Annotated in this window: 53 protein-coding genes and 2 riboswitches; of the genes, 34 read left to right on the forward strand and 19 right to left on the reverse strand. The window is 45.5% G+C overall.

Annotation, left to right across the window (positions count from 1 at the left end; all coding sequences use genetic code 11):
• Window positions 1–230: 230 nt before the first annotated feature.
• Window positions 231–1199 (reverse strand): proline dehydrogenase family protein, encoded by a 969-nt coding sequence (locus B1A98_RS13990; protein ID WP_041101660.1) that lies wholly within the window; start codon window positions 1197–1199, stop codon window positions 231–233.
• A 387-nt stretch (window positions 1200–1586) separates the two neighbouring features.
• Between B1A98_RS13990 and B1A98_RS14000 the strand changes: the two genes are divergently transcribed.
• The 4 genes from B1A98_RS14000 (at window position 1587) to uvsE (ending at window position 5320) form a co-directional block, all read left to right on the forward strand.
• Entirely contained in the window at window positions 1587–3230 is a 1644-nt protein-coding gene (locus B1A98_RS14000) for a PhoX family protein (protein ID WP_063386239.1), read from the forward strand.
• Between the two features lie 12 nt (window positions 3231–3242).
• Window positions 3243–3437, forward strand: a complete 195-nt coding sequence (gene tatA, locus B1A98_RS14005; RefSeq protein WP_063386238.1) for a twin-arginine translocase TatA/TatE family subunit — start codon at window positions 3243–3245, stop codon at window positions 3435–3437.
• A 93-nt stretch (window positions 3438–3530) separates the two neighbouring features.
• On the forward strand, window positions 3531–4277 hold the full coding sequence (tatC, locus tag B1A98_RS14010; protein ID WP_041101459.1) for a twin-arginine translocase subunit TatC: 747 nt from the start codon (window positions 3531–3533) through the stop codon (window positions 4275–4277).
• A 158-nt stretch (window positions 4278–4435) separates the two neighbouring features.
• On the forward strand, window positions 4436–5320 hold the full coding sequence (gene uvsE / locus B1A98_RS14015; RefSeq protein ID WP_063386237.1) for a UV DNA damage repair endonuclease UvsE: 885 nt from the start codon (window positions 4436–4438) through the stop codon (window positions 5318–5320).
• Between the two features lie 68 nt (window positions 5321–5388).
• On the opposite strand, the gene B1A98_RS14020 is transcribed toward uvsE, so the two are convergent.
• A complete protein-coding gene (locus B1A98_RS14020; RefSeq protein WP_063386236.1) occupies window positions 5389–7050 on the reverse strand; it encodes a glutamine--tRNA ligase/YqeY domain fusion protein in 1662 nt (553 codons plus the stop codon).
• Window positions 7051–7187: 137 nt separating this feature from the next.
• Between B1A98_RS14020 and recQ the strand changes: the two genes are divergently transcribed.
• Together recQ and B1A98_RS14030 are read left to right on the forward strand one after the other, a co-directional pair.
• Window positions 7188–9332: a DNA helicase RecQ gene (gene recQ, locus B1A98_RS14025; RefSeq protein ID WP_063386235.1), complete on the forward strand. Its 2145-nt coding sequence runs from the start codon at window positions 7188–7190 to the stop codon at window positions 9330–9332.
• Window positions 9333–9632: 300 nt separating this feature from the next.
• Window positions 9633–10007, forward strand: a complete 375-nt coding sequence (locus tag B1A98_RS14030; protein ID WP_063386234.1) for a DUF2512 family protein — start codon at window positions 9633–9635, stop codon at window positions 10005–10007.
• A gap of 816 nt (window positions 10008–10823) precedes the next feature.
• Here B1A98_RS14030 and B1A98_RS14035 read toward each other — a convergent pair.
• Window positions 10824–11189 carry a septum formation initiator family protein gene (locus B1A98_RS14035; RefSeq protein WP_063386233.1) on the reverse strand — a complete coding sequence of 122 codons (366 nt, stop codon included), beginning with the start codon at window positions 11187–11189 and terminating at the stop codon, window positions 10824–10826.
• A 282-nt stretch (window positions 11190–11471) separates the two neighbouring features.
• On the opposite strand from B1A98_RS14035, the gene B1A98_RS14040 reads away from it, so the two are divergent.
• Window positions 11472–12068, forward strand: coding sequence for a DNA-3-methyladenine glycosylase (locus B1A98_RS14040; RefSeq protein WP_063386232.1), 597 nt, complete (start codon window positions 11472–11474; stop codon window positions 12066–12068).
• A gap of 24 nt (window positions 12069–12092) precedes the next feature.
• Here the strand turns inward: B1A98_RS14040 and B1A98_RS14045 are convergent, their stop codons facing one another.
• Both B1A98_RS14045 and B1A98_RS14050 read right to left on the reverse strand, forming a co-directional pair.
• Window positions 12093–13010 (reverse strand): DMT family transporter, encoded by a 918-nt coding sequence (locus tag B1A98_RS14045; RefSeq protein ID WP_063386231.1) that lies wholly within the window; start codon window positions 13008–13010, stop codon window positions 12093–12095.
• Window positions 13011–13091: 81 nt separating this feature from the next.
• Window positions 13092–13304, reverse strand: a complete 213-nt coding sequence (locus B1A98_RS14050; RefSeq protein ID WP_063386230.1) for a hypothetical protein — start codon at window positions 13302–13304, stop codon at window positions 13092–13094.
• Between the two features lie 112 nt (window positions 13305–13416).
• Between B1A98_RS14050 and B1A98_RS14055 the strand changes: the two genes are divergently transcribed.
• The gene (locus B1A98_RS14055; RefSeq protein WP_240492536.1) at window positions 13417–13929 is read left to right on the forward strand and encodes a general stress protein; all 513 of its coding nucleotides are present in this window, start codon (window positions 13417–13419) and stop codon (window positions 13927–13929) included.
• Between the two features lie 260 nt (window positions 13930–14189).
• On the opposite strand, the gene B1A98_RS14060 is transcribed toward B1A98_RS14055, so the two are convergent.
• Complete coding sequence (locus B1A98_RS14060; RefSeq protein ID WP_063386229.1) at window positions 14190–16184, reverse strand: alkaline phosphatase family protein; 1995 nt, start codon at window positions 16182–16184, stop codon at window positions 14190–14192.
• Between the two features lie 163 nt (window positions 16185–16347).
• Here B1A98_RS14060 and B1A98_RS14065 point away from each other — a divergent pair, with 163 nt between their 5' ends.
• The gene (locus B1A98_RS14065) at window positions 16348–17502 is read left to right on the forward strand and encodes a DEAD/DEAH box helicase (RefSeq protein ID WP_063386228.1); all 1155 of its coding nucleotides are present in this window, start codon (window positions 16348–16350) and stop codon (window positions 17500–17502) included.
• Window positions 17503–17541: 39 nt separating this feature from the next.
• Here the strand turns inward: B1A98_RS14065 and B1A98_RS14070 are convergent, their stop codons facing one another.
• The 3 genes from B1A98_RS14070 to B1A98_RS14080 form a co-directional block, all read right to left on the reverse strand.
• The gene (locus B1A98_RS14070) at window positions 17542–19479 is read right to left on the reverse strand and encodes a SpoIIE family protein phosphatase (protein ID WP_063386227.1); all 1938 of its coding nucleotides are present in this window, start codon (window positions 19477–19479) and stop codon (window positions 17542–17544) included.
• A 28-nt stretch (window positions 19480–19507) separates the two neighbouring features.
• Window positions 19508–20173, reverse strand: a complete 666-nt coding sequence (locus B1A98_RS14075) for a Dph6-related ATP pyrophosphatase (RefSeq protein WP_063386226.1) — start codon at window positions 20171–20173, stop codon at window positions 19508–19510.
• A 231-nt stretch (window positions 20174–20404) separates the two neighbouring features.
• On the reverse strand, window positions 20405–21961 hold the full coding sequence (locus B1A98_RS14080; RefSeq protein ID WP_041101483.1) for an ABC-F family ATP-binding cassette domain-containing protein: 1557 nt from the start codon (window positions 21959–21961) through the stop codon (window positions 20405–20407).
• A 313-nt stretch (window positions 21962–22274) separates the two neighbouring features.
• Between B1A98_RS14080 and B1A98_RS14085 the strand changes: the two genes are divergently transcribed.
• Window positions 22275–23585 carry a hemolysin family protein gene (locus B1A98_RS14085; protein ID WP_063386247.1) on the forward strand — a complete coding sequence of 437 codons (1311 nt, stop codon included), beginning with the start codon at window positions 22275–22277 and terminating at the stop codon, window positions 23583–23585.
• 57 nt (window positions 23586–23642) lie between these two features.
• On the opposite strand, the gene B1A98_RS14090 is transcribed toward B1A98_RS14085, so the two are convergent.
• Both B1A98_RS14090 and B1A98_RS14095 read right to left on the reverse strand, forming a co-directional pair.
• Window positions 23643–24092, reverse strand: a complete 450-nt coding sequence (locus B1A98_RS14090; protein ID WP_063386225.1) for a C40 family peptidase — start codon at window positions 24090–24092, stop codon at window positions 23643–23645.
• 194 nt (window positions 24093–24286) lie between these two features.
• Window positions 24287–26503, reverse strand: coding sequence for a GDYXXLXY domain-containing protein (locus tag B1A98_RS14095; RefSeq protein ID WP_063386224.1), 2217 nt, complete (start codon window positions 26501–26503; stop codon window positions 24287–24289).
• Between the two features lie 243 nt (window positions 26504–26746).
• On the opposite strand from B1A98_RS14095, the gene B1A98_RS14100 reads away from it, so the two are divergent.
• A complete protein-coding gene (locus B1A98_RS14100; RefSeq protein ID WP_063386223.1) occupies window positions 26747–28909 on the forward strand; it encodes a DNA topoisomerase III in 2163 nt (720 codons plus the stop codon).
• A gap of 143 nt (window positions 28910–29052) precedes the next feature.
• On the forward strand, window positions 29053–29961 hold the full coding sequence (gene metA / locus B1A98_RS14105) for a homoserine O-acetyltransferase MetA (protein ID WP_063386222.1): 909 nt from the start codon (window positions 29053–29055) through the stop codon (window positions 29959–29961).
• A gap of 84 nt (window positions 29962–30045) precedes the next feature.
• Here metA and B1A98_RS14110 read toward each other — a convergent pair whose 3' ends face one another.
• Window positions 30046–30831 (reverse strand): carbon-nitrogen family hydrolase, encoded by a 786-nt coding sequence (locus B1A98_RS14110; RefSeq protein WP_063386221.1) that lies wholly within the window; start codon window positions 30829–30831, stop codon window positions 30046–30048.
• A 96-nt stretch (window positions 30832–30927) separates the two neighbouring features.
• Here B1A98_RS14110 and B1A98_RS14115 point away from each other — a divergent pair, with 96 nt between their 5' ends.
• Window positions 30928–32124: a pyridoxal phosphate-dependent aminotransferase gene (locus tag B1A98_RS14115; RefSeq protein ID WP_063386220.1), complete on the forward strand. Its 1197-nt coding sequence runs from the start codon at window positions 30928–30930 to the stop codon at window positions 32122–32124.
• Window positions 32125–32218: 94 nt separating this feature from the next.
• Window positions 32219–32325, forward strand: a riboswitch (SAM riboswitch).
• A 79-nt stretch (window positions 32326–32404) separates the two neighbouring features.
• On the forward strand, window positions 32405–32944 hold the full coding sequence (locus B1A98_RS14120; RefSeq protein ID WP_063386219.1) for a class I SAM-dependent methyltransferase: 540 nt from the start codon (window positions 32405–32407) through the stop codon (window positions 32942–32944).
• Here B1A98_RS14120 and B1A98_RS14125 read toward each other — a convergent pair.
• On the reverse strand, window positions 32913–33734 hold the full coding sequence (locus tag B1A98_RS14125) for an AAC(3) family N-acetyltransferase (protein WP_063386218.1): 822 nt from the start codon (window positions 33732–33734) through the stop codon (window positions 32913–32915). The two genes, B1A98_RS14120 and B1A98_RS14125, sit on opposite strands and share 32 nt — an antisense overlap.
• 156 nt (window positions 33735–33890) lie before the next feature.
• Between B1A98_RS14125 and pabB the strand changes: the two genes are divergently transcribed.
• The 3 genes from pabB to pabC are packed head-to-tail and all read left to right on the forward strand — an operon-like array spanning window position 33891 to window position 36752.
• Window positions 33891–35312: an aminodeoxychorismate synthase, component I gene (gene pabB, locus B1A98_RS14130; protein ID WP_063386217.1), complete on the forward strand. Its 1422-nt coding sequence runs from the start codon at window positions 33891–33893 to the stop codon at window positions 35310–35312.
• Window positions 35309–35896: an aminodeoxychorismate/anthranilate synthase component II gene (pabA, locus tag B1A98_RS14135; RefSeq protein ID WP_063386216.1), complete on the forward strand. Its 588-nt coding sequence runs from the start codon at window positions 35309–35311 to the stop codon at window positions 35894–35896. The genes pabB and pabA overlap by 4 nt, the downstream gene beginning before the upstream one ends.
• A 1-nt stretch (window position 35897) precedes the next feature.
• Window positions 35898–36752 (forward strand): aminodeoxychorismate lyase, encoded by an 855-nt coding sequence (gene pabC / locus B1A98_RS14140; RefSeq protein WP_063386215.1) that lies wholly within the window; start codon window positions 35898–35900, stop codon window positions 36750–36752.
• Between the two features lie 167 nt (window positions 36753–36919).
• Here pabC and B1A98_RS14145 read toward each other — a convergent pair whose 3' ends face one another.
• Both B1A98_RS14145 and B1A98_RS14150 read right to left on the reverse strand, forming a co-directional pair.
• Window positions 36920–37864, reverse strand: coding sequence for a YsnF/AvaK domain-containing protein (locus tag B1A98_RS14145; RefSeq protein WP_063386214.1), 945 nt, complete (start codon window positions 37862–37864; stop codon window positions 36920–36922).
• An 82-nt stretch (window positions 37865–37946) separates the two neighbouring features.
• Window positions 37947–38444 (reverse strand): general stress protein, encoded by a 498-nt coding sequence (locus tag B1A98_RS14150; RefSeq protein WP_063386213.1) that lies wholly within the window; start codon window positions 38442–38444, stop codon window positions 37947–37949.
• 145 nt (window positions 38445–38589) lie between these two features.
• Here B1A98_RS14150 and rraA point away from each other — a divergent pair, with 145 nt between their 5' ends.
• Window positions 38590–39090, forward strand: coding sequence for a ribonuclease E activity regulator RraA (gene rraA, locus B1A98_RS14155; protein ID WP_063386212.1), 501 nt, complete (start codon window positions 38590–38592; stop codon window positions 39088–39090).
• A 371-nt stretch (window positions 39091–39461) separates the two neighbouring features.
• On the opposite strand, the gene B1A98_RS14160 is transcribed toward rraA, so the two are convergent.
• Window positions 39462–40730: an MDR family MFS transporter gene (locus B1A98_RS14160; RefSeq protein WP_063386211.1), complete on the reverse strand. Its 1269-nt coding sequence runs from the start codon at window positions 40728–40730 to the stop codon at window positions 39462–39464.
• Window positions 40731–40822: 92 nt separating this feature from the next.
• Window positions 40823–41389 carry a biotin transporter BioY gene (locus tag B1A98_RS14165; RefSeq protein WP_063386210.1) on the reverse strand — a complete coding sequence of 189 codons (567 nt, stop codon included), beginning with the start codon at window positions 41387–41389 and terminating at the stop codon, window positions 40823–40825.
• 103 nt (window positions 41390–41492) lie between these two features.
• On the opposite strand from B1A98_RS14165, the gene bioD reads away from it, so the two are divergent.
• A complete protein-coding gene (gene bioD / locus B1A98_RS14170; protein ID WP_063386209.1) occupies window positions 41493–42224 on the forward strand; it encodes a dethiobiotin synthase in 732 nt (243 codons plus the stop codon).
• Between the two features lie 16 nt (window positions 42225–42240).
• Complete coding sequence (gene bioA, locus B1A98_RS14175; protein ID WP_063386246.1) at window positions 42241–43563, forward strand: adenosylmethionine--8-amino-7-oxononanoate transaminase; 1323 nt, start codon at window positions 42241–42243, stop codon at window positions 43561–43563.
• Window positions 43564–43675: 112 nt separating this feature from the next.
• Here bioA and B1A98_RS20515 read toward each other — a convergent pair whose 3' ends face one another.
• The gene (locus tag B1A98_RS20515) at window positions 43676–43849 is read right to left on the reverse strand and encodes a hypothetical protein (RefSeq protein WP_156141516.1); all 174 of its coding nucleotides are present in this window, start codon (window positions 43847–43849) and stop codon (window positions 43676–43678) included.
• 161 nt (window positions 43850–44010) lie between these two features.
• A riboswitch (cobalamin riboswitch) is annotated at window positions 44011–44153 on the forward strand.
• 136 nt (window positions 44154–44289) lie between these two features.
• Here B1A98_RS20515 and B1A98_RS14180 point away from each other — a divergent pair.
• Genes B1A98_RS14180 through B1A98_RS14240 form a run of 13 tightly spaced genes read left to right on the forward strand, consistent with a single transcriptional unit; the run spans window position 44290 to window position 54733 of the window.
• A complete protein-coding gene (locus B1A98_RS14180) occupies window positions 44290–45261 on the forward strand; it encodes a helical backbone metal receptor (RefSeq protein WP_063386208.1) in 972 nt (323 codons plus the stop codon).
• On the forward strand, window positions 45224–46285 hold the full coding sequence (locus B1A98_RS14185) for a FecCD family ABC transporter permease (protein WP_063386207.1): 1062 nt from the start codon (window positions 45224–45226) through the stop codon (window positions 46283–46285). The genes B1A98_RS14180 and B1A98_RS14185 overlap by 38 nt, the downstream gene beginning before the upstream one ends.
• The gene (locus B1A98_RS14190; RefSeq protein WP_063386206.1) at window positions 46282–47754 is read left to right on the forward strand and encodes an adenosylcobinamide amidohydrolase; all 1473 of its coding nucleotides are present in this window, start codon (window positions 46282–46284) and stop codon (window positions 47752–47754) included. The genes B1A98_RS14185 and B1A98_RS14190 overlap by 4 nt, the downstream gene beginning before the upstream one ends.
• Window positions 47751–48713 carry an adenosylcobinamide-phosphate synthase CbiB gene (gene cbiB, locus B1A98_RS14195; protein WP_063386205.1) on the forward strand — a complete coding sequence of 321 codons (963 nt, stop codon included), beginning with the start codon at window positions 47751–47753 and terminating at the stop codon, window positions 48711–48713. The genes B1A98_RS14190 and cbiB overlap by 4 nt, the downstream gene beginning before the upstream one ends.
• Window positions 48688–49758: a threonine-phosphate decarboxylase CobD gene (cobD, locus tag B1A98_RS14200; RefSeq protein ID WP_063386204.1), complete on the forward strand. Its 1071-nt coding sequence runs from the start codon at window positions 48688–48690 to the stop codon at window positions 49756–49758. The genes cbiB and cobD overlap by 26 nt, the downstream gene beginning before the upstream one ends.
• Window positions 49740–50324 carry a bifunctional adenosylcobinamide kinase/adenosylcobinamide-phosphate guanylyltransferase gene (locus B1A98_RS14205; protein ID WP_063386203.1) on the forward strand — a complete coding sequence of 195 codons (585 nt, stop codon included), beginning with the start codon at window positions 49740–49742 and terminating at the stop codon, window positions 50322–50324. Before cobD ends, B1A98_RS14205 begins: the two co-directional genes overlap by 19 nt.
• The gene (locus B1A98_RS14210; protein ID WP_063386202.1) at window positions 50321–51190 is read left to right on the forward strand and encodes a cobyric acid synthase; all 870 of its coding nucleotides are present in this window, start codon (window positions 50321–50323) and stop codon (window positions 51188–51190) included. The genes B1A98_RS14205 and B1A98_RS14210 overlap by 4 nt, the downstream gene beginning before the upstream one ends.
• Window positions 51187–51978 (forward strand): adenosylcobinamide-GDP ribazoletransferase, encoded by a 792-nt coding sequence (locus B1A98_RS14215; RefSeq protein ID WP_063386201.1) that lies wholly within the window; start codon window positions 51187–51189, stop codon window positions 51976–51978. The genes B1A98_RS14210 and B1A98_RS14215 overlap by 4 nt, the downstream gene beginning before the upstream one ends.
• A complete protein-coding gene (locus tag B1A98_RS14220; RefSeq protein ID WP_082821861.1) occupies window positions 51930–52562 on the forward strand; it encodes a histidine phosphatase family protein in 633 nt (210 codons plus the stop codon). The genes B1A98_RS14215 and B1A98_RS14220 overlap by 49 nt, the downstream gene beginning before the upstream one ends.
• Window positions 52514–52960: a bifunctional adenosylcobinamide kinase/adenosylcobinamide-phosphate guanylyltransferase gene (locus B1A98_RS14225; RefSeq protein WP_063386200.1), complete on the forward strand. Its 447-nt coding sequence runs from the start codon at window positions 52514–52516 to the stop codon at window positions 52958–52960. The genes B1A98_RS14220 and B1A98_RS14225 overlap by 49 nt, the downstream gene beginning before the upstream one ends.
• Window positions 52957–53550: a cob(I)yrinic acid a,c-diamide adenosyltransferase gene (locus tag B1A98_RS14230; protein ID WP_063386199.1), complete on the forward strand. Its 594-nt coding sequence runs from the start codon at window positions 52957–52959 to the stop codon at window positions 53548–53550. Before B1A98_RS14225 ends, B1A98_RS14230 begins: the two co-directional genes overlap by 4 nt.
• Window positions 53547–54038: an ECF transporter S component gene (locus tag B1A98_RS14235; protein ID WP_063386198.1), complete on the forward strand. Its 492-nt coding sequence runs from the start codon at window positions 53547–53549 to the stop codon at window positions 54036–54038. Before B1A98_RS14230 ends, B1A98_RS14235 begins: the two co-directional genes overlap by 4 nt.
• A complete protein-coding gene (locus B1A98_RS14240) occupies window positions 54035–54733 on the forward strand; it encodes an AIR synthase related protein (protein WP_063386197.1) in 699 nt (232 codons plus the stop codon). The genes B1A98_RS14235 and B1A98_RS14240 overlap by 4 nt, the downstream gene beginning before the upstream one ends.
• A 105-nt stretch (window positions 54734–54838) precedes the next feature.
• Here B1A98_RS14240 and B1A98_RS14245 read toward each other — a convergent pair whose 3' ends face one another.
• The gene (locus tag B1A98_RS14245) at window positions 54839–55414 is read right to left on the reverse strand and encodes a beta-class carbonic anhydrase (RefSeq protein WP_063386196.1); all 576 of its coding nucleotides are present in this window, start codon (window positions 55412–55414) and stop codon (window positions 54839–54841) included.
• A gap of 579 nt (window positions 55415–55993) precedes the next feature.
• On the opposite strand from B1A98_RS14245, the gene B1A98_RS14250 reads away from it, so the two are divergent.
• Window positions 55994–57184: an ABC transporter substrate-binding protein gene (locus tag B1A98_RS14250; protein WP_063386244.1), complete on the forward strand. Its 1191-nt coding sequence runs from the start codon at window positions 55994–55996 to the stop codon at window positions 57182–57184.
• The last annotated feature ends 9 nt before the right edge of the window (window positions 57185–57193 follow it).

Here is a 57193-nt window from a genome sequence, read left to right on the forward strand (position 1 = left end):
AAGGTAGCTTTCTACCAGTTGAAGAGCTTCTTCAAATGCTTTCTTGTTCTCTGGTTTTGAAAAGTCAGTAAATGGTTCATGCTTATATGGAATCATATCTGCCAATTCTCCTCACGTTATTTAATAGTAAAAAGCTGATTTTTTATATTGTAAATCGTTAAGCGGCATCACATCTACGTTATGAAAATGGATGGCGCTTAACGATTAAATACAGGATGAAGCTTGATCAATTACTTCTTTTTAGAAACTCTTCCTAATAAGAAGGCTCCGGCTGCAAGACCGATCATTGTGTTTGTTTTCTTTGTAAACACTTGTTTAGCCACAAGGTTTAAGTTTTGCGGTCTTTCAGCAAGGCGGCGCATGAAGTAGCCGTACCAGTCTTTGCCGAATGGCACGTATGTGCAGAAGTTGTAGCCTTCCTTCGCTAATTGCAGCTGCATATCTTTTCTGAATCCATACAGCATTTGGAATTCAAACTTGTCATTCGGAATGTTGTTTGCTTTAACGAAATCTTTCACATGATTAATGATGCGGTGATCATGTGTAGCGATAGATGTGAATTTTCCGTTTAATAAATGCCATTCAATCAATTTGATGAAGTTTGTATCGATGTCTTTTTTATCTTGATAAGCATATTCTTCCGGCTCTTTATACGCGCCTTTTACAATACGCAGGCGATAGTTTTTATACTTTTGAATATCCTCTTCCGCACGATAGAAGTAAGCTTGGATAACTGTACCTACGTTATCATACTTTTTGGATAGCTCATCGAGGATATCGAAAGAAGGCTGCAAATGAGAGTAGTCTTCCATGTCAATGTTGATGAACATGTCGTATTTGCTTGCCCGGTCTACGATCTCTGTTAAGTTTTCTAAACAGAAGTTGTAATCGATATCAAGGCCAAGCTGAGTTGGTTTTAAAGAGATATGAGCGTCTGCTTGATTCTTATGAATCGCTTCAATCACTTCAAGGATTTGCTCTTTCGCTTCAGTAGCTTCCTCTTTTTTGTAAACAAATTCCCCTAAGTTATCGACAGTACAAGAAATTCCATGTGCATTCAGTTCTTTAATGCTTCTGATTGTTTCTTCAATATTTGTGCCGGCTACGACGCTTTGAGCACCTAGTTTAAGGCCGTATTTCTTTGCTGCACTGTTGAGAAATTGGTTTTGAGACAAGCCTATAAAAAGATCTTTTAACATAGACATAGCTATACTCCTTTGCTTTTGTTTATATTCGCATTATCCGCGATTTCTTTTAAGTTATTCATCCTTGCCCAGTGTTTTGCACAGGCAGAAGATAAAAAACGATGGAGAAAGTCCTGTAATCGCTTTCGATGTTGCGGATACCTTAAAATGTTTTGATTTCTTTTTAATTTTACAGTTTTGTGACAGAAGTCGACAATGTTCGCATAAAACAATAATCTGCTCCTTCTTTTGTCACTTAGAGACAAAAGAAGGAGCAGATTATTTATGACCTTTACAATTATTTACTTAACTATAACAAAGAAGGAAAATCAGCTTAACATTTTTTTCTTAACATAGGGAACGGGCAAACATGCCAGACAAAAATAATGAGGTGAGGCAGTAATGGGGGAAGAATTAAATCGCAGAAAGTTTTTAACATATGTTGGAACAGGAGTAACAGCCTTAACGGTGGCTTCTGCCGGGCTCGGGGCTTTTACACCGAAAGTGGTGGAAGCCAAGGGAGCGAAGGCGGCATCCCATTTATTCGGCAGAAACAAGAAAGTATCAGGGGTAAACTTTAAGCCGATTAAACCGACTGACAAGGATGACCTCGTGTTGCCGCGCGGATTTAAATATGATGTGATCGCATCGTATGGAGATGTGATTAATAAAAAAGGGGAAACCTTTGGCTACAATAATGACTTTACTATGTTTTTCCCAATGAAGGGATCTAATGAACGCGGTTTGCTCTGGGTCAACCATGAGTATACGAGCGACTTATGGGTAACAGGGCCGAAAAAGGATGGAAAATATACAAAGGATCAAATTGAAAAGCTGTTATACAACCAAGGCGGCTCGATTATTGAAGTATATAAAGAAGATGGCGTATGGAAGATGGATACAGAGTCGGAATTTGCCCGCCGTATTACAGGATTGACGCCATTTAAGCTGACAGGACCGGCAGCAGGGGCTAAGGCGGTCGCTGGCGCGCACACTGTACAAGGGACATTCGCGAATTGTTCAGGCGGCAAGACACTTTGGAACACAGTTTTATCAGCGGAGGAAAACTATGAATCGACTTCAAAGGATGCTTTGCTGAATGAAACGCATTATGGCTGGATCGTGGAAGTAGATCCGTTCAATAAGGGATTTTCTCCGCGCAAGCATACGGCGCTTGGCCGCTTCCATCATGAAAACGCAGCAATGGGGCTGACAAATGACGGTCGTGTGGCTGTGTATATGGGAGACGACAAGACGGATGCTTGTGTTTATAAATTCATCAGCAAAAATAAATACATAAAATCACGCAAGCAAGCGAATTCTGTGCTGTTAGAAGAAGGAACGCTGTATGCGGCGAATCTGTCTAAAGGAGAATGGGTGGCTCTTACCCTTGAAGCGGTTCAGAAAAAAGCAGCCGGCAACCAAGAGCTCCTTACTAAGTTTCAAACACAGGCAGATGTGCTTGTTCATGCTCATGAAGCAGCTATTTTACTTGGGGCAACCCCAACGGACCGTCCGGAAGATGTGGAAATCAGCCCGTTTGACAAATCTGTATTTATCGCCCATACAAATAATTCCAAGCATGGAAATATTCACGGGCACATCACGCGCTTTTTAGAAGAAAACGATGATTTAGGTTCATTGACATTCGATTTTGAAATCTTTGCCTGCGGGGGACGCCAGAGCGGCTTTAGTGCACCTGACAATTTAACGTTTGATAGTGACGGGAATTTGTGGACAGTAACAGATATTTCATCAAGCTCTGTCAATAAAGGCGTGTTCTCTTCTTTCAAAAACAATGGCGTATTTGTCATTCCGACAACGGGCAGAAACGAAGGGGAAGCTTTTCAATTCGCTTCGGCGCCTGTAGAAGCAGAATTGACAGGCCCTTGCTTCACGGATGATGAGACAACGCTGTTCCTGGCTGTGCAGCATCCGGGAGAGGAAACTGAAGATAGGAACAACCCGACAAGTATGTGGCCGCACCGCAAAGGCGATAATCAGCCGCGCCCATCCGTTGTCGCGATTACAGGATTTCACTACTAGGAGGCTTTTCTTATGCTGCAAAATATCGGAGTGCCGGGATTAATCTTAATCCTTGTCATTGCTTTAATTATTTTCGGACCTTCCAAGCTGCCGGAGATTGGCCGGGCTTTCGGGACGACATTAAAGGAATTTAAAAAGTCAACCCGTGACCTCGTATCTGATGATCAGGAAGAAGCCGGCGAGAAAGCGAAGAAAAAATTGGTTTAATCATTCAATCGGCACAAAAGCTGTCTTCAAAAGGCTCGTGGCAGCGAGCTTTTGAAACAGCTTTTTCATTATGGAAGGAAAGGAAGAGGAGAGATGGAAGATCGCAATATGAAAGCGGTAGAGCATTTTGAAGAGTTGAGAAAAAGGCTGATTATTACTCTGGCTGTTTTTATGCTGTTTTTAACACTGTCATTTACCTTTGTACAGGATATCTATCATTATTTAGTGAAGGGATTGCCGTTTAAGCTGGCTTTGCTCGGGCCAGGAGACATTATCGTTGTCTATTTAACAATCGCAGCAGTCATTGCCGGAGCAGGAACCATCCCGGTAGCCGCCCATCAGTTATGGCTGTTTGTGAAGCCCGCCTTGTCCCAGTCGGAAAGAAAGGTAGCGCTTGCTTATATTCCTGCGCTGTTTCTATTGTTCTTAACAGGCCTTGCCTTCGGTTACTTTGTATTATTTCCTATTATTCTATCTTTCCTTATGTCACTCTCGGGAGACATGTTCCAAACGTTTTTTACTACTGAGAAGTACTTTAAGTTTTTACTGAACATGACCCTTCCGTTTGGCCTGTTATTTGAGATGCCGGTTGTGATGATGTTCTTAACCAGTTTAGGCGTAGTCAACCCGTATAAGCTCCGTGCTTTCAGGAAATATTCCTATTTTGCGCTGATTGTCCTATCAGTCTTTATTACACCTCCTGATTTTGTATCAGACGTCTTAGTGATCGTCCCTCTCATCTTGCTTTACGAGTTGAGTGTCAGTCTTTCCAAGATTGTTTACAAAAGAAAAATGGCTAAGCAAGCGGAGGAAGAAGCTGAATGGCAGGCGCTCGGTTAAAGAATGATCGCACGCATGATGAATTCGCCTGAAGGGGATAAGCTGATTTTTGACTCAAATGCGCGGTAAGAGTTAAAATCAATAATCATAGAGTAAAGTGATTCTTTTAAGAGAGTAGAAAAGAATCCTTTAAATTTAAGGTAAAAAGAGGCGGATAGATGAAACTCGGATATGCATGCATTAATACAGCGCTGCCTTCAAAATTTAAAACCTGCCGGCTGAAGACAGTGGAAATCGAGGGGATGGAAAAAGTAAAAACCCTTGCTATTCATAACTTAACCGAAGTAATAAAAGTGTTGCGCTGGAATATTGAACATCGTATTTTCTTTTTTCGGCTGAGCAGTGAATTGATCCCTTTTGCCAGTCATCCGATTATGACATGGGAATGGGACAAGGATGAGGATATTCTTGATTTAACCAATGAAATTAAAGCGATGAAGGACGAGCATCATTTAAGGCTGTCTGTGCATCCTGGGCAGTATACGGTCTTAAATTCTCCTAAAGAGCAGGTCGTTCGCAATTCTATTGCTGAACTCATGTATCACGAAAAAATGCTGCGCTTAATCGGCGGAGAAGATATGATTCTTCACGTAGGCGGAGCTTATGGCAACAAATCGGCGGCGATGGCACGGTTTGCTGAAAACTACCGGAAGCTTCCCGAAGAGATTAAAGCGGTGCTGCGGATTGAAAATGACGACAAAACATATACAGCAATGGAGGTGCTTGAGCTCCATGAACAGACTGGGGCTCCGATTTGCTTTGATATCCATCACCATCGCTGCAACCATGAGGCAGAGGCTGATATAGAAGCTATTCTAGCCGGTGTGTTTAAGTCATGGCCTGCCGGCAAAACGCCGAAAATGCACATTAGCTCCGGCAGAAATGCTTCAGCTGATCCGGCCCACCATGATTATATTCTGGAAGAGGATTTTTCCGATTTTTTGCGGAAACTCGGCGGCAGAGAAGCAGATATTATGTGTGAAGCGAAGATGAAGGAGCAAGCAGTACTCCGGCTTCAGCAGCTGTATCCTGAATGGGGCTAACAGCTTGACTGCAGATGGGATGAAAACGCCGCCCGGCAAATGTCTTGCCGGGCGGCGTTTTTCGTGCATTATTTTAATTTAAATGAACTTTTTAAAGAAACAATTCGGTTGAATACAGGTTTTTCCTTCGTCGTATGCTTAGGATCAACGTTGAAATAGCCGTGGCGGAAAAATTGAAACTTATCGTGAGGCTCAATGTTTTCCATGTTTGGCTCAATGAATCCTTGCACGATTTCCAATGAGTTTTGGTTCACATAGTCAAGGAATGTCTTTCCTGCTGTTTCATCCGCTTCTTCTTCTGTATCGGAGATGAGTGGTTCGTACAATCTGAATTCAGCCGGCAAAGCATGCTTTGCATCGACCCAGTGAATCGTTCCTTTGACTTTGCGGCCTGTGAAGCCTGTGCCGCTTTTAGTTTCAGGATCGTACGTACAGCGAAGCTCCATCACTTCTCCGTTGTCATCTTTGATGACTTCTTCACATTTAATGAAATAGGCATGTTTGAGACGAACCTCATTGCCCGGGAACAGGCGGAAATATTTTTTTGGAGGATTTTCCATAAAATCTTCCTGCTCCACATAAATTTCTCTGGAGAATGGAATTTTTCGCATGCCCATTTCCGGATTTTCCGGATTGATTTCCGCATCAAGCCACTCGACTTGACCTTCCGGATAATTCGTGATGACAATTTTCAATGGTTTCAAGATGCCCATTGTACGCGGAGCCGTCAATTTTAAATCTTCTCTGGCAAAGTGTTCAAGCATAGCTTCATCCACTACAGCCGAGCCTTTAGATACACCGGTTTCTTTCACGAATTCGCGGATAGCGGCAGGCGTGTATCCTTTGCGGCGCAAGCCTGAAATAGTCGGCAGGCGAGGATCATCCCAGCCATCGACGATGCCTTCATCAACAAGCTGCTTTAATTTCCGTTTGCTCATTACCGTATTGGAAAGGTTCAAACGTCCAAATTCAATCTGCTGCGGCTGATGCTTCATTTCACATTGTTCCACAACCCAGTTGTAAAGCGGACGCTGGTCTTCAAATTCCGTCGTACAAAGAGAGTGGGTCACCCCTTCAATAGCATCCTCAAGCGGGTGGGCAAATGCATACATCGGATAGATGCACCACTTATCACCGGTGTTGTGGTGGGACGCATGGGAAACTCGATATAAGACGGGGTCCCGTAAATTAATATTTGGAGAAGCCATATCAATTTTGGCTCGCAGCACTTTCTCTCCATTTGCAAATTCTCCTTTGCGCATGCGTTCAAAGAGGGCAAGATTTTCTTCAGCTGTGCGGTTGCGATACGGGCTTTCTTTTCCAGGCTCTGTCAAGGTGCCGCGATATTCCCGGATTTGATCAGCTGTTAAATCGTCGACATAGGCTTTTCCTTTTTTAATAAGCAGGACAGCCCGATCGTACATTTCTTCAAAATAGTCAGAAGCAAAGCGAAGCTCTTCCCATTCGTAACCGAGCCACTGAACATCTTCCTTGATCGCATCCACGTATTCCTGATCTTCCTTCAGCGGGTTTGTATCGTCAAAGCGCAAATGCGTTTTTCCCTTAAAGTCATCTGCCAGTCCGAAATTAATAACGATGGATTTGGCATGCCCAATATGAAGGTAACCATTTGGTTCAGGGGGAAAACGGGTAACGACATGGTCGCGTTTTCCTGATTCTAAGTCTTCTTTTATAATCGTTCTGATAAAGTTCGATGAATTGTGTTCCAAATTGCTACCAGCCTTTCTATTTTTCCTATAGTTATTTCTCATTATAGTGAAATCAACCACATAAATCCATAATGAAAAGACGGGAGGGGCCGCAGTAACATGTTATAATTGGGAAAAAGAATGAAGGAAGTGTAAGGATGCTCCAACAAGCGCGGCAATTATTACAATCATACTTTGGCTATTCTGCTTTTCGCAGCGGGCAGGAGCAGGCAATTAGCCAGGTGCTTGAAGGGGAGAATACCATTTGTGTCATGCCGACGGGCGGCGGAAAATCCATTTGTTATCAAATTCCGGCTCTTGTTCTCCCGGGGATGACCGTCGTTATTTCGCCATTGATTTCTCTTATGAAGGATCAAGTCGATACGCTGCTGGAAGCGGGCGTGCCGGCTGCTTATATTAATAGCTCACTGAGTGCTGTGGAGGTGCGAGAGACGATGGAAGCAGCGCGCCAGGGCGAATATAAGCTGCTTTATATTGCTCCTGAGCGGCTGGAGTCATCTGCTTTTATAGAAGAGCTGAAAGAAATGCCAATCCCGCTTGTAGCAGTAGATGAAGCGCACTGTATCTCGCAGTGGGGCCATGATTTTCGGCCAAGCTACCGGCAAATCCAGCGGTTTACGGAAAATCTGCCGCAACACCCTGTTGTGCTCGCTTTAACTGCTACGGCTACTCCGAAAGTGCGTGAAGATATTTGCCGGCTGCTAAAGATTGATGAATCGAATACAGTCATTACAGGATTTGAACGGGAAAATTTGTCTTTCTCTGTTGTTCAAGGACAAGACCGCTTCGCTTTTATTAAAGAGTATCTGGCGAAAAACGGAAAGGAAGCAGGGATTATTTATGCGGCGACAAGAAAAGCGGTGGACCAGCTATATGATAAGCTGAAGAGGAGCAATATGGCCGTTTCCCGGTATCATGCAGGCATGAGCGACGAAGAACGGGCCAGCGAGCAGGAGCGCTTTTTAACGGACCAATCGGCGGTGATGATCGCGACGAACGCTTTCGGGATGGGGATTGATAAGTCCAATATCCGCTATGTCATTCACTATCAGCTTCCTAAAAATATGGAAAGCTATTATCAGGAAGCAGGAAGAGCGGGCAGGGACGGCTTAGCTAGCGAATGTATTCTTCTTTATTCGCCGCAGGATGTTCAGACACAGCGCTTTTTAATTGATCAGTCTCTTGAAAGAGAACGGATTCCCAGGGAGCTTGAAAAGCTGCAGCTGATGATTGACTACTGCCATACAGAAAGCTGTTTGCAAAGCTATATCATTAAATACTTCGGTGACGAAGCGTTGGAACCATGCGGCCGCTGCAGCAATTGCACCGACTCCCGCGCTGTAGTCGATGTAACAAAGGAAGCGCAAATGGTGCTGTCCTGCGTTATTCGAATGGGCCAGCGCTATGGAAAGTCGATTACTGCCCAAGTATTAACAGGGTCCAAAAATAAAAAGGTTGCTGAGTTTGGCTTTCATACGCTTTCAACCTATGGAATTATGAAGGAAAAAAGTGCCAAGGATGTGACGAACTTTATTGATTTTTTAATTTCACAGGAGCTGATTGGCGTTGGGCATGGCACATATCCGACCATTTTTGTGACGAGCAAAGGCAAAGAAGTATTGCTCGGGGAACAGCAGGTCGCCAGAAAAGAAGCGGTGCAAACAAAACAGATTGCTGCCGATGATCCGCTGTTTGAAGAGCTGCGCAGCTTAAGAAAAACCCTTGCGGATGAAGCTGGTGTTCCGCCGTTTGTGATTTTTTCAGACCGCACGCTGAAGGATATGTGCTTAAGGCTGCCGCAGACGGAGGAAGAGTTTCTTGCTGTGAGCGGCGTCGGAAGAAATAAGTTTGAGAAGTATGGACCGGCTTTCATCGAAATGATTGCGGCCTTTTGTGAGGAGCACCCGGAAAGGGAAAGAGACAGCATGACGGTGCTGGCTCCGGCGGTTCCAAAGAAAAAGGCGCTAGGGCAATCGCATTTAGAAACATACGAGCTGCATCAACAGCAGTTCACTACTTTTGAGATCGCTGAAAAGCGGGAGCTTGCCGTTAGTACCATTGAAAATCATTTATTGCAGTGTGCTGAGGAAGGCAAAGACATAGAGCTGTCTTTAATTGTGCCTGAAAGCGATTGGCCGCTCTTGGAGGAAGCAATAGAAGAGAAAGGCAGAGAGCAGTTAAAGCCAATTAAAGAGCGGGTGCCAGAAAAGATTACGTACGGCATGATTAAGGCTTTCTTGACGATAGGCCTTCCGGAAAATGCCGGTGCTAAAGAGAAATAAGGAAAAGAACTGATGCGGAAAGCAGCTGTGCGGCTTCTCCTGCATCAGTTTTTTATTGCAGCTGACCGGCTAATAGTATAGGTATCTTAAAATCAAGATTGGTTAAAGGATAGGGGGATTGTTCTCCTGCTTTTGCTGCAGGCGAACGCTTTCCTCAGGAGCAGCCGCTCTTCACTGCGGTTCAGACGTACACCCAAAATTATAACAGTGCTTAAAATAATACAAAAAAAGGAATAATTGTTGCTGGTTTGGGAAATGTGTAAGTATAATCGGCGTTTAACCGGGAAAGGAGGCGAGAGAGTGAGCAGGCATCTGACCGCACTACTCATAAAATTTGCAGCGATCACAGCGATCCTGTATGTTGCCCTGGGAGTCATAATGGACACATCAGTAACGGAAATACTCTTGATGGGGGCCATATTAACGATCGTCTCGTATGTTCTTGGAGATTTGATGGTTTTACCGGCTGCTGGAAATTCAATTGCTGTTTTTAGTGATATCGTTCTGGCTGCTTTGCTGCTGTGGATCATGGGCAATGCAATGGACAACAGCGCAGGGACTTTTGTGAATGCCCTGGCAGTTTCAGTCTTTTTGGCAATCGGTGAATGGTTTTTTCACATTTACATGCGGGAGAGAGTACTGGATACATGGAAAAAAGATCCTGAAAATGTGTAAGACCAGCAAAAGGGGGTGGAGTGAGAGGCATTCCAACCCTTTTTTTGATGATCTCTGCTTTTTATGCATGGCGCTAGATCAGGACACATCGCACAAATATGTTTAGGTGATGTGTACTCTTCAAACAAGCATCATTGACCGGCTGCCTTCCCTTTGTGAATTCTGCTGATTGAAATGGAAGGCGTGAAGACTCCTGCGGACAGCGAAGCGCCTGGCATAGACATCAAACAGCCTCCATCCGCAAGCAAACTAAAAAGGACGGCTGTTTTTTATTCAGCAGCTGTACGGCGGCATGATAATGCCCTTTTCATTGAGCTGGTCTCAAGTTTGAACTTGTCCAATTTAAGACAAGCGGTTTTTCTGTTAAAGCAGTAAAATAACCTTCGTTTTTTATTCAAAGAAGAGGTTGACTAGTTTTGATATGTATGATAATATTATAAATTCACTGGTTAAGTAACTTATGACGTTTATATAAATAAAATTGGCGTTCTGCTATGTTTAACAAGTAATACTTATTCACACTGGAGCGGCTTCGGAGCCGCAAGGACTTAAGAGAAGGCAGGGCTTAGGTCGTTTAGGTTTGCCATAAACGACGATGTAGAATATAACCGCGGCGGTTCATTTGGTGAAAAAAGCTTTCATCAGAAGCGTTGTGAGTTACGAATAGATGATTGGTAAGAGAAGAGGGTGACCCAACAGGCCGTAAAAAGCGGCTTTTGAGTCACCCTCTTTTTCTAAAACTGAAGAGCAGGCTGGTTATTTCTCTTTCCTGTTTTCAAAAAAAGCCGCCCCGGCAAGAGAGCGGCTTGCAGGGCGTTATGCATGTTCTGTTTGTCTTTTTCTTTTAGGAATAGGCAGTTTCAGCTTCACATTTTCATCTACAAGCTGATACATGGCTGTTCCAAGCTGTTTCATGGATTGCGGCGTTTTCTTGGCAGCCTCTACTGTAAACAGCATGGCTTCCTTTTTCTGGTCGATATCTTGTTTGATGTTTTCTTGTGTTGACTTGAGTTTGTCAGTTTCTGATTGAATGACCTGCTGTGTTGCTTTTAGCCGTTCAGATACTGCCTGTAAATGATCGATTTTCGGCTTCATTGATTTATACGTGCTAAATCCGGAAACGCCCAGGTAAATGAGTGCCCCGACAACGATCGCCAGACTGGCCCATCCGATAATTGCCATCTATGTTCCTCCTTTTTATGCTGAGTATGTATGATAGACTCTACCCTTTATTGTAAACGATCTAACCGAAAAAAATCGGTAAAAAAGTTTAAAATATTTATTTTCCGCTGATTTTAAATGGTTTTGCTGAAGTATTTATTCAAGCCGTTATCAACGGCGATGCCGTCCTTTAATAGAGTTTTTGGACAGCCTCCAAAAAAACAACCTTCTTGAGTGTTGTTTTTTTCTTGTATGCAGGGGGAAACTGAACATAGATAAGTAAAGGGAAAGAGAGGAGTTCATATGGAGCAAAAATCACCATTTATGCCAGTAGATAAGTCTTTTTTTCAACAGCCGACATTGCAGCTGGCCGAGGCGCTGTTAGGCTGTTTATTAGTAAAGGAAACCGAGGAAGGAACAGCCGCAGGGTTTATTGTTGAAACAGAAGCTTACAGAGGACCAATGGACCGGGCCGCTCATAGCTTTAATAACCGCAGAACAAAGCGGACGGAAATTATGTTTCATGAGGCAGGGCGCGTCTATACATATGTCATGCATACCCACTGTCTTGTCAATGTCGTATCCGCCGAAAGCGGTATTCCGGAAGCGGTGCTCATTCGAGCCGTCGAACCATACGAAGGCGTTGATTTGATGATCGAGAGAAGGGGTGGGACTTCTCTGAAAAACTTGACGAGCGGACCGGGGAAACTGACAAAAGCGCTTGGCATCACGATGGAGGATTACGGCCGCCGCTTTGACGAGCCGCCCCTTTATATTGTAAGAGGGTTCACGCCTAAAGATATTTCGGCCGGCCCGCGCATTGGCATAGATAATTCAGGAGAAGCAAAGGAATACCCATGGAGGTTCTGGGTAACCGGCAATGCTTTTGTATCGAGGTAGAAGGAACAAGCATGCTTGTTCCTTCTACCTTTGCTGAAGCTTTCGCCGCCGGCGGAGAATCAATTCTTCCATTGAGCCTGAACCAAGCAGTACGCCTGGAACAATGAAAAGCAAACCAATGAAATGAGCCGGCAAAAGCGCTTCTCCGAGAAACAATGCGGCGCCGATTAAGGAGAAGAAAGTATTTAAATTCAAAAAGATAGCTGTTTCCGCTGCTCCGATTTGTCCAATGGCCCGATTGTAAAGCATGTGGCCAAGCGCTGTTGCCAGGACAGCGGAAAACAGGAAAGCCGCCCAAATAGCGGGTGTTCCGCCCGTTAAGCTTGCCAGTCCTCCCGGCTCCTTCTGCAGGCTAATAAGAAAGAGGAGAAGGGAGCCAATCAGCAGCATATAGCCTGTTAACAGCTTGGGGTCCAGCGATTCCGCTGCTTTTTTGATAATAATAAAACTTAATGCTTGAGACAAAATCGATAGAAAAACTTCGATATCTCCAATAGAACCGTGATGGATGCCTCCGCTTCCTGCAAGAACGGTAAAGCTTACCCCAAAAGCGCCTAATAAAAAGCCGAGCAGCCGGGCTTTCGTCGGCCGCTGCTTTAATAAAACCATGGAAAAGATAGCCGTGAGCAGCGGACCAAGGCCAAGGATTAACCCTCCATTTGCCGCTGTTGTTTTGGACAGCCCTTCAGATAAATAATAATGGTGGCCGACTACACTTAAAAGAGCTCCGCCAATGATATAGAGCCATTCCTTGCCGCGGGGCATCCGTACTTTCCCTAGCAGTCCGAGCGTCAAGAAAACGGTGACTGCTGCTGTGAAAATTCTTAAAGCTGTAATGGTCACTGGCATGAAATGGCCAACCAGCAATTTAATAACGGATACGTTGATCCCCCAAATGAGCATAATCACTGTTAACGAAAGATATATCCTTGGGCTGTTCATGGAAGGCCCCCTTTCCTGTCTGCGCGTTTTAGTAGCTATTATAACAGGAAAAAAGGTAAATCCGCCGATAGGCCAGCGGATTTACCCAGGGAATTTTTCTTCGCTTGATGAATTATCTTTTGTGGCATGCTTATCTTTTTCTTCTTCTTGTTCCATTCGCAAGTCTTCTAAAGGAAGCGAATCTACAGTTTGTTCGCTTTTAAATTTATCGTATAAGCTTTCTTTGTCTGTTTTCATTTGCTCAGGGTTGTCCATTTTCCCCTTCTGCAGCCGTTCTTTTTTTTCCTCAGCCATCCAATCACCTCCACTTGCGATTTATTGAATAATTACCCGTTTGTGAAGAAGAACTAAACATGCAAATAATTTTGTTTAGGTTTTAGTGAACGGGGAAAACAGGAGATGAACAATGAAAAACAAAGGAGCGGATACAATGATGAACCATAGCGATGAAAAGAAAATTGTCGGAGTATATGATGATCATACTGAAGCGGTAGAAGCGATTGAAGAGCTTAAGCGTCAAGGGTACCGTTCAGATGAAATTTCCGTTATCAGCAAAGAGCGCGATGATATCGAATATGTGGAAGAAACCACAGACACAAAAGCCGAAGAGGGAGCAGCGACAGGAGCGGCGACAGGAGGCATACTAGGCGGATTAGCCGGAGTAGCTGCTGGTGCTGGAGCACTTGCGATTCCTGGGATTGGGCCGATCGTGGCTGCCGGACCAATCGTGGCAGGCTTAACTGGAGCGGCCGCTGGAGCCGGCGCTGGCGGATTAACAGGCGCATTGATCGGTCTCGGTATTCCTGAGGAAGATGCAGACCGTTATAACGAATATGTAAAAGAAGGCAAAATGCTTGTGTTAGTTGACCGCGACGCTGGGGTAATAGATCGCAGCCTTGACCGGAATAGAGGTCTGTAAAAGCACGAGGAAAAGACAAAGGGGGCTCGGAATAGCTTGATTCCGAGCCCCCTTTGGGTTGTTATGGAGTATGGAGAACTTAAGAGATCTTAACTCGTGATTGAAGCTGTTTTCTGGAGCGAAGGGGGGAGGCTCGCTTTGGGAAAAACGAAGCGACGGGCATGGAAATCAACGGTTCCCATTTGCACTGAAAATAAAAAGGAATGCATGCAAACTTTCATTTTCATCCAGTTTGTCTGCAGCTTGAAAGGACAAGCCGGTTAATCAGCTTGTCCTTTTATTAATTTCTTGATCGGTTTTCCATCTGTAAAGGCAGGAACTTGAAGCCCTGTCAGTTTGTAAACAGTCGGCGCGATATCAACAGTAGAGAGTGGAGTGTGTATTTTGCCGGAACGAATATCTTTTCCGTAAGCATAAAACACGGGAGCCAGTTCTTTTCTGGCAGGATCGCCTCCGTGGCTGCCGAGCTCTTCTGACGGTTCGATGGATTGTTCAGCGTCTTTGCCCATCAAGTAACCAGGAGCGGCGGCAACAACAACGTCCCCTGCATGGGGATGGCGAGTGCTTGCTGTGTTTTTGCGGTTCAATGCCTTTATTTCTTCGTAAGGATTTTCTTCTTTGTCTCGTAATACTGCCAGGAAGCTTCCAGCTGTTTCTTTTGTTTCCGTCCACCCGTGACTGCCGGCATACCACTCTTTCCAGTGGTGCTTTAGCAGCTCTCGCCGTGAAGCAAGCCTTCGTTCGTCTTTTATTTCTCGGAATGCGCGGATAATCTCGTCCTGGACGTTTTCATATTCTTTTGGATTCACGATCCCGTTCTTTTCCCTGCCTTTTAAATTAATATAGATATGAGCAATCGATCCGCTGGCCACCGCATATGCCCGTGATCGAGAAAGATCGACCGCTCCTTTTTCGTTTAATTGCAAAAGCCCTGCTTTTTTTAATTCATAATTTGGCGACAGCCGGGAATGAATCGGCTCCATTCCATGATCTGACACGATAAATAAGCGATCATTTGCAGACATGGCAGCCATTGTTTGTCCAATCACCTCATCGGCCTGCTTATACGCCGATCGAATGTAAGAGGCATATGTTTTTGACGTTTTCTGGTTATAACCGGGCTGCCGGGGGTCTGTTAGCAAAAAGGCGTGTTCTTCCAAATCAATATGAGGTTCATAAAACATAAGCAAATCTGGTTTATGCGCCTGTTGAATAAATAAAGAAGTTTTCAGCATCCAGTCAGAAAAATTTTTATTAATCTCTTCGTACTCCTTGCGTGAAATCCAGCCTTTTTGAAAGGCGGGCAAATCATCCTGATCAGGAAAGAAGCCGAAACGCTGAATGATTTCTTCTTTAAAGCCGTCCGGCCCTTTAATCAATCCGGTGGTAACGGCTGTTCGATACAATTTGGCGGACTTCAGCGTTTTTCCGCTGTTTTTCACTTTAAAGATAAATCCAGCCGTATCAGCTCCGTTTATTTGCAAGGGCATTTTCCCCCACTGATTCAAGCCGGCGGCAGCTGGGGTATTGCTGAATTCCGGATTGTCAAATATGTAAAAACGATCATAATCTTTTTTGTGATTATTTGAAGAGTCCACGGCTACAATATGTAAAACAGTATCTTTCTTTCCTTTTAACTTCAACTTGAGCTGCGCTTCCTGCGGCCTGGAAAAACTTTCAGGCATCGGCTGCCGCTGGGTGGCAGGCCGAAAATGCAGGGGCACATACGCGCTTTCGGCTAGAACATCACCGTAATAAATAGAATAGTCGGCTTCGTTTTCCTGTTCAGGATTAGAGCCGGGGAATCCGACAGCGGCTGTTGTTTTCCCTTGACGCTTCATTTCTTTCCATAAGGGAGGAACCTTGATTGTGGCACTGAAGGCATCCTTGGTATCCGTCAGCTTCCGGCCGCGATAATGAAATTCATTGCTGACAAAACCTGTTTTTTCAGGCTTGGCCCCTGTGGCAATCGAGGCATGGGAAGCGGCTGTCAAAGAAGGAGAGACGGTTGTGATATCCTCCGCATAAGCGCCTTTCTTTTTAAGCTTTTTTAAATGGCGCATGGTGCCGTCTTCTATATATTTTTCGGCAAAGTCATGCCGCATGCCATCAAAGGAGAGAATGATCATTGTGCCATTCTCGGAAGAGGCGGCTGCATTTTGCGGAAACAGTGCAGCTGCTGTAAGCAGCAAGCCGGCCATGATTTTCCCCGGATGGCGAAGAGAGGTGAATACAGATGTTCGTTTGCAGTTCATTGTTTGTCTCCTTTAGCTGATAATCAAAAAAATGCTCTAACATTTCATTCCACTTTTTTTATCGTTCAAAACCTTGGGAAGGGATTGCGAAAACGGTGAAAGTTTTCCATAATGAAAGAACAATGATGCCGTCAAGAACGGCAGAAAACAAAGAGGAGTTTATATGACAACAAAATTTTCCGTTTTACATACAATGAAGCCATCTTTACAGGAAGCATGGGAGAAAGCCGGTTTTCAATCTCCAACACCCATTCAGGAAAAAGCAGTGCCGATCCTTCTAGAAGGAAAGGACTTAATCGCCGAATCCCCAACTGGAACAGGGAAAACCCTTGCCTATTTGCTGCCGTTGCTTGAAAAAGTCGATCCTGCCAAGAAAGCGGTACAGGCGGTGATATTAGCTTCGTCAAGAGAGCTGGTTATGCAAATTTCCGAGGAAGTGCGCCAATGGGGAGGCGGCATAACAAGTGCGGCTTTTATTGGAGGAGCCAATCTGAAGCGACAGCTCGAAAAGCTTAAAAAACAGCCGCAGGTAGTGGCCGGCACCCCTGGGAAAATTCAGGAGCTTATTCAAATGAAAAAGCTGAAAATGCATGAGGTAAAGCTGATCATTCTTGATGAGGGAGACCAGCTTCTCGTTTCTGAGCATATAAAAGGGCTGGAGGCGATTATTAAATCAACGATGAGGGATCGCCAGCTCGCGGTATTTTCTGCGACAATGCCTGATCAAACAGCAGCGCTTGCCAGAGAGTGGATGAAAGAACCGGCGATCATCAAAGTGAGCAAGGAGGAACTGCCTGAATCACAGGTGGAGCATTTCTACTTTGTGTGTGATGGCCGTGAGAAAAACGTGATGGTTGAGCGGATTATGCGCGGATTTACACCCGAGCGGATGCTGGCTTTCGTAAAGGATATTGGAGAGGTGAATGTCTTTTCAGAAAAGCTGAATTACAAAGGATTTGCTAACGGCATCCTTCATAGCGAGCTCAGTAAGCAGGAACGGGCAAACGCCCTTAAGAAGTTTCGGACAGGGGCCTTTCCTTTGCTGTTTGCAACGGATATTGCGGCCAGAGGACTCGACATTAAAGGATTAGGCCATGTGCTTCAGTTCGATTTGCCAAAAGATGCAACGCAGTATACACATAGAGCGGGGCGGACGGGCCGTTCCGGCCAAGCGGGCACCGTGATTACGCTTGTTACTCCAAGAGAGGAGCGGGACTTAAAGAGAATCGCGAGAGCGTTAGGCATTAAACTTGAAAAGAAAGAATTTTTTAAAGGACAGCCGGTCGATGCGAAAGAAACCGTGAAAAAGAAAAACTGAAGCTGATAAGTGCCTGTCAGCTTCAGTGAGTACTACTATCTAAAGTTTTTTAAAAATCAATAACGTCTGATCGTCAGTCACTGGCCGGCCGCTATGATTCATTGCTTGGAACAGCCTTTTTGAAAGCTCCCGGGCTGGAAGTGTCCGATCTGAATTCAATAGCAGGCGGCGAAGCGCTTGATTATCATCCGGTGCAGAGGAGGAACGGTTTTCTGTCAAGCCATCCGTATAAAGCAGCAGCAGATCTCCTGGTTCTATATGAATGTGCTTTGTTTCGTACAAGGCACATTCCATGACGCCGAGAATAGGGTTATTAGTCGTTAACTCAAGAAATTCTCCGGTGCGTTCTCTGAACAATAGAGCGGGTTCGTGACCGGCGTTGCTATATGAAAAGGTGGATGTACGGATATCGTAATTGCCAAAAAACATCGTGACAAATGAAGAATCACTCATATATTTAAAAGCGAAGCGATTTAAGCTTTCCAGAACATGATGCGGTTCCTCGCGCAAATGGTTAAACTGCTCCATTGAGTAAGTCATCATGGCCATTTCGATGGCGGCTGGCACTCCTTTTCCGCATATGTCTGCTACGCCAAAGACGAGCTGGCTTCCTTGAAAGACGGCTTTATAAAAGTCACCGCTCAATTTTCGATAGGGCACGCTGATCCCGCCAAGATCTACGCCAGGAGGAATATGATTGAACTTCGGCAGCAGCGACTGCTGGACAGAGGCGGCAAGCTCCAATTCTACATCCACTGCTTGCTTCTCCAGCTCAAGCTTCTGGAGTTTTCGCGCTTCAGTTAAGTCGATGAATGTGGTAACAGTGCCGATGATTTCATCATCCTGCAGCAATGCACGGGCGTCTAATTCAACTGGGAACCCGGTTCCGTCCTTGCGCCAAAAAAAAGATTCTTGTTTGCGGTTGATGCCATCCAGACTGGTTTGTCGTATAGGGCACTCTTTGGGCGAATAAGGAAAGCCGTTTTCTTTTTTATAATGAATGAGGTAGTGGAGTTTTCGGCCCATTACCTCTTTTTCTGTATAGCCTAACATCCGCAAGGCTGACTTATTGATAAATATGGTCCGGCCATCGCTGTCGAGCCCATAAATGCCCTCGCCTACACTATCGAGCAGCAGCTGGTTTCTTCTGCTGAATTCTTCCACTTGTTTAAAGGGATGCTCGATGTTGACTTTGAAAATAATATTTACCAGAAAAAAGTATCCAAGCACTTTGAATAAATGCCCGCCAAAGCTAAGATAGTCATATGGAGACTGATAAAGCGTCATTAGCCAGGAAGAAAAAATTAAAGAATAGGAAGACAGAATAATTAAAAGAAGCTCTATCCTTTGTTGTTTTCTATACACAATGGCGGACTTTACTAGCATGAGCAAGTGAATGGCGATGAAAAGATATTCTGCAGCATTTTTTACTTTTGTCGGATGCCCATATTGAACAAGGGCTGGCCAGCTGCCGGAATAGAGAATCACCATAATTGAAATTAAAACCGCAAGCAGCAGAGAACAGCCATAAGTCAGCCAGCGCGTAGATCGCGGCGCTGTTCCTCTGTCAGCAGAAAACACAATGAAGGCGAGGGAAGCTGACTGAGCCAGCCGTCCCAATACCCAGAACCATATTGTCAAGGAGCTTGCATCTGTTTCTATAAAGGTGACTGCTCCGGAAAATGTGAGAATATGCATGAGATCGAAAAAGGCAACAGCTACAAATGCACTGGAAAACAGCAGCCGGTTCATAGCTAAAGTATGGGTGAATGCCACCCAGCCGTTGCTTGCAATAATGGCTGAAACGGCAATACTGACAAACTCTAATACGAAATGAATCAGGGTAAAATTGTTTTTCAAGGGTTCATATGCTGAAGAAAACAGGCCGGAAAAGCTTATCAATGAAAGAAATACAGCAAAGGAAGACCACATATAAAGGTGCGCTTTTTTTTCGGTCTGCTGTATACGTTTTGGCATTAACGAACCCCCTTTTTTGATTGATTCATTAAATGAGCGGATGAATTTCTAGCCGCTGGCTGCTATCCTGTGAAAGGACTTGTCCGTATGTGAATCGCACAGGGTACTGAAAAAGGGGTCCGTCCCAAACAAACGTATGAAATTCGCCGTTTTCGCCAAGCGGACAAACCGTTTGTTGTTGAATGGCTTTTAAAAAATTCTGATCTAATTCTTTTCCAAGCCAAGAGTCATCCAGTACATCCTTGCGTATGCGGATAACAGCCGCTTTGTATCCTAATTCAATAAAAGCAGTTAACAAATTCACACTATCCTCAGGGCGGCACCAAAGAGGATAGAGAGCTTCTAAGCCAGCCGCAGCGGCAACATCTTCCCCCCATTGCCGATGCCCTTCTAAATAAATGTCTCCGAAGGCTATGCCATCCAGGCCGTAACGGCTTTTAAGCTGGACTAAATCTTCGATGAATGTCTCAGTGTAAGCATTCAATGAACAACGAATAAAGTGGACAGGTATCGACAAAGAGTCACTTTGCTGTTCAATCATTTCTATTTTTTCTCCATGAGCGAATGTCCGGTTTAATTCTTGAGGGACAGTGGTGACAAGAAGGACCACTTCATAGCCGGCAGCAACTAACCGTTCAAGAGCCATGCAGCTGTCTTTGCCTCCGCTCCAAGATAAAGCAATTCGTTTGGCCATTTTGGCACGCTCCTATATAAATAAGTTGTTTTTCTGATTTGCCGCATTTTTCTACTTATTGTACCGAAAGATGACAGCGAATACTGTCGAATCTTAGGGTGGACAGGAAAATAAGCGTTTAGACACAGCTTTTTCAGCTGTAAAAAGCAATAGCGCCTCTGCCTATGCTCCGGCGGAGGCGCACAAGATTTAAAGGTATACAGACCACTTTTCTATGTTCGATTGACCGTTTTAAAACACCTTTGTCGTCCATGATTCACAGTTCCATACTTCTGTTGCCACTTGCTGGTAGAACTCTGGCTCATGGGAGATGAGTAAAATGCTCCCTTTGTACGCTTTCAAGGCGCGCAGCAGTTCCGCTTTGGCATCTACATCCAAATGGTTAGTCGGTTCATCAAGAACAAGCAGGTTGGTTTCTTTATTGATCAATTTACAAAGCCGTACTTTTGCTTTTTCGCCGCCGCTTAAGACACTGACTTTGCTTTCTATATGTTTCGTTGTTAATCCGCACTTTGCTAAAGAGGCGCGAACTTCATACTGAGTGAAGGCTGGAAACTCACTCCATAATTCCTCGATGCAAGTCCGGTTGTTGTCGGATTTGATCTCTTGCTCGAAATAGCCGATTTGCAGGGACTCTCCTCGTTCCACTGTGCCTGATAACGGCTGGATTTCACCAAGGATACTGCGGAGCAGAGTGGTTTTCCCGATGCCGTTTGCCCCGGTTAAAGCGACCTTTTGCCCTCGTTCCATGCGCAAATTCAGCGGCTTGGACAGCGGTTCATTGTAACCGATAACGAGGTTGCTGGTTTCGAAGATTAACTTCCCGGATGTCCGGCCTTCTTTAAAATGGAACTCAGGTTTAGGGCGTTCTTGGGCAAGTTCGATAACCTCCATTTTGTCGAGTTTTTTCTGTCTCGACATCGCCATATTTCTTGTCGATACCCGTGCTTTGTTGCGGGCCACGAAGTCTTTCAGATCAGCAATTTCCTGCTGCTGCTTTTTATAGGCGGCTTCAAGCTGCTGTTTTTTCATTTCATACACTTTCATAAACTCATCGTAGGAGCCTGCATAACGATTTAATCCTTGATTTTCCATGTGATAGATTAAATTAATGACACTATTCAAAAAGGGAATGTCATGAGAAATAAGAATAAAGGCATTTTCGTATTCCTGCAGGTAGCGCTTCAGCCATTCAATATGCTGTTCATCCAAATAGTTTGTCGGCTCATCAAGAAGCAAGATATCCGGCTTTTCTAAAAGCAGCTTAGCCAGCAATATTTTCGTCCGCTGCCCGCCGCTTAAATCGTGAACGTCACGATCAAGGCCGATCTCATCGAGTCCGAGTCCGCGCGCAATTTCTTCTACTTTAGCATCGATCACATAAAAATCATTGTTCGTCAACAAATCTTGAATGGTTCCAGTTTCTTCGAGAAGCTTCTCCAATTCTTCTGGAGAGGCTTCGCCCATTTTCGCGAACAAGTCATTCATTTCTGTTTCTAAATCAAACAAATATTGAAAAGCAGTTTTTAAAACATCACGGATCGTCATCCCGCGTTCAAGAATGGCATGCTGATCTAAATAGCCGACGCGAACATGCTTCGCCCAGGATATTTTGCCTTCGTCCGGCTGAAGCTGTCCGGTGATGATATTCATGAAGGTGGACTTGCCTTCCCCGTTCGCGCCGATCAGCCCGATATGTTCACCCTTCAGAAGACGGAAAGATACATTATCAAAAATGGCCCGGTCTCCGAAACCGTGGCTTAAATGCTCAACTGTTAAAATGCTCATGTTCAAAACCTCTCATCATAAAGTAACTTGCCTTTCTTCATTTTACTATGGGGACTTTAAAATGGAAACTGCCCCTTATTTTTATTAAAATGAAGGAGAGAGCGCTGTTTTCTGCGCATAGGTTCGTAAAAATGGTAAAAGAATAAAGGAAATGGAAACTGCTGGCCATTCTCTACATACGATTCTTTTTGTTACGAATGATTTCTAATGGGGTAAAAGGGAATTATAAACTTGCACGGGAGGTGAAAGAGGAAAGCCAAGAAAGGAATGGGGACCAGTTATCGTCTTGCATTCTTTGCTTTCCTTGCCGTCTTTGATTATCGTCAATTTTTTGCTCATTGCCATATTAATTGGCTTCTCAGGCTTTTTCGTGTCTTCTGAGTTTGCTATTGTAAAGGTCAGAATGTCGCGGATCAATCAATTGATTGCTGAGGGAAATAAAAAGGCGACCGTTGCCAAAAAGGTCGTTACGAACATGGATGAATATTTATCAGCTTGCCAGCTCGGCATTACTATTACGTCCCTTGGACTTGGCTGGCTAGGGGAGCCGACAGTTGAGCGCTTGCTGCATCCGCTCTTTGAAAAGCTGGATTTAGCCCCGTCTATAACGGGAGTGCTGTCCTTTATTATTGCTTTTGCCTTTATCACTTTTCTTCATGTGGTGATTGGAGAATTAGCGCCAAAGACGCTGGCTATTCAAAAGGCGGAGTGGCTAACTTTAGCTTTTTCGCCAGCGCTTGTATTGTTTTACCGGGTGATGTACCCGTTTATTTGGGTATTGAACAGTTCAGCCCGCTTTTTCACCGGCCTGTTTGGACTGGAGCCGGCTTCTGAGCATGAGGTTGCCCATTCAGAAGAGGAGCTGCGCATTATTTTGTCAGAAAGCTATAAAAGCGGGGAAATTAATCAATCGGAATATAAGTATGTGGATAACATTTTTGAATTTGATGAAAGAATTGCCAAAGAGATTATGGTGCCGCGCACAGAGATGGTGACGTTAAGTAAAGATTTAACATGGGCGGAAATCACCGATATTTTAAAAAGCGAGAAATACACACGTTATCCAGTAGACGATGGGGATAAAGATAATATCCTCGGCATGGTAAATATTAAAGAAATATTTTCTTATTTCTTAAGCAAGGACAATTACGATGAGCAGCCGCTGGAATGGTTTGTGAAACCAGTTATCAGCGTAATTGAAACGATACCGATTCACGACCTGCTGCTAAAGATGCAAAAAGAGCGGATTCATATGGCGATACTATTGGATGAATACGGCGGCACATCGGGTCTAGTGACAGTAGAAGACATTTTAGAGGAAATTGTCGGTGAAATTCGTGATGAATTTGATTCAGATGAGAAGCCGGAAATCCAAAAAATCGCTGCCGGGCAGTATATGCTGAGTGCGCGGGTATTAATTACAGAAGTGAATGACCTTCTTGGCATTCATTTAGAGGAAGAAGATGTAGATACGCTTGGCGGATGGTTCCTGACTCAAAAAATTGATGTAGCTCTCGGCGATGCGCTGGAACAGGACGGCTATCAATTTATTATCCGCGATGTGGACGGCCATCATATTCACATGATTGAGGCAAGAAAAGTAAAGAAAGAGAAAACAGCTTAGCTGTAAATGAACAGAAAACCCCGGCTCATGGAGAGAGCCGGGGTTTCTAATGATTTATTATTGGGCAATGCGCTTAGAGCCTAGGTATCTTTTCTTATAATAGGAGTTGCTTACTTTATCAATGCGAACTCCTTTGGAGGCTGAGTGGATAAATTGGTTATCTCCTAAGTAAATACCTACATGGGAAGCGCCTTTGCTATATGTACTGAAGAAAATTAAATCGCCTGGTTCCATGTCGCTTTTCTTGACAGCTGTGCCTTTTTGGTACATTTGTGCAGCTGTTCTTGGCAAGGACAGGCCGACTTGCTTATGTGTGTATTGAATAAATCCGGAGCAATCAAACCCTTTTGGAGTAGTGCCGCCCCATTTATACGGTGTACCAATGTGTTTTTTCGCTTCAGCAATGACAGAGTCTGCAGAATAAGCTGCGTCTGCTGAATGTAAAGGCATTAATAAACTGACACTTAAAATCAACGAACTTACTATTGCAGTTAACCATTTTTTCATCCGATTCACCCTGTTACCCTTCCGCTTCTAAATTGGATTTTTTGTAGCAATATGTTTATCTGAGGCTAATATACCAGAAAAATGAAGGGTGTGATGTTACACTTTATCGTGTAATATTACAATTGCATTACAAAAGCCGGATATTTCCCGGCTTTTGTAGGATGAATTTCTTTTAAATTGACAAAAATATCATGCTATTGCTCTTTGTTTCTACGTACCAATGTTTCTAAAATTGCATCTCCATTTTCAGCTACGCGCACAAGAGCAATGTTTTTCTCTTCCCAGTCTGCTCCAGTATTCTCAGGGATAAAGAAATGCTCAATGCCCAAGTTGAGATTGCCATAGCGGCTTGTTCCCCGGATAGTGACGGCTTTCCCATCAACAAGCACCGGCTGTTCCTTCTCTGTAAAACGAACAGGCTGGTAAATCGCTATATCCGTTCCGTGATAAGGAACGCTTTCCGTCGTTTTCTGTAACTCGACGTAGAGCTTTCCTTCTGGAAGCTCCCGCCGTTGCTGCTCTTCTTGGTAAGCGCTGTGAATGGCGTAGTTCAACTGAACATAATCACCTTGAAGCAGCGAACGAGGGTCCAGCGGCTCCAATTGAAGAGCGACAAGTTCTCCGTTTTGCAACAGCTGCTCTTTTTGCCAGGAGACAATCCCAATAAAGGCCAGCTGGGCGGTTAAAAGAATGGCAATCGGCCTCCAGCTCCACTGCCTAATATTCCGGGCTGTCTCTGTATGTTTTCTGCCCCACCAGTAAAAGAGAAGGAAAAACAGGGCGCTGACAATGAAAAATGCGAGCGACTTGTGCAGCAATTTCCAAATAAACTCGTAATATTTCCAGACAAGAAAAGCGGAAACAGCTATCCAGGTTGCCCATTTATAGAGCCTGGATTGGCTTTGGGGATACGCTAAATGAAAGTAAGCATACCCGGCAAAGATAAGATGAAACAAGATAGACAGTACAACTAATTGCCCGTCTTCAGCTGTCAATGAAAAGAAATAATAAAGAGACAGCAGATAGGCAAGCAAGCCGAGGCGCTGTCCAGGCCGTTTGGCAAAAAGAACAGCATTGAAGATCCCCAATAACAGAAACACAAGCTTCATCCATTCTTCAGAAAGGCCAAGATCTGATAGAGAAGCTAGAGCAGCGCTGCTAAGCGCGCCATTAGCGGCTAAGTAATAGAGCAGCACATCCCGCAAGGAAGAAAATAAAATGCTCATGGCGAGGAAAAGCACAGTCATCAGCCAGAAAAACCAGGTTTCCCCCTGCCAGTAAGCAAAGAGAAACAAAAAGGCGATGCCGGTGACCTGTAAAGTAAGGCGCACAACGACCCATTCTTTTTTTGAGATAAAGAATCCGGAGACAGCCAGGGCGGCACCAAGGAAAAGAAAGCTATATTTTAATCCTTCCCCATCACTAAAGAGCAGGAATGCAAAGGAGCTAGTGGATAATATAGCGATAATCGTCCCTAAAAAAGAAAGAACAGCAACAAAGAACTTGTATGTGTAACGGCTCCATTTTTTATCTTGTTCCTTCGCCGTTTTTGCAAGCTTTTGCAAAACATAGACACTGAATCCAAAGACAGCAATCAGGAGAAGAAAGCCAGTGAAAAAAACAGTTTCTCCGAACATCATAATGTAAATAAGAAAGGCATTATATACTACATAAAGCCCAAAGAAAAGCAAATGCACAGCCATAATAAACGGGTGGCTTTTCCGGTCGTTCATAAAGCTTTTCCAGAAGCGCACGATTAAAAAAATATACACTCCATGAAGAGCCAGGTATGCAACGGACGAAGGGGCAAAATCAGAAAAAAGATGATAAAGAGAGTGCTTGACTAGTAAAAAAACAGAACAATACTGCGTCACAATAAGCGCAAGAAATCCGATTTTTTCAAGACGGGCTTTTGTCAGCAAATAAAAGAAAAGCAAATGAAGTACAATGAGCGCTCCATACAGAAAAGCTTCTTCGGCATCTGAATAATCGACCCGCACGCCAACAGGATAAATTTTCAGCCAAATCGTCAGCTCCAGCAGCAGAAACGACAGCCAGAAAAAAGGCTGATAGTTGGTCAGCACGGCAAGCAAAATAACAGGTATAAGCCAAATCAGGAATAATACATACGAATCTGCATGGGAATTATACATTTGCCCAACGAGGGCGACACCTGCACCAAAGGCAATAGCTGAGGCCAGAAGCCACCAATTGCTTAGATAAGCAAAAGTGGCGCTCCTCTTATACATGAGTGAAATGACAAAGCAGGCAGCAATCATCAGCATACTCAGTCCGATTTTTACAGGACGATCGAGCAGCGGCCAGTTAGACGCGAAAAAGTAAATGACACCGGCAAGCAAAAAAACTAGTCCGAGAATGTAAGGGATGTCGCCGCGTTTTTGCAATAGCATAACGAACACTCCTTTCTGAGTAATAGATAAATATGCTAAAATGCAATATTTTTACCAAATATAAACGAAAAAAAGAAGGAAGTCACGAGCTTACTGAGAACAAGCAGCTGGTTGTATGCAAATTTGGCCGTGGCGGCCCAGCAGCTGGAATACGCCTGGAGTTAGAAACAGAGTGGCAGGAGAACGCCATTTATCGGAACAAATGATATAATAGGAGCAGTGTAAAAATGAAAGGATGTTACTATGAGCAAAACAGTCGTGTTAGCTGAGAAGCCGTCCGTTGCCCGCGATATTGCCCGCGTGTTGAAATGCGGCAAAAAAGGGAACGGCTTTTTGGAAGGAGACCGCTATATTGTGACATGGGCGCTTGGGCACTTAGTGACTCATGCTGACCCTGAGGCGTATGGCAATCAATACAAGACATGGAATCTGGCTGATTTGCCGCTTATGCCGGACCATTTAAAAACGGTTGTCATCAAGAAAACCGGCAAGCAATTTCAAGCCGTAAAAACGCAATTGAACCGTAAAGACGTAAAGGATATTGTGATTGCTACAGATGCCGGGCGCGAGGGGGAACTCGTTGGGCGCTGGATTATTGATAAAGCACATGTGAAAAAGCCGGTAAGGCGTTTATGGATTTCATCTGTTACAGACAAAGCGATTCGCGAAGGATTTAAAAACCTAAAAGACGGCCGGGAATATGAAAATTTGTACCGTTCCGCTGTAGCTCGTGCAGAAGCCGACTGGCTTGTCGGAATTAATGCTACCCGGGCTTTAACTACAAAGTTTAATGCCCAGCTTTCCTGCGGCCGTGTGCAGACTCCTACGCTGGCGATCATTGCAAAAAGGGAAGAAGAAATTAAGCAATTCAAGCCCAAAAGCTATTATGGCATTGCTGCCGTCGCTGGAGACATTAAGCTGACCTGGAAAGACGCAAAGTCAAATGACACGAAAACCTTTTCAGAAGAGAAGCGGGATCAACTTTTAAAGGCGATTCGCGGTCAAAAAGCGGTGGTTGCCAGTGTGAAAAAGGCGGCCAAAAAGTCTTATGCTCCCGAGTTGTACGATTTAACGGAGCTTCAGCGCGATGCCCACAAAATTTTTGGCTATTCGGCAAAAGAAACACTGTCGATTATGCAAAAGCTGTATGAGCAGCATAAACTCGTTACTTATCCGCGTACCGATTCCCGCTATTTATCAAGCGATATGGTGGATACGCTGAGAGAGAGAGTAGAGGCTGTCGAAATTAATCCTTATACGAAATATGCAGCTAAGGTAAAGAAAAACGGAATCAAGCCAAACAAGTCTTTTGTCAACGACGCCAAGGTATCGGATCATCATGCCATTGTACCGACGGAGCAAACGGCTATTTTAAATGATTTAAGCGACAAGGAGCGTAAGATTTACGATTTAATTGTTAAGCGCTTTTTAGCTGTATTGCTGCCGCCGTTTGAGTATGAGCAAACGACAGTGGAAGCAAAGATTGGATCAGAGACATTTACAGCTAAAGGAAAAGTCATTACTTCTCTTGGCTGGAAAGAAGTGTACGGGAAAGAGGAAGACGATGAAGCTTCCCTGCCTCCTGTTAAACAAGGAGCAGAGCTTGAAGTAACGGCGTTAACGCCTACCCGGGGAGAAACGAGCCCGCCGGCCCGTTTTAACGAAGGAACCCTTTTGTCAGCAATGGAAAACCCGGCAAAGTACATGGAAGAGGAAAACAAACAGCTCAAACAAACGCTCAGCCAGACAGGCGGACTGGGAACAGTGGCGACCCGGGCAGATATTATCGAAAAGCTGTTTAATACCTTTTTGATTGAGAAGAAAGGCAAAGATATCATTCTTACCTCCAAAGGCAAGCAATTGCTCGAGCTGGTGCCAAGCGAATTAAAGTCGCCTGCTTTAACAGGAGAGTGGGAGCAAAAGCTTGAGGCCATTGCGAAGGGCAAACTGAAGCCGCAAGCTTTTATGAAAGAAATTGGCAGTTATGCCAAAGCAGTAACCAATGAAATTAAAAACAGCGACAGAAAGTTCAAACATGATAATATAACAGGCAGCCAATGTCCGGATTGCGGGAAATTATTGCTGGAAGTGAACGGAAAAAAAGGGAAGATGCTTGTATGCCAGGACCGAGAGTGCGGCTACCGCAAAAATGTAGCAAAATTGACGAATGCCCGCTGTCCAAACTGCCATAAAAAACTTGAGCTTCGCGGGGAAGGGGAAGGACAGATCTTTGTCTGCAAATGCGGATACAGAGAAAAAATGTCGGCCTTCCAGAAGCGGCGGAAGCAACAGTCCGGAAATAAAGCGACAAAGCAAGATGTAAATCAATATTTGAAAAAGCAATCGAAGGATGAACCGATTAATACCGCTTTAGCTGATGCACTGGCTAAATTAAAATTGAAATAATCTATCTGCCTGCAAAGAAAAGCTCTTTTGCAGGCTTTTTTTGCGCGGGTACAGCCCGAGGAGAAAAAACAGTTCTTGTATTTTACAAGAGGGGCTGTCTATAATAGTTTATTGAAAATTCAAAACCAAAAGGGGGTAGAAAGATGCCGATTAATATACCGCAGCAATTGCCGGCACGTGAGATTCTGGAGAAAGAGAATATTTTCGTGATGGACGTGGATCGGGCACGCCGCCAGGATATCCGTCCGTTAAATATTTTAATTCTGAACCTAATGCCGGAAAAAGAGAAAACAGAAGCCCAGCTTCTGCGGCTGCTCGGCAACACACCACTTCAAGTAAACGTATCTTTTTTGTATACAGCTACATATGAATCAAGGAATGTCAGCAAATCCCACTTGCAGCAATTTTATACAACATTCGAGGAAGTCAAGGGCAGGCGCATTGACGGCATGATTATTACTGGAGCGCCTATCGAATTGATGGAATTTGAAGAAGTCAGTTACTGGGAAGAATTAACAGAGATAATGGATTGGGCCAAGACAAATGTTACTTCTCTTCTCCACATTTGCTGGGGGGCCCAAGCAGCGCTTTATCATTATTTCGGTATCGGCAAATTTGAATTGCCCAAGAAATGTTCCGGTGTGTTCAGTCATACAGTGAATGAACCTACGGTGAAGCTGATGCGCGGATTTGATGATCTTTTCTATGCGCCCCATTCTCGCTACACAGATGTTGAGATAGAAAAGATTAAAGACCATAACGATTTGCAGCTTTTAGCTTACTCCGAGGAAGCAGGCGCATTTATTATCATGTCAAAAGATGAGCGCCATATTATGATTACTGGACATCTGGAGTACGAGGCGCATACACTTTCCGAAGAATATGCACGGGATTTAGCGAAGGGGCTCGATATCGACATGCCAAAAAACTATTTCCCGGACAATAATCCGACAAAAAAGCCAATAAACAAGTGGCGTTCGCATGCCCACTTATTGTTTTCCAACTGGCTAAACTATTATGTTTACCAGGAAACACCGTATGAGTGGGATTAAACAGGAGAGTAACCGTCCTTGTTATTCAGGCAGTTCGGCTGCCGTTAGATGAAAACCCGGGAAATTTCCCGGGTTTCTTCCTGTTCACTCATAAAATGCCGGGCGGCGGTCTTCGAAGATGGGGATGCGTTTTCTTATCTCCGCTACTTGCGAAAGATCCATTTCAGCTATGAGCATTTCCTCTTCTTCTCCTGCTTCGGCAACCACTTCTCCCCATGGATCAACGATAATGGAATGGCCGGCGAATTTATTTTTAGGGTCTTCACCGCTGCGGTTGCAGCCTACAACATAGCTTTGGTTCTCTATGGCTCTGGCAATCAGCAATGTCCGCCAATGGTCCTTGCGGGCAAGCGGCCATTCAGCAGGGATAAATAAGACGTTCGCCCCTGCCAGTACGTGTTTTCTTAGCCATTCAGGAAAGCGGATGTCATAGCAAATAAAAGCGGCCATCTGTTCGTTTTCAAGCATAAATAAGCCGTCATCTTTTCCCGCTTTTAAAAACTTCTCTTCTTCCATTAACCGGAACAGGTGCAGTTTGCTGTATTTTTTCAGCAGTTCTCCCTCTTTATTAATAACAATTAGTGTATTTTCCACACCCTCTTGTGTTTCATTGGCTACGGAGCCGCCAATTAAGTGCATGCGATGTTTTTTAGCTTGTGCCGATAAGAATTGCACTGTCTTGGCTGCTTCCTTATCCGCGATCTCATCAAGCCTCGTTAAATCATAGCCAGTTGTCCACAGTTCAGGCAGCACCGCCAGCTGGCAGCCTTGATCAGATGCTTTTTGCAGCCATTTTTCTGCTCGCTTGTAATTTTCCTCTGGATCGCCAAAGGCGATATCCATTTGGATAACTGCAGTTTTTAATTTCATTTCAACCCCACTTTCCTTTCCGAAAATTCTTACTTTACTTTCTCTCCCTTTCGTTATACCATTATTAACTATAATTTGAAAGCGAGGGCTGCGTGAATGAAGACTTTTGAAACAGCTAATCGGCTTCAGGCCTTGCCGGAGCAATTCTTCGCTAAATTGGGCCAACAGATTAAGGAGGCCTCTGACAAGGGACAGGACATAATCAATTTGGCACAGGGGAGTCCTGACCAGCCAGCATTCTCCCATATCAAGGAGGCATTGAAGGCAGCAGCTGACAATCCCGCTAATGACAAATATCCGCCTTTCCAAGGCTTTAGCCATGTGAAAAAGGCTTGTGCTGATTTTTATAAAAGGGAGTATGGCGTTGAAGCAGACCCGGAAAAAGAAATAGCCCTTATTATCGGCGGCAAAGCTGGATTAGTCGAGTTGCCGCAATGCTTGCTGAATCCGGGGGATATAGCGCTCGTGCCCGACCCGGGATATCCCGACTATTGGTCCGGCATCGCTCTTGCCGGCGCTGATATGCACATGCTGCCGCTTGAAGCAGAAAACGGTTTTTTGCCTCGCTATGAAAAGATTCCAAAAGAGGTAGCTGAAAAAGCAAAGCTCCTGTTTATCAATTATCCAAATAACCCGACAGGAGCAATGGCAGATTCCGCTTTTTTTGAAAAGACGATTCAATTTGCTGATGAACACGGGATTTGTATTGTTCATGACTTTGCTTACGGAGCTATTGGGTTCGATGGGAAAAGACCGATTAGTTATCTTCAAGCCAATGGGGCGAAGGAGCACGGCATTGAAATTTATACTATGTCAAAGACATATAATATGGCAGGCTGGAGAATCGGATTTGCAGTTGGCAATCCGAGCGTGATTGCTGCCTTGGAGTTAATGCAGGAACATTTGCATTGCAGTTTGTACGGGGGCATTCAAGAAGCAGCCGCAGCTGCTTTGCTTGGTCCGCAGGAGCAGGTGCATCAGCAGCAGGCGATGTATGAGGCGCGCCGCAACTTGCTCATCAGCCGTTTACAAGAAATTGGCTGGGAAGTCACCGCACCGGAGGGCTCTTTTTTTGCCTGGCTGAAAGTGCCGAAAGGGTATACATCTCAGCAGTTTAGCGAGCTGCTTCTCGAAAAGGCAGGCGTAGCTTTTGCACCGGGAATTGGTTTTGGCGAGCGCGGCGAGGGGTATGTCCGTGCCGGCCTGGTCGCATCTGAAGAACAAATACAAGAAGCTGTTCGCCGTATTGCCCAGCTGAATATTTTTAAAAAGCAGGTTGACAGCCGAGTGTAATCGTGCAATAATTCGAATGAACTGAAAAATGAATTTATTTAAAGTGCCAACTAGTTGGCTTAACAATAGCTGAATGAATTAAATAACAATGAATATCTTATCAAGAGCAGGTGGAGGGACAAGCCCAATGAAGCCCGGCAACCGACCCCCGTATATGGGGGCACGGTGCTAATTCTTGCAGCGAAAGCTGGCAGATAAGAGAGCGGATTATTTGAAAACCTCTTCTTATCTGAAGAGGTTTTTCTTTTGTTTGGATTATTAAAAAAAGGAGGAACGACATATGGCGGTAACAGATCGAAAAGGAGTAGCGAGTGACCAAGTGTTAGGATGGACGATTTCATCCGGCAGTTTTCTGCAAACAGCAAATATCAAGCAGGAGGAGAATGTATTATGGATTGGAGACTCTTTGCCTCCCGCTATCATACATGCGAATAAAGCCAGGATTGTTATGGCTTCTTCCGCTGTTTTCAACTCTGTGAAATCCGGATTTGATGTGGCAGCCTCCCAGTTGGGCATCCATTTCTTAGAGAATGGAGAAGAATGGCTGCGACAGAGCTTTCATTTGTTGAATCCGGGCGGTCGCCTGGTGATTGATTTGGCTGAGCCTTCTGCACTGCAGCAATCGGCGGACGCAAAGTATATAGGCAGCCTGCCAGATTATTGGGATCTTTTGCGGGAAATTGGTTTTGAAGCCATCTTTGTTCAGCAGATCGCCGTTCATTCTTTTTTAGAGGCGATAGAGCAAGGATGGGCGGAGCTGGAAGAAGAGGCTCCCTTTCCAGCAGCAGTTAATCGCTTTGTTGCTTTGAAAGGCTGTTGAAGTAACGGGCGGTGAAATCAACAAGCGGACGAATAGGAATCAGCTTGCAAGCAGACTGGGCGAGAGAGCCTGTCGCAACCGGGATTTCTTGTTCGAAGGCTTGGCCGATTTCATTAAACCGCTCGGATGTTTCTTCAAGCTCCCAATAAACTCGCCAGACCCGTTCTCCGTTTTCCATCATTGCTGAGCCTTGCTTAAAAGCTTTGCGGCCATCGTTTGCCCGGTATTCACCAAGGTGCATAGCGGTACATGAGCTGTAGTCCGTGCCGATAAATAAAGCGGCCGCATCAAGCTCATATAATCGGGCAAGCGGTGACTGTTCTCCAAAGGCAAAGTCCACTGAATGATGGTCAGTGATGAAAGAAGCATGCTTTCCCCATGCTGTAAACGAACAAGAGGGGTGGCCGCTTCGCTTGACATCAGGAAACGTCCGAAAGGCTTCAGCGATCCGTCCCATCCCTAACGTAGAGGTGATATCCGGCAAATAGGCAGGCATGAAGTAACGAATACTCGGCCACCACTCTTCTGGTACCGGCGGATTTTTCCAGTATTTTGGATCTGTGTTATCGCTGGTTTGTGCCGGCATGACAATGGTTCCGCTGCTGGAAACGGATTCCATAAGTGCTTGGATCACAGTGTTTTCGCCGCCAGCCACCCAGCCGATGGAACGCAGAGAAGAATGCACGATAAGAACATCTCCTTGTCTCACTCCAAGGGACTGAAGGTCTTTCATTAAGGTCTCTGCTGTGATTGCTGATTGAGCCTTCTGGATTGAAGTATGGTCTTCCATTGTTTCCCGCCGCCTTTTTTACTCGTTTTCTTCTATTATAAAAGATAGAGGCCGCGAACAGAAAAGCAACGGCAAAAAAATGCTGTTTCGATGCTTTTTTCTTTCCGGCTTGTCTAGTATGATGAAAAAGACTAAGACAAAAAAGGATGAAAACGAGTGAATGAACGACAAATATGTTACCGAACGCTTCCTTACACTAAGGAAAAGTTTTTCTATCAATATAAATCTCTGACTAAAAGTGAAGCCCATCATGTGTTTCTTGAAAGCGGAAGAGGAGGGCGTTACAGCATAGCCGGGTTATCGCCGTCAGCGGTTGTGCTGTCTGACGAGGAAGGCATTCAAATTCAGACGGCAGACAGTGAAGAAAAGCGCAAGGGAGCGCCGCTTGCTGAATTGGAGAGTTGGATGAAAGAATTCCAACTTCCTAAGCAAGAAGGGCTTCCTGATTTTCAAGGCGGGGCGATCGGCTATATCAGCTATGATTATGCCCGTTATATTGAAAAGCTGCCGGATTGTGCGGAGGAGGACCTTAGACTGCCAGTTCTCTATTTTCAAGTTTTTGATGAATGGGCTGTCTTTGATCACCAAACAAGCACTCTTTGGCTGCTCGTTATTGGCGGGGAGAAAGCAGCAGAACAGAAGCTGCAGCAAGCGGAAGAGAAGTGGACCGCTGTATTCCATGAAGAAGCCGAGGGAGCCGCAGATCCTGCTGCCGATGAGTTAAAGGTATCTTTTTCGGAAGAAGAGTTCCAAGCGGCAGTTGAAAAAACAAAACAATATATTGCTGAGGGAGATGTTTTCCAGGTTAATTTATCTGTCCGTCAGTCCAAGCCGCTTTCTGTTCCGGCGCTGGCTGTTTATGAGGAATTAAGAAGGCTGAATCCCTCTCCGTATATGGCTTATATTCATACCCCTGAATTTCAAATCGTATCCGGCTCCCCGGAGCTGCTGGTAAAGAAATCAGGAACCGAGTTAAGCACACGGCCAATTGCCGGCACCCGTTCACGCGGAAAAGACGATGCAGACGATTTACGCCTGGCTTCAGAATTGATTGAGAATGAAAAAGAACGTGCTGAACATGTTATGCTCGTTGATTTGGAACGAAATGATTTAGGCCGGGTAAGTGAATACGGCTCTGTTGAAGTAGATGAATTTATGGTGATTGAAAAATATTCCCATGTCCAGCACATCGTTTCCAATGTGCGCGGCACACTTGCTGCCGGGAAAACCAATGCTGATGTGATTCATGCCGTTTTTCCGGGAGGAACGATTACTGGGGCGCCAAAAGTCCGGACGATGGAAATTATTGAGGAGCTGGAACCAGTAAGGCGCGGCCTGTACACCGGGTCCATTGGATGGATCGGCTTTAATGAAGATATGGAGCTGAATATTGTCATTCGGACAATGATTGTTGAAAACGGCATGTGTCATGTCCAGGCAGGGGCGGGAATCGTTATCGATTCCGACCCAAAGAGCGAGTACAAGGAGTCGCTGAAAAAAGCAAAGGCTGTCTGGAAAGCGAAGGAACTCGCGGAAAAAAGGCTGGCGTCTGTGCAATCAGGAGGAGAACACGCATGATTTTAATGATCGATAACTACGACTCTTTTACTTATAATCTTGTTCAGTACTTAGGAGAGCTGGGAGAAGAGCTGGTGGTGAAACGGAATGATGAGATGACTATCGAAGAAATCAGAAAGCTGAAGCCGGACTTTTTAATGATCTCGCCAGGCCCATGCACACCGAATGAAGCTGGCATCAGCTTAGAAGCTATCCGCTCCTTTGCGGGTGAAATTCCGATATTCGGCGTGTGTTTGGGGCAGCAGTCTATCGCTCAAGCTTTTGGCGGAGAGGTGGTTCGAGCCAGCCGGCTCATGCACGGGAAGACATCTCCTATGTTTCATGATGGCCGGACGATTTTCAAAGGCCTGCCTGACCCATTTCCGGCGACGCGCTATCATTCATTAATTGTGCGCAAAGAGACGCTGCCAAGTTGTTTTGAAATCTCTGCTTGGACTAAGGAAGGTGAGATTATGGCCATCCGTCATAAAGAGCTTCCTATTGAAGGTGTGCAATTTCATCCGGAATCCATTATGACATATGGAGGAAAAGAAATGCTTGAAAGCTTTATCCGTTATTACCGGAGAGTGAAGACGGAGGTATAAGATGTTTATTTATTTAAATGGAGAGGTTGTTTCTCGTGAGCAGGCGGTCATTTCTCCGTTTGATCACGGTTTTTTATACGGGATGGGTGTATTTGAAACCTTTCGCGTATATAACGGGCATCCTTTTTTAATGGACGATCATTTAGACCGCTTAAACCGCAGCTTAAAGGCGCTAATGATTAACAGGCAATTCAGCCGCTCAGAAGCAGTGGAGATATTGGATGAGTTATCTGAAGCCAACGAATGGAAGCATTCGTATATCCGCTTCAACGTTTCGGCGGGCAATGGTGAAATTGGGTTACAGACCGCAGCTTATGAGCAGCCGAATGTGATCGTTTTTCAAAAGCCGCTGCCGCCGCCTGGAGGACTGCTGGAAAAAACGGGGCAATGGTTAACGATCAAGAGAAACTCCCCTGAAATGAATGAACGGCTGAAGTCCCATCATTATTTAAATAATATTGCCGGCAAGCGGGAAACGGGAATAGACGGGTCAGTGGAAGGCATTTTTTTGAATCAAGCAGGGGCAGTAGCTGAAGGGGTAGTTTCTAATATTTTTTGGGTGAAAGGAAACACTCTTTACACGCCGGCGATTGAAACAGGGATTCTAAACGGAATTACCCGGAAATATGTTATCCGTGTGGCAAAGGAAAAAGGAATGGCCGTTGAAGAAGGGATATTTTTTCCTCAAGAGGTGGAGGAGGCGGAAGAAGTATTTTTTACTAATTCCATTCAAGAAATTACAGCCGTGAAGCAAATTGGCAGCCGGTTATTCCCAGGCAGCACCGGAAAGCGGGCAAATGAGCTGTTTTCCCGTTATGCTTCTGATCGCGAAGTGTTATGGAGCAACGGACACTAGACATGAGAGAGAATGTTTAAAGTGCGGGCAGAGCGAAAAATAAATTTGCCAGCAGCCGGTGATTAGTCATTAGCTGGATTTTTGGACCTTCACCTGGACATAAGACGTTCAAACAGACAAAATAGCCCTTTCTTAAGAAAGGGCTATTTAAAATTTTCCTTCTATTATTAATAACGGTCGCGCCGGTCTAGACGATCAGCAGAATTGTCACGGAGAAGGGGATCAGTTGTCTCTTCTTCTACCTCAATATCGCCTTCTTTGGCAATGTGGGCTTCTTCCCGTTTTATCGTATCGCTTACGGTTTCTGTATCTTGCACTTTGCGCTTGCCGATGACTAATTCTTCAGAAACAACCGGCCGTTTCGTTACCTCCACATGTTCCTCTGTAATCGGAATGCGGATCGTATGGTCGTCTTCAACAATCGGCGCAGTGTCTCGAGCAGCAGCGACCTCATCTACCGCCCGGCGCTCCACGTACACCTCATCCCGTTCTACATTAACATCAACTGTGCGCGGCTCTTCCACAATATCCTTTTCTACATATACTTCGCCTTTTTGAACACGTTCCTTGTCCACTTCTAGGCGTTCCTCACGGAGACGAATGCGCTGCTCGTCATTTAAATCATCAGATATATTGGTTGTATCGAGCTCCGGTGCTCTATCTGCCTGGACGCCTTCTACATAGCCATCTGCCATGTGATCGCTTGCGCCTAGCGTATTGGCTCCAAGATTAGGATCAGCCGCATCTGTGAGCGGACGGTTCTCATATAACCGGTCGAAATCTTTGTCGACATAGAGAAGTATTTTTCCGCCGTTAATATCATCATAGTAACGGTCCACTTCTGCATCGGCTAATCCCATATTGCGCAATCCGCCCCGGACTTCGTCTTCTCCTGATAAGAAAGCCATAAATTTATCCATCCAAGAACCGTCTGTTCCTGCTGATTCTACTTCGACTCCCGTTCGTCCTCTCACCATCGAAACATGCTCAGTATCCTTTGCTACTGCATAAATGTCTGCTTCTGTATAGCCTTCTGCCTTTAGCTGTTCGATTTTGCTGATCACTTCCGATTGAGTATTAAACACGCCAATAAATTTTTTATCGTTATTCATTGATATAGCCTCCTTGTAAAAAGTTCTAATGACTTATGGTGTTTACATACCCTTTGTGATATAATTGAAACTTTTAAATGTTTTACAAGTAATCTCGATAGAGTGCTTGCTGATCCGGGGGAAGCGTGGATTCCTCCAATGCTGCCGATTCAGTTGTTCTCTGTTCCTTCATCAGACGGCGCCTTTCTGCTTCTTCTCTATCAGGCAGAGGAGGATTGGCAATCCCGGCTGCTGTTTCTTCCGTTGCTTGAGTACTTTCTTTATCGGCTGCAAGCAAAATTAAATCTTCTTCTACGTTTTTGTAATAGGCTTCAGCATCTTCCTCAGATAGGCCAAACTCCAGTAAATATTCTTTTACAGGAGCCTCCTTTGAAAATACAGCCTTCATCTTATCCTTCATAGATGGCCCTGCCGAAATTACCTTTGCTCCAGAACGATTTTGAAGCATTAAATGAAAGTCCGCGTCTTTCGTTATGGCATACAATTGGCTGGCTGCAACCCCTTCTACCTTTAATTCTTCAATACGGCGGATGGCATCAATTTCACTGCTGCATAAACCAATTACTTTTTTGGTGGGCATTTTTTATCCTCCTAAAATCGTACAGGGTCATTCCTTTAACAAGTACCCGCTGGCACGAAACGAAAACATGCAAAAGCAGAAGGCAAACAGGAAAAAGGAGACAGGCGTCGAATGAAAACAATAACCAGGGGAAAAGGGGGAAGATATGATGATCGAAACAGATGTGAAAACAGCGGATTTATGTGATGATTTCGCAGAGAAATTGCAGGTATGTTATTTGGACTTCAAGTCCTATGGGGGAAGACAGCGCTTTTCAGGACCGGTTTCTACGGTAAAAGTATTTGAGGATAATGTGCTCGTGAAAAGAGCGCTGCAAACGATTCCAGAGGGTCATGTATTAGTAGTGGACGGGGGCGGTTCGAAGCGGTGTGCACTGCTCGGAGACCGTTTAGGCGAAATCGCCGAAGAGCGGAAATTGAGCGGGATTATTATTAACGGCTGTGTGCGCGATACGGCGGCGCTTGCAGAACTAAATATCGGTGTGCTTGCTTTAGGCAGCAATCCGCTGAAGAGCATTAAAAGGGGAGAAGGAGAAGAAAATATTCCTGTGGCATTTGGGGAGGTCAAATGGGTGCCCGGACAGTATGTGTATGCGGATGAGGATGGAGTCGTTGTGGCGGAGACCCCTTTGCAAAAGCAGTCATAAATTTATAAAAAGGAAGGGCCGGGTCCAGCCCTCAGTTTGTCGACAAAAGAGGTTCGGAATGAGATGATTCCGAACCTCTTTCGTGTTGTAGATGGTTTTTAAGTCATTTAAAAGAAAGATAGACTCTCTGAGGCGATGATTTGGGCCATTTTCTTGAGGTTCATTGCAGTGAAAGTAAGCATCTGCGAATGCATGCTCAAGCGTTTAGTCTATTTATTTTCAAGTAAGTTTTCTTATACGGCTGCCTTAGCGTTGTTCACTCTGTTGATTAGAATGGAAATCAACAGGTCCCATCCGTGAGCAAACAAAAAAGACTGGAGACAAACTTTCATTTTCATTGAGTTTGTCTCCAGTCTGAGAGCCTGCCCTTTTTAAGATTCACTCTTTTTCCTCTGACTGTGAAGGATAAACATATAATAGTAAATGGCAGCACTTGTCAAAGAAAGCACGGCAATCAGTGAAAACGTCCAAGAATAGCCAATCCACATAGTCAAAGGAATGGCTGCAGGAGCAATCATGCGGCCGATCGTATAGCGCAGGCTGGCAGCAGCAAAGTACTGGCCACGCATATGCTCAGGCGCGAGCACGGAAATAAAGCTTTGCTGGAGCCCGACAATTAATAATTCACCAAGAGTAAATACAGCCATTCCCACCACAAATCCCCAAAACCAGTCAGTCAGGGCAAACATCCACATCGAAGCTGCATACAAAATAGAGGATGCGGCAAAGACATTTTTTTCATGGAAGCGTGACACCCATTTGGAGATAGCGACTGTAAACAAGGCGACAAGCAGCCCGTTTTCTGAAACAAGCAGCCCGAAAGCTTTTTCTCCGCTAATAGAAACCACCCAATCACCAAGTGAAAAGATGGTTTGGATATCAATGGATTCCTTTGTATAAACAGGAATGAGCAAATCGAGCTGCATGAAGGTTTGGGAGCTCAAAATTCCCGCGATGATAAACAACAGGAAAATTTTATCGCGCACAATTACCTGATAATCTTTGATTTGCGCAATAATCACGCTGTACCATTTGTTATTGTTAGCTGAGGAGGCTTGTAAGACCCCTGGGTTGGTTTCTGCTATCCATTTCCAAACGGTAAAAGCAAGCGAGAAGCAGGTAAGGGCCGCAAACAGCATTAATGCGAATCTGTAGGTGAAAAAGAAAATGCCGCCAAGGATAGGACCAATGACGACTGCTATATTAATTGAGGTGTAGAAAACAGCAAAGACATCACTCCGGTCTTTCTCTTCCACTACATCAGCCACCATTGCCTGACTTGCCGGCCAATAAAGGGAGCCGAACACGCTGGCAATAGAAAAGGCGAAAAAGCCAAGAAGCGCTGATTCATGCCATGGAGAATTGGCAAAAGCAAAAATAAGAAAAGCCAGTCCCTGTCCGAAAGATGACAGCACCATCATCCGCTTCCTGCCGAAGCGGTCTGCACAATAGCCGCCAGCCAGATTAGCAATGACTGAAAATAGCTGGGAAAGGATAAGAAGCATTCCGGCTTTGCCCTTCCCAAATTCCTCGGCAAAGTAAATAGCAAGAAAAGGGAAGAACATCCAAAAGGTCACATTCATGACGCTTTCCCCGATTAAACGAACTTTTAAACTGCGATCCCACTCTCTTATCTTCATTAGGTTCTCCTCTAATCCGTAGCAATACTTCAACTATACACAGAAAATGGAAGATTATGAAGAGAAATCAAGAAGGGAGGGAAAAAATTTATTTACTCTTTTATTATATAAACACTCCGTTTGCTTAAGGCTAAACGAATCTTCGGCACAGAAGCGAGAGACAAAGCGATCACTGCAAGGTCAAGCGGCAAGTAGGCAGCCATCCACGACCAGGCGACAGCATAACTGAATCCTTGCGGAGCCTCCGCCCACCATCTAAAGGCGGCATACATATAATGAGTGCCAATAACATAATTCAAAAGAATAACAACGGCACCTGTATATAAATAGGCCGCTTTTTTCGCAGGTTCTGAGAGAAGCTTGCCTGTCGCATAAGCTACTGCGATGAAAGAAAGCACGAATCCGAATGTGGGACTGAGAATGCTTGCCGGACCTCCTTTAAATTGGGCAAACACGGGAGCGCCGGCAAGCCCGATACATACGTAAGCCATCATGGAGAAGGAGCCGAGCCGGCTTCCGAGCAATCCGCCGGCCAGGATAGCAAACATCAGCTGCAATGTAACCGGCACGCCGCCGATCGTCAAAAAAGGGGACACATTGGCGCCAATAGCCATTAGGGCGGCAAAAAGCGCACAAACAACAATCTCATAAGTTTTCATTTTACTTTTTTCACTCCTTTAAAAAATAGGATTGTTTATCATTTTTTCATATGTTAACATTTTTGTAAATATGGTTTACCAATTTTAAAAAGGAGTGAATTTCATGCCTGGCATTTTTATCACAGGTACAGATACGGATGCAGGAAAGACGGTTGCCACGGTTTTGCTTACTCACGGTTTGAGGGAAAGAGGAATAGAAGCTGTCCCATACAAGCCTGTGCAAAGCGGAGCGGAATGGAAAAATGGTGAGTGGAGGGCGCCAGATGTTGATATGTATCAGTTGCTTCCGGAAATGAGAGGAGAAAAATTACATACATATTTGTTTAAAAAAGCCAGTTCTCCTCATTTAGCGGCTGAGGAAGAGCAAGCGATAATTGACGAAGAGGCGATCGTTAAGGAAATTCGAAGACGATCAGCGGGAAAGCAGCTTGTCTTAGCAGAAGGAGCCGGAGGGGTATTTGTTCCGCTGAACAGGAAAGGAAGCAGCGTGATTGATGTGATGGCAGAAGCGGCTTTACCGGTCGTCATTGCAGCAAGGACAGGGCTCGGGACCATTAATCATACGATGCTGACCATTGAAGCACTTCAGAAAAGGAGCTTGCCAATTGCCGGCCTTGTCTTTTCAAGCATCGTTCCAGGGGAAAAGACCATGGAGCAGGATAATATGCGGGTGATTCAGGAATGGTCCGGTCTTCCTGTGATCGGGCATATTCCATTCATTGAAGATATTCAACAGGCTCTTCAGGAACGCGGACGACGTTCTGAAATCGTTAAGAATTGGGCATTTGACAGACTGATGGAGGGGATCGAAAGTGGACGCAACGCGTTTATATGAAATTAGCCAAAAGCATATGTGGCTGCCGTTTACACAAATGAAGGATTACGAGGAAGCCCCGCTGATTATCGAGAGCGGTGAGGGGATCGTACTGCGGGATATTTATGGAAACGAATATTTAGATGGCTATTCTTCTTTATGGCTGAACGTGCATGGTCACCGCCGTCCGGAAATTAATCAGGCGATCAAGGAGCAGCTTGAAAAGATTGCCCACTCGACTTTGCTTGGAGCCGCCAATGTGCCGTCTATTCAATTAGCTGAAAAGCTGATCGAGATCTCACCGGATAACTTAACGCGTGTATTTTATTCAGACAGCGGAGCGGAGTCGGTAGAAATAGCGATCAAAATGGCTTATCAATATTGGCAAAACAAAGGAAAAGAGAAAAAAACAAAATTTGTTACACTTGCAAACGGGTATCATGGCGATACGGTGGGGGCGATCAGCGTAGGATCCATCGACATTTATCATCGCGTATACAGCGCATTAATGTTCGATTCATTTGCAGTGCCGTTTCCATCAGCAAGCTGGCATCCTTCAGGGGACGGACAAACAGCGAAGGAGGAGTCGCTCGCGGCTATGCAGACGCTGTTTAAAGAAAGTCATCACGAGATTGCCGGGCTCATTGTAGAGTCGATGGTCCAAGGGGCAGGCGGCATGCATATTATGCCTCCTGGCTATTTAAAGGAATTAGAGAGGCTTTGCCGAGCATTTAATATTCTTTTGATTGTTGATGAAGTGGCGACCGGATTCGGCCGCACGGGCAAGATGTTTGCGGTAGAGCATGAAGACGTAGCCCCGGACATTATGACAGTGGCCAAAGGGATTACGGGAGGGTACTTGCCGATTGCTGCTACGCTGACGACAGAAGAGGTTTATGCAGCGTTCTACGGAGATTATGCCGAGATGAAAACATTTTTTCATGGTCATTCTTATACAGGGAATCAGCTTGGCTGTGCGGCTGCTTTAGCAAACCTCGATATATTTGAGAAAGAAGAGGTAGTGAAGCAAGCTGCTGAGAAAGCGGAGTATATCACTAAATTGTTAGCTGAAATCGCCGAGCTGCCGCATGTGGGGGAAGTACGCCAGCTAGGCTTTATGTGCGGGATTGAAGTGGTAAAAGATCGAACAGCGAAGGAGCCGTTTCCTTCTGAAGAGAGGGTGGCTTACCGGGCGACATTGCGGATGAGAGAGCTCGGGATGCTGACCCGGCCGCTTGGTGATGTGATAGTGTTCATGCCGCCGCTTGCCTCCAGCTATGAACAATTAACAAGAATGGCTGGAATTATGAAGCAAGCGATACTTGAAATCGCCGATTCACCGGCGGTTGCTGAACGGTAATTACTCTTTCATTTAAGCCAAAAAATCCGTCCGCTTATCCGGATGGATTTTTTGGTTTATCAGATGTTTGGGAAAACATTTTTATTGTATTCTTGTGTTTCTTTAGCGGGGATTACAAATGGCGGTCATGCGCCTGATCGCGATCGTTTAAATAAGGATCATCTTCAGGCATCTCGTCAATCCGGCTTGTATCAGAGGAATCGAAGGCTTGGCGAAGAAAGTACACTAAAATAAGAGCAATGGCAAGCAATAGAACAACCAGTCCAATTAAAGTGGCAAGATTCATTTTACCGCTCCTTCCTTTTTTTATTATCCTATTCCACTTTCGGTTTTTCTAAAACATAAAGGTGAAGAATGATGAAAAAAATTAGTGCCAGCAAGCGAAGAATGATTTTAAAATTGTATGAAAGTAAAGTTTTTTTTGTGTATAATGTAGCTAAGCGGAAAACTACATAATTTGGACCAGGTAAAGCCGAATGATCCGGCTTTTTAAAAGGGCAAGCTGGTGAAAGTCCAGCGCGGTCCCGCCACTGTGAATGAAATGCAGCCATTTCATAAGCCAGAAAACCTGCCTGGTTTAGAGCACCGGTAACCTACGCGGATAGGGTGGTGTAAAAGCGGCCTGCTTATTGTTTGTTGCCGGGCGGTCCTTTTTCACTGCATCTCTCCACAGCGTAGAGGTGTTTTTTTATGGATATTTTTTAGAAGAATGAGGGAGAGAAAGTAATGAAGAAGTTATCGAAGTATACGTTGTCTTTTATGCTGGCTGCGGGTTTGCTGGCCGGCTGCGGAAGTGACAAAGCCGCCCCTGAAAAAGAAGAGAAAGCCAATCAGCCGAAAGAAAGCGAGCAAGCGGCTTTTCCTGTAACGATTAAAGATGCTGATGGGAAAGAGGTTGTCATTGAGGAAAAACCGAAGCGGATTGTTTCTCTGATTCCAAGTAATACCGAAATCGCTTATGAGCTGGATTTAGACAAGGAAATTGTAGGGGTATCCGATAACGACAATTATCCAAAAGAAGTGAGCTCCAAGGAAAAAGTGGGCGGTATGGAATATAATATCGAAAAAATTATCGGACTTGACACGGATCTTGTATTGGCCCACGGCTCCGCTCATAACGCTAAGGAAGGTTTTAAGCAGCTGGAGGAAGCGGGAATTGATGTGCTCGTCGTTAACGATGCCCAAAATTTTGATGAAGTGTACGATTCTATTAAAATGATCGGCAAAGCGACAGGCACAAGTGACAAAGCAGAAGATATCGTCACGGACATGAAAGAGGATTTAACTGAAATCGCCGAAAAAGCGAAAGCAATTAAAAAAGAAGAAGAAAAAAGCGTATTTATCGAAGTGTCGCCGGCTCCCGAAATTTACACGCCAGGAAAAAATACGTTCATGCAGGAAATGCTTGATCTGATTCATGCAAAAAATGCAGCAGCTGATCAAGATGGCTGGGGACAAATGACAGAGGAAGCGATTATTAAGAAAAATCCGGATGTTATTATTACAACACATGGCTATTACACGCAAAAGCCAGTGGAAGAAGTACTTAGCCGCAAAGGCTGGGAAACGATAACTGCTGTTAAAAACAAAGACGTTCATGACGTTCATGCTGATCTCGTTAACCGTACGGGTCCGCGTCTTGTTGAAGGAGTAGAAGAACTTGCCGAAGCAATTTATCCAGATGTTTTCAAAAAATAAACTTTCGGCGTACTTGTTTGTCTTTATATTTTTTATTGTCTCAGTATTTGCAGGTATCTCGATCGGAACGGTTCAAGTTCCGGTTCGGGATATCATTTTCTTATTATCCCATCATTTTTTCGGAACGCCGCTCGATGGAGTGGACGCTTCCTTTGATAACATCGTCTGGAAAATCCGTTTTCCGCGAGTGTTGTTAGCTGGTCTTGTCGGAGCTTCTTTGGCGGTGGCAGGCGCCGCTTTTCAAGGGCTGCTGCGCAATCCGCTTGCTGATCCTTACACGCTTGGCGTATCATCTGGTGCCTCTGCAGGTGCGGTTATGGTGCTGTTTTTTAATATACAGCTTCCATGGCTATCCGGATTTACGCTGCCTGTTGTCAGCATTGCCGCTTCGATTGTGACCATTTTCATTGTTATATTGTTTGCCCAGGCCATTGAACGGTCGATGAAGGTGGAAACGATTATTTTAACAGGAATTATATTCAGCTCCTTTTCAGGAGCGATCATTTCTTTAATGATTGCTTTGACGGGCGAGGAGCTCCGGCAAATTATCGGCTGGCTGCTCGGCAGTGTGTCTATGCGAGGCTGGGATTATATTCAGCTTATCTTGCCGTTTTTTCTGGCAGGCACCTTCCTGCTGATGGTCCATGCGGCTGAATTAAATGCAATGTCGTTTGGTGAAGAAAAGGCCCAGCATCTAGGAGTGAATGTCCGCAGAAAGAAGTTGATTGTGCTGACGGCCGGCTCCATTTTAACAGGAGCAGCCGTGGCTGTTTCGGGAACCATCGGCTTTGTTGGCTTGGTCGTCCCTCATTTTATTCGCCTGATTTGGGGGCCGGACCATCGCCATTTGCTGCCTCTGTCCATGTTGGCCGGCGCTGGTTTTTTAATTTTGGCTGATTTGGTGGCCCGTACGGTCATTTCTCCCACCGAACTGCCGATTGGCGTGATTACATCGGTCATCGGTGCCCCGGTGTTCGCCATTATTTTGCTTCGCAAGCAAAGGAAAGGAAGAGGGACAGCATGATTAAGATAGAACAGCTAAGCGGCGGCTATGACAGCAAATTGATCGTGCATGAACTATCATTTTCTGTTCAAAAAGGAGAAATTTTCGGCATATTAGGGCCCAATGGGAGCGGCAAAACCACGCTGTTAAAAATGATTAGCGGCATCGTTCCTGCCAGCCGCGGCTCTATCGCGGTAGATGGCCGGCAGATCAAGGAGTACACGCCAAAGGAGCTGGCGAAACAGCTTGCCGTTCTTCCGCAGATGACCCCGCAAGCTTTTTCATACACTGTAAGAGAAACCGTTTCTCTTGGGCGTTATGCCCATCAAAGCGGCATCTTTCCTGTATGGCGCAAGGAAGATGAGCAGGCTGTTATGAAAGCAATGAAGCAAACCGGCACCCTCCAATTTGCTGAATCCTCTATTGAACAATTGTCTGGCGGTGAGCGTCAGCGTGTCTTTCTTGCTCAGGCACTTGCGCAAGAACCAGAAATTTTGCTGCTGGATGAGCCGACCAACCACTTAGATTTATCTTTTCAAAAAGAACTGCTGGATTTGCTGAAGAAAACAGCAAATGAAACAGGGCTCACCGTTATTTCGATTTTTCATGATTTAAATCTTGCTTCTTTGTATTGTGACAGGCTATTGCTTATGGAAGAAGGGCGGATGTCGGGGCTCGGCCTGCCAAGTGAGGTTTTGAAAGAGGAATCCATCCAAAAAGTGTATAAAACAGCTATTCATCAGCGTCCTCATCCGGAAGTTCCGAAGCCGCAAATGAGTATTCTTCCTGAAAAGACGGCTCAGGAAGAAGCAGAAATCCGCATTGATGAAACATGTGTGCAACAGACAGGCGAATGGATCGCTCTTGAGTCGCCTATATTGCTCAAAACCCTATCAGCCGGAGTTATTGGAGCGGGCTGGGGCTGGCATCGAAGTTTTGTTAATCGTCATGTCGATAAAAATTATTGGCATGATGCTTATAAGGAAGATATGAAGGCGTTTTTAAAGCGCTATCAATTTGACATAAATGAGACGGTTGGCATGATGACGGCGGTTCAACTGGACACAGCTGCCTGCCGGTTTATAGAAGTAGAAGACGTCTCAGTGTTTGCGGTCGTTACCGCGGGTGTCGGCAATGCGGTGGATGTATCGCGGTCTATCGAGCATAACCGGGCATTTTTGCCGGGAACGATCAATACATGGGTATTTGCCAACGGGCAATTATCCGAAGAAGCATTTGTTCAAGCGGTTATGACTGCTACAGAAGCAAAAGTGAAGGCTTTGCTTGATAAGCAGGTGAAAGATCCGCTGACGAACTCGCAGGCGACAGGGACCTCTACTGATAGTATTTTGATCGCAGCCACACAAAGGGGCGCACACCAGGCGTTTGCCGGTACAATTTCTCCCCTTGGCCAAGCGATTGGAAAGGCCGTTTATGAGTGTACAGTCGAGGCTCTGGAAAGCAACCAGAGAGGAGAGAAAAAAACATGATTTATCATCTTCTCGCTGCGACCATCGCTTTTTTTCTGGATCGCTTAATTGGCGATCCTCCCCATCTGCCGCATCCGGTCCGGTGGATTGGTTCACTGATTCATTTTCTTGAGCAGCGGCTCAATAAAGGAACGGCTAAACGTGGAAAAGGAGTGATCATGCTTTTTTTGGTTCTCTTTGTTACGGGCACGGCCAGTTTTTTGCTCGTTTTTGCCTTTTATCGTCTTCATCCCGCTGCCGGTGTGGCAGCTGAGGCGATGATCATTGCTTCAACGATTGCCTGCCGCAGCTTAAAGGAGGCAGGGCTGAGTGTCTACCAGCCGCTGAAAAGCGGCGATATGACAGAGGCGCGCATCAAGCTTTCCTATATTGTCGGCCGGGATACAGAACGGCTGGATGAAGGGGAGATTACACGGGGAGCTATCGAGACAATTGCCGAAAACACCAGCGATGGCGTTACCGCTCCGCTGTTTTGGGCTCTCATTGGCGGAGCTCCCGGAGCGATGCTGTATCGGGCGATTAATACGTGCGACTCCATGGTCGGCTATCAAAATGAACGCTACAAACAGTTTGGCTGGGCCTCTGCACGTGTGGATGATCTGGTGAACTGGCTGCCGGCTCGCTTAACGAGTTTGCTGATGCTTTGCTCGTTTCCGGAAAGCTCGTATTCTAAAAAATGCGTGTGGCAAATTGTCAGCCGGGATGCCAAAAAGCATCCAAGCCCCAATAGCGGCTGGTGTGAGGCGGCGGTTGCCGGTCTGCTTGGCATCCAGCTTGGCGGAGTCAATACTTATAAAGGCCAGGTTTCCCATCGAGCTGAGATGGGTGAGCCGTTCAGGCAAAAAACAGCGGAGGATATCGTGCTTGCTAATCGGATTATGGAGAGATCTTCCTTTTTATTTTTACTGATGATGTGGATTGGAGGCATTGGCTATGAAGTGGCCCGCTCATGGTTCTAATCCGGCCCATCTTTATGAAAGTCTGCAGATGGATCAGCCGGAATGTATAACAGATTTCAGTGTGAATATAAATCCATACGGCCCGCCGCCGAGTCTTCAAGCAAATTGGGAAAGCTGGCTGGCCTCCGTGTCTGATTATCCGGACCCGTACGGACAGACCGTTACAGGCCAGATTGCCCGTCTGAATGGAGTGACTGACCAGCAAGTGGTGCTCGGAAACGGTGCAGCAGAGCTGATTCAATTTCTCGGCCAACTCTGGCGCGGCCAAAAGGTGGTCATTGCTCAGCCGGCATTTTCAGAATATGAGGCGGCTTGCCGGGTGTATGGTTGCGAAATAGACAATGTTTTTTTGAATAAAGGGGGCTCCCTTCCAGTTCATGAGCTGGCGGCTAAAGCACATGATGCGGCGGCCTTGTTTATTTGTACGCCAAATAATCCGAGCGGCCTTGCTTTTCCGGTAGAAGAGATCGCCCAGCTGCTTGAATGCTTGTCTTCATCCGGCTGCAAAGTGGTGATCGATGAGGCATTTTATGATTTTGCCGGCTCCTCCACCGTTGTTCCGCTCCTTCAAGACTATTCGAACCTCATCATCCTGCGGTCATTAACGAAAATGTATGCAATTGCCGGCTTGCGAATAGGCTATTTGCTGGCGGCTGAACCGCTTGCTTTGCAAATTGCGCGTTTCCGCCCTCACTGGAACATAAATGCCATTGCTTTAAAGGCAGCAGAAACGGTATTGGCCGATCCATCCTTTGCTGAGCGGTCTCGAAAAAGAATTGCAGCTGAACGAGAAAGAATGTTTCAGTTTCTGGAAAAGCAAGGGTTTCAGTTTACCCGCTCAGTCGTGAATTTTTATTTGCTCCGGGACCCTGTGCTGGAGGATCAAAAGCCGCTTTTTCTCTTTTTGCTGAAAAAAGGGATTGTCCTTCGCCATACATACAATTATCCGGGGCTTGCCGGCCGGTGGCTGAGGACCTCTGTCAAAACAGAAGCGGAAAATAATCAGTTGAGAGAGGCGCTGCTAGAATGGAAAAAGCACAATTGACGATTGTTCTTGGCGGCGTACGCAGCGGAAAAAGCAAGGCAGCTGAAAGACAAGCTTTTTTAGAAGCGGAAAGACTGGGAGGCTGCCTTCACTATGTAGCTTGCGGCCAGGTGACAGACGAAGAAATGGCTGCCCGGGTCCGCTCTCATCAACGGGAACGGAAGGAATCCGGGAGGCAGTGGACGACCTGGGAACAGCCTGTTGCTGTTGGCGATGCGGCCAAACACTTTAAAAAACAGGATACAGTATTAATAGACTGCTTGACGACATGGTTAACAAACGAATGGTTTACCAGCAGCAGAGATGAAAATGACTGGGTGCAGCCAGCTTTCTATCAGAACATTCAAAGCAAGATTCAGTCAGGCATTGATCAGATCAGAAAAGCGGCCGGTGCGGTTGTGATCGTTTCCAATGAATTATCCTATGAACCGTTTGCTAGTCCGCTTGTGTTTCATTATGCAAAGGCATTAGGAGAGCTTCATCAATGGCTTGTAAAAGAGGCGGCGGTTGCCGTGCTGGTTGAGCATGGATATCCGCTTGCAAAAAAGAAGGGGGCAAACGCATGAAAGGAATTATGATTCAGGGAACGGCTTCTAATGTAGGGAAAAGCTTGATAGTGACCGCATTGTGCCGGCTGCTTCTGCAAAAAGGTTTTCAGCCGGCGCCCTTCAAATCACAAAACGTGACCAATTACTCTTACATAACGGAAGACGGCAAAGAGCTTGGCAAGGCACAAGTGTTGCAGGCCGAAGCTTGCCGGCTTGACCCGCTGCCTGAGATGAATCCGATTTTATTAAAACCGGTGCAGCCCGGCGGATCGGAAGTTGTGTGGCTTGGTGAACGGATAGAAGTGGTGTCAGGCATGAAATACCGTGAGCGATATTACCATCAGGCAGTAGAGACCATTCAGCACTCGCTGAAAAAACTTGCCGGGCTTTCCGATTTCGTGGTCATTGAAGGAGCCGGCAGCCCGGTAGAGATGAATCTCAAGGATCGGGAAGTTGTGAACATGAAAGTAGCCGAGCTGGCTGATGTACCGGTCATTCTGGTGGCAGACGTCCAGCGCGGCGGCCTGTTTGCCAGCGTCGTTGGCACTCTTGCTTTGCTTGATCCGCATGAACGCAGCCGGGTGAAAGGGTTAATCGTAAATAAATTTCATGGGGAGCCGCTTTTGTTCGAGGAAGGAAAGCAGTGGCTTGAGAAGCAAACAGGGATTCCTGTTCTGGCGGTTCTTCCCTATTTAGCAGATCACCAGCTCGAAGAAGAAGATGCCTTGTCCGTTCCGTCTGTCAAGTCTCAGCCGGAAGAACAAAAGCTGCTTAACAATAAAGAAGCAACATATAATCAACTGGCTGAGCATTTGCAAAAGTATTTTGATTGGGAACAGTTTCTTGCCATTGTTGAAAAAGAGGAGAGGGCAGCAGGTCAATGAAGCCTTATTGGAACGGTTTTTTGCTGAACGTGCAATTTTTTTCTGCTGTTCCGGTCCGCCGCGAGCTGCCGGTTGATGCCGTCCATTTGCGGGCCGCCTTGCGGATGTTTCCGCTTTTTGGCTTAACAAAAGGAATCGTATATGGCGCCCTCTTTCTGCTGCTGATCGAGTGGTCGCCGCTCTCCCCGCTTGGCAGTGCGTTTCTTTTTTGGCTGCTGCCTATCCTCTGGACAGGAGGGCTGCATTTGGATGGCTGGATCGATACAAGTGATGCTTTTTTTTCTTATCGGGACAGAAGCCGGCGCCTGGAAATATTGAAAGATCCTCGTGTCGGCGCATTCGGGGTTCTTTCGCTGATTGTGCTGCTGGCTGCCCGCTTTCTATTCATCTATGAAATTTTCCTGTTCGGAAATAGCCAGGTTGTTTATTTTATCATACTGATTCCTTTTTACAGCCAAATGATCACCGGGCTGCTGCTAAACGGAGTAGCACCGGCCAAACAGGAAGGAATTGCTTATTTTTTTCAGCAAGGAAAAGACAGCCGTCTTGCTGCTGGCTACGGCTTTTGGACGATCGTGATCGCGGGTCTCTTTTTTGCTTGGACTAAGAGCCTGTTGTCACTGCTATTATTGGCTTTCCTGGCTTATTTGTTTTTCTTGTTTGCCCGCAGAGGAGCGTTAAAGCACTTTGGCGGCATTACGGGGGACTTGCTTGGTGCCAGTTTGGAAGGAGCGGAAGGATGTTTATGGATGATCTTGTGGTTATTGGTCTCTATCGGCATGGCGTAACAACAGATAATGAAAAAAAAGCATTCAGCGGCTGGACAAATTCGCTATTGAGCGAAACCGGGAAGAAAGAGCTGGAGCGTCTAAGGAATGGCATCCCGTCTTATGAAAAGATCATCGCAAGCGACCTGCAGCGCTGTGTGGATACGGCTGCCTTCTTTTGGAGGGACACGTCAATCGACACATGGCCAGAGTTCCGTGAGATGAATTTCGGTTTTTTGGAAGGAAAAACCCACCAGGAATTAGAACATGTAGAAGAGTATAAAACCTGGCTGCAGGACCCTTTCTCTAGTCCGCTTCCGGGCGGGGAAACCTATGAACAATTTGGCCGCCGTGTGATGGCAGGATGGAACAGGTGGCTGGAGCTTCTCGCTCAATTGAATCTGAAGCGTACAGCCATCATCACCCACGGAGGAGTCATCCGCCATTTACTGACAGCAGTGGCACCTGAGAAGAAGGGGTTTTGGGAATGGAAAGTAGAGAATGGCCGCGGCTATGAATTAACTGGCTCGCTTTCTGCACTAAGGAGGGGTGAAAGATGCATCTCGTTACGGGCGGTGCCTTCAACGGAAAAAAGCAATGGGTGAAAGAGGCTTACAGCCTTGGAGAAAAGCCGCATATCTGGCATTCATTCTACCATGCGGGCCAACTGGAAAAGTGGACAGAGCCGATTGTAGTATTAGAAGGCATTGAACGGCATGTCCGCCGGCTTGTTGAAAAGGAAGAGGACGCCGAATCTGCCCGGCAAGTGTGGAATGAGCAATTAACTGGCTGGATTGACTGGGAGAGCAAAGAAAAGAACAGGCAATTAATTCTTATTGGCACAGATATGACAAAAGGAGTTGTACCGGCTAATGCATTTGACCGGAGGTGGCGGGATGCAGCCGGCTGGTGTTTTCAGGCGGCTGCAAAGCAGGCTTGCCAGGTGATCCAAATATGGTACGGGTTGCCGCAAATCATAAAAAACAAGGGGGAAGAACAATGAGACTATATACAAGAACAGGAGACAAAGGCGAAACGAGCATTATCGGCGGGCGTGTAGGAAAGGACCATTTACGCGTAGAAGCTTATGGAACGGTGGATGAAACGAATTGCTTTGTCGGCCAGGCCATGGCTGAGCTGCATGCCGATAAGGAAGCCTTCCAGGATATCCTTGCTGATTTGGAGACCATCCAGCACGAGCTGTTTGATTGCGGAGGCGATTTAGCCACGGTTTCCGGAAAGCGGGAGTGGAAGCTGCAGCCGGAGTCTGTCAGCGAGCTTGAGAGAAAGATTGATGAATACATTAAAGAGGCACCAGAGCTGGAAAGGTTTATTTTGCCGGGAGGGTCGAAAGCTGCTGCCGCCATTCATATCGCCCGGACGGTAACCCGCCGCGCCGAGCGCCTAGTCGTGGCTTTAATGCGCGAGGAGGAAGGGATTCATCCGGTCACACTTCAATACTTGAATCGGCTTTCTGATTATTTCTTCGCTATTGGCCGCGTGATTAATTTCCGCCTCGGTGTAAAAGATGTCGAGTATATCCGCAGCGCCAAAGTCTTTCGTGACGGAAAGAGGAAGGAAGATCAAAAGTGAGTGTCAAACATATTTCCTGGCTCGCTTTATTTACGGCTTTGTCGGTTGTCGGCGGGATGATTAAAGTACCGGCAGGAATTGTCACCAGCGTTGCATTTGATTCGTTTCCGGCATTGCTGGCAGCCGGCCTGCTTGGTGCCGGGCCTGGGGCTCTTGTTGCTGCTTTTGGCCACTTAATTTCGGCGCTGACTGGCGGCATGCCCATGGGACCGCTGCATTTGCTCATCGCTGCTGAAATGGCGGGAGCCGTTTGGCTGTTCGCTGCGCTGTATAGGATGAATAAACGGGTGATAGCTGTCATTGTATTTATTTTGTTAAATGGACTCGTTCTCCCGCTGCCATTCATTTTCGTTATAGGCTGGGGATTTTATGCAGGTGTTGTTCCTTCGCTGCTGGTTGCCGCTCTGTTGAATGGTCTTCTTGCCTGGACGGCTTTGCCTCGCCTGAAAGAATTATTTAGAAAGCACTTTAGCGGTATCCAAGCGTGAAGCGGGATGTCATTTATACAAATGGTCTCGTCCTTGCAGCGGATAACAGCGGTTCAGTTGGCGAAAAGCCGGGCGATACCGTAAAGGCAGACTACGAAACGGTTGGCTATTTCTCCGCGCGTGTGGCATTAATGGAATGTCTGGCTGCAGGGGGAGAGCCGTTTGCTGCCGTTCTGCAAAACTTTGCAGGTGAAACGGCTTGGAAAAGCTTAATAAAAGGAATAGAGAGAGCGGCTGACCAAGCGGGATGCCGGATTGAAATCACGGGCAGTACAGAAACGAATTTCACGATGAGTGAATCAGCGGTAAGCATTACGGTGATCGGACGCCATATTCACAGAGCAGAACCGTTCGATAGAGAAGCTGTTTGCTATGCGGTGATCGGAAAACCGCTTGTCGGTCCGGAGGTGCTCGCTGAGCCGGACTATGTTGCTCCTTTGTCCTTATTTAGGCAAGTGCTCGAGGCAGAGGGAGTGAAAAGTGTTTGGCCTGTTGGCTCTAAAGGGATTATTCATGAAATGAGAAACGTAACTAATAATGAAGAGTTGCAAATAGAACATATTCAGTGCTCTTTGGATGCCGGCAAATCTGCCGGGCCGGCTACCTGCTTTTTAATAGCTGTAACCCATGAAGAGGCACAGAGGCTGGAAGCGCTTTGCCGTCCGTTGTACACACCGGTGGGCGTACAGCTGTAAGCAGTACAGGAAAACAGAAAGGCGGCATCAATGCCAGTCATTTTAAATAAAAAGGCAGCCTGACTAGGATACAGGCTGCCTTTTTATTTACTTATGGAATGTTTTTTAAAGAGCGATTTCTTTTTCGTAACCGTCCACAACGAGATCCAATTTTCCGGTTTCTGGATCAATTACTAGTCCGTGTACCGGAATATCTTTCACCATGAGCGGATGCTGTTTAATCATGCCGACGCTGTGTTTGACACTTTCTTGCACGCTGCTGAATCCTTCAAGCCAATGATCCACGTCGATGCCGGCATGGCGAAGGGTATCGATCGTGTCATCTTGCACGCCCCGCTCCTTCATTACTCCAAGAATAGTCTCACTTGATAAGGTGCTCATTCCGCAGTCATGATGGCCGACGACAAGCACTTCATCGGCCTGCAGCTGATAAACCGCTACAAGTAAGCTTCTCATAATACTTCCAAACGGATGATTAACAATCGCCCCGGCATTGCGGACAATTTTTACATCCCCATTTCGGAAGTTCATTGCCTTCGTTACTAATTCGACAAGGCGCGTATCCATGCAAGTCAAAATAACGACACGTTTATCGGGGAACTTATCGGTCGTAAATTCCTCGTACATTTTATCGCTGACAAATTTTTCGTTGTAGGTTAATACATCATTTAATAAAGTCATCTAATCATTCCCCTTTTCCATCAAGATTAGGATGTAAAATCATCTTCTATATAAATTATAGCGTATTTTTTGTTTCTTCAAGTGGGATTTTTAGAGTAAATTTCCGGTTCATGTGCTGGCTGACGTGAAGAAGGAAGGACGTAAGTCGCGATTTAGTGAAAGAGGGAAGCTATCCGCCGATACTAGCCGTTTCCAGTTTTTGCGTGTCTGGCAGCGGAAATTCGATAAAACATATATAACAACTATGATAACGACAGGTAAATTATCGTTAGATAGTGATATGTCAGAAAATTTGATATTTTCATAAAAAAATCTTGTCATCCTCTATTTTTTAATATATTATTACGTTTAAAGAACGGAATGGAAGGGTTTTCAATAAAAATAGATGATATTTCCTCCATTAAAAGATAGAGAAAAAGTATAACAAAAAAAGAAAGCTGATTTCACTTCTGATATTACAACGAGTGGATCAGCTTTACTTTATAAAGAAAGAGCGGCTTTCCCTCCTATGCTTAACAAATGAAACTCGACTACTTTAGACCCAGGAGGAGTGCTGTAAGTTTGAAGGGAGAGAAGGAAATGAAGAAAAGGATGTTCGCACTTTTAACGGCTATGATGGTGATGATTCTGGCTGCATGCGGAGGAGAGGATGCTGATTCTGCGTCAGGGAGCGGAGGAGATTCAGGAGGAGAGATTAAAATCGGCAGCGTTATTGATGCTTCCGGAAGTGCTTCGCCGCTAGGAAAAGGCGAAGAAGAAACGATTAAAATGATTGTCGATGAGCTGAATGAAAAAGGCGGCATCGGCGGAAAGAAAATCAAGCTGATTTCGATTGATTCCAAGTCGGATCAAAACCAAGCGGTCCTTGCAACAAAGAAGTTGATTGAACAAGAGAAAGTCACGGCTATTATCGGCGGAACAATCAGCGGCAACAGCCTGGCGATGATTCCGCTTGTTGAAAAAGCAGGAATTCCTTATCTGTCGTTGGCGGCAAGCAAGCAGGTAAACAATCCGGATGATAAATCACCGCGCAAATGGACATTTAAAACGGCCCAAGGAGACGATGTTGTCATTCCTAAATTAATTGAATATTTAGAAAAAGAAGGGCTGAAAAAAGTAGCTTGGCTGAACGTAGCTAACTCTTATGGAACAAGCGGTCACGAGGAATTTACAAAACTGGCTGACAAACACGGCATAAAAGCTGTGATTGAAGAAGAATTTGAGGCAACAGTAAATGATGCAAAGTCGACGTTAACCCGAGTCAAAAAAGCAAAGCCTGAAGCCGTTATTATTTGGGGCACTGCCCAAGAATCGGCTGTTGTCACAAAAAATATTCGTGAGATTGGCATGGATGTCCCGGTCATCGAAAGCCATGGAATCGGCACCAAGCAATTTATTGAATTAGCCGGCGATGCCGCGAACGGAGTAGTTTTCCCAGCAGGAAAATTGCTGGTGCTGGATGAACTGGACGACAAAGATCCTCAAAAGGAAAAGCTTGTTGCTTTTAAAGAAGCTTACGAAAGCAAATACAAAAATACAGCAAGCACGTTCGGAGGCCATGCGTATGATGCAATTCATATTTTAGCAGAAGCTATTGAAAAAGGCGGAGCTGATAAAGAGAAGATTAGAGAAGCAATTGAGCAGACAGATGGCTTTGTCGGTATTTCAGGAACATTCAAGATGTCGGCAGACGATCATAACGGACTGACGTCCGATAGTCTGGTTATGGTAAAAATTGACGAAAACGGAGAATGGAAGTTAGGAGAATAACTATCGGCA

The sequence above is a fragment of the Pseudobacillus badius genome (assembly GCF_002189605.1).
Taxonomy (GTDB): Bacteria; Bacillota; Bacilli; order Bacillales; family Domibacillaceae; genus Pseudobacillus; species Pseudobacillus badius.

Excerpts from the sequence above, each read along its gene's own strand:
- B1A98_RS14115 (WP_063386220.1), top strand. The coding sequence starts at position 30,928 with ATGAAGACTTTTGAAACAGCTAATCGGCTTCAGGCCTTGCCGGAGCAA.
- uvsE (WP_063386237.1), top strand. The coding sequence starts at position 4,436 with ATGAAACTCGGATATGCATGCATTAATACAGCGCTGCCTTCAAAATTT.
- B1A98_RS14210 (WP_063386202.1), top strand. The coding sequence starts at position 50,321 with ATGAAAGGAATTATGATTCAGGGAACGGCTTCTAATGTAGGGAAAAGC.
- B1A98_RS14065 (WP_063386228.1), top strand. The coding sequence starts at position 16,348 with ATGACAACAAAATTTTCCGTTTTACATACAATGAAGCCATCTTTACAG.
- B1A98_RS14190 (WP_063386206.1), top strand. The coding sequence starts at position 46,282 with ATGATTAAGATAGAACAGCTAAGCGGCGGCTATGACAGCAAATTGATC.
- rraA (WP_063386212.1), top strand. The coding sequence starts at position 38,590 with ATGATGATCGAAACAGATGTGAAAACAGCGGATTTATGTGATGATTTC.
- cobD (WP_063386204.1), top strand. The coding sequence starts at position 48,688 with ATGAAGTGGCCCGCTCATGGTTCTAATCCGGCCCATCTTTATGAAAGT.
- B1A98_RS14250 (WP_063386244.1), top strand. The coding sequence starts at position 55,994 with ATGAAGAAAAGGATGTTCGCACTTTTAACGGCTATGATGGTGATGATT.
- B1A98_RS14245 (WP_063386196.1), bottom strand. The coding sequence starts at position 55,414 with ATGACTTTATTAAATGATGTATTAACCTACAACGAAAAATTTGTCAGC.
- B1A98_RS14160 (WP_063386211.1), bottom strand. The coding sequence starts at position 40,730 with ATGAAGATAAGAGAGTGGGATCGCAGTTTAAAAGTTCGTTTAATCGGG.
- B1A98_RS14035 (WP_063386233.1), bottom strand. The coding sequence starts at position 11,189 with ATGGCAATTATCGGATGGGCCAGTCTGGCGATCGTTGTCGGGGCACTC.
- B1A98_RS14050 (WP_063386230.1), bottom strand. The coding sequence starts at position 13,304 with ATGGCTGAGGAAAAAAAAGAACGGCTGCAGAAGGGGAAAATGGACAAC.
- B1A98_RS14125 (WP_063386218.1), bottom strand. The coding sequence starts at position 33,734 with ATGGAAGACCATACTTCAATCCAGAAGGCTCAATCAGCAATCACAGCA.
- B1A98_RS14120 (WP_063386219.1), top strand. The coding sequence starts at position 32,405 with ATGGCGGTAACAGATCGAAAAGGAGTAGCGAGTGACCAAGTGTTAGGA.
- pabA (WP_063386216.1), top strand. The coding sequence starts at position 35,309 with ATGATTTTAATGATCGATAACTACGACTCTTTTACTTATAATCTTGTT.
- B1A98_RS20515 (WP_156141516.1), bottom strand. The coding sequence starts at position 43,849 with ATGAATCTTGCCACTTTAATTGGACTGGTTGTTCTATTGCTTGCCATT.
- B1A98_RS14090 (WP_063386225.1), bottom strand. The coding sequence starts at position 24,092 with ATGAAAAAATGGTTAACTGCAATAGTAAGTTCGTTGATTTTAAGTGTC.
- B1A98_RS14180 (WP_063386208.1), top strand. The coding sequence starts at position 44,290 with ATGAAGAAGTTATCGAAGTATACGTTGTCTTTTATGCTGGCTGCGGGT.
- B1A98_RS14000 (WP_063386239.1), top strand. The coding sequence starts at position 1,587 with ATGGGGGAAGAATTAAATCGCAGAAAGTTTTTAACATATGTTGGAACA.
- B1A98_RS14150 (WP_063386213.1), bottom strand. The coding sequence starts at position 38,444 with ATGCCCACCAAAAAAGTAATTGGTTTATGCAGCAGTGAAATTGATGCC.
- bioA (WP_063386246.1), top strand. The coding sequence starts at position 42,241 with ATGTGGCTGCCGTTTACACAAATGAAGGATTACGAGGAAGCCCCGCTG.
- B1A98_RS14145 (WP_063386214.1), bottom strand. The coding sequence starts at position 37,864 with ATGAATAACGATAAAAAATTTATTGGCGTGTTTAATACTCAATCGGAA.
- B1A98_RS14075 (WP_063386226.1), bottom strand. The coding sequence starts at position 20,173 with ATGGCCAAACGAATTGCTTTATCTTGGAGCGGAGGCAAAGACAGCTGC.
- B1A98_RS14095 (WP_063386224.1), bottom strand. The coding sequence starts at position 26,503 with ATGCTATTGCAAAAACGCGGCGACATCCCTTACATTCTCGGACTAGTT.
- B1A98_RS14070 (WP_063386227.1), bottom strand. The coding sequence starts at position 19,479 with ATGCCAAAACGTATACAGCAGACCGAAAAAAAAGCGCACCTTTATATG.
- metA (WP_063386222.1), top strand. The coding sequence starts at position 29,053 with ATGCCGATTAATATACCGCAGCAATTGCCGGCACGTGAGATTCTGGAG.
- B1A98_RS14110 (WP_063386221.1), bottom strand. The coding sequence starts at position 30,831 with ATGAAATTAAAAACTGCAGTTATCCAAATGGATATCGCCTTTGGCGAT.
- B1A98_RS13990 (WP_041101660.1), bottom strand. The coding sequence starts at position 1,199 with ATGTTAAAAGATCTTTTTATAGGCTTGTCTCAAAACCAATTTCTCAAC.
- B1A98_RS14215 (WP_063386201.1), top strand. The coding sequence starts at position 51,187 with ATGAAGCCTTATTGGAACGGTTTTTTGCTGAACGTGCAATTTTTTTCT.
- B1A98_RS14225 (WP_063386200.1), top strand. The coding sequence starts at position 52,514 with ATGCATCTCGTTACGGGCGGTGCCTTCAACGGAAAAAAGCAATGGGTG.
- B1A98_RS14080 (WP_041101483.1), bottom strand. The coding sequence starts at position 21,961 with ATGAGCATTTTAACAGTTGAGCATTTAAGCCACGGTTTCGGAGACCGG.
- bioD (WP_063386209.1), top strand. The coding sequence starts at position 41,493 with ATGCCTGGCATTTTTATCACAGGTACAGATACGGATGCAGGAAAGACG.
- B1A98_RS14220 (WP_082821861.1), top strand. The coding sequence starts at position 51,930 with ATGTTTATGGATGATCTTGTGGTTATTGGTCTCTATCGGCATGGCGTA.
- B1A98_RS14040 (WP_063386232.1), top strand. The coding sequence starts at position 11,472 with ATGGAGCAAAAATCACCATTTATGCCAGTAGATAAGTCTTTTTTTCAA.
- tatA (WP_063386238.1), top strand. The coding sequence starts at position 3,243 with ATGCTGCAAAATATCGGAGTGCCGGGATTAATCTTAATCCTTGTCATT.
- recQ (WP_063386235.1), top strand. The coding sequence starts at position 7,188 with ATGCTCCAACAAGCGCGGCAATTATTACAATCATACTTTGGCTATTCT.
- pabC (WP_063386215.1), top strand. The coding sequence starts at position 35,898 with ATGTTTATTTATTTAAATGGAGAGGTTGTTTCTCGTGAGCAGGCGGTC.
- B1A98_RS14205 (WP_063386203.1), top strand. The coding sequence starts at position 49,740 with ATGGAAAAAGCACAATTGACGATTGTTCTTGGCGGCGTACGCAGCGGA.
- B1A98_RS14165 (WP_063386210.1), bottom strand. The coding sequence starts at position 41,389 with ATGAAAACTTATGAGATTGTTGTTTGTGCGCTTTTTGCCGCCCTAATG.
- B1A98_RS14230 (WP_063386199.1), top strand. The coding sequence starts at position 52,957 with ATGAGACTATATACAAGAACAGGAGACAAAGGCGAAACGAGCATTATC.
- cbiB (WP_063386205.1), top strand. The coding sequence starts at position 47,751 with ATGATTTATCATCTTCTCGCTGCGACCATCGCTTTTTTTCTGGATCGC.
- B1A98_RS14055 (WP_240492536.1), top strand. The coding sequence starts at position 13,417 with ATGAAAAACAAAGGAGCGGATACAATGATGAACCATAGCGATGAAAAG.
- B1A98_RS14045 (WP_063386231.1), bottom strand. The coding sequence starts at position 13,010 with ATGAACAGCCCAAGGATATATCTTTCGTTAACAGTGATTATGCTCATT.
- B1A98_RS14060 (WP_063386229.1), bottom strand. The coding sequence starts at position 16,184 with ATGAACTGCAAACGAACATCTGTATTCACCTCTCTTCGCCATCCGGGG.
- B1A98_RS14100 (WP_063386223.1), top strand. The coding sequence starts at position 26,747 with ATGAGCAAAACAGTCGTGTTAGCTGAGAAGCCGTCCGTTGCCCGCGAT.
- tatC (WP_041101459.1), top strand. The coding sequence starts at position 3,531 with ATGGAAGATCGCAATATGAAAGCGGTAGAGCATTTTGAAGAGTTGAGA.